Annotated in this window: 55 protein-coding genes, 1 pseudogene and 1 riboswitch (2 of these 57 cut by a window edge); of the genes and pseudogenes, 35 read left to right on the forward strand and 21 right to left on the reverse strand. The window is 70.7% G+C overall.

The window, feature by feature from the left end:
• A protein-coding gene (locus RYJ27_RS09010; RefSeq protein WP_330169987.1) for a phospho-sugar mutase crosses the window boundary here: on the forward strand, positions 1 to 1165 show its 3' portion. It extends 518 nt beyond the left edge of the window; 1165 of the gene's 1683 nt are visible here — the last part of the coding sequence; its start codon lies beyond the left edge, outside the window; its stop codon occupies positions 1163 to 1165.
• A gap of 128 nt (positions 1166 to 1293) precedes the next feature.
• Positions 1294 to 1890 carry a GNAT family N-acetyltransferase gene (locus RYJ27_RS09015; protein ID WP_330169988.1) on the forward strand — a complete coding sequence of 199 codons (597 nt, stop codon included), beginning with the start codon at positions 1294 to 1296 and terminating at the stop codon, positions 1888 to 1890.
• A gap of 8 nt (positions 1891 to 1898) precedes the next feature.
• On the opposite strand, the gene RYJ27_RS09020 is transcribed toward RYJ27_RS09015, so the two are convergent.
• The gene (locus RYJ27_RS09020) at positions 1899 to 2156 is read right to left on the reverse strand and encodes an HPr family phosphocarrier protein (RefSeq protein ID WP_330169989.1); all 258 of its coding nucleotides are present in this window, start codon (positions 2154 to 2156) and stop codon (positions 1899 to 1901) included.
• A gap of 46 nt (positions 2157 to 2202) precedes the next feature.
• Complete coding sequence (locus tag RYJ27_RS09025; protein WP_330169990.1) at positions 2203 to 4122, reverse strand: BglG family transcription antiterminator; 1920 nt, start codon at positions 4120 to 4122, stop codon at positions 2203 to 2205.
• Between the two features lie 159 nt (positions 4123 to 4281).
• On the opposite strand from RYJ27_RS09025, the gene RYJ27_RS09030 reads away from it, so the two are divergent.
• The 11 genes from RYJ27_RS09030 (at position 4282) to RYJ27_RS09080 (ending at position 14942) form a co-directional block, all read left to right on the forward strand.
• The gene (locus RYJ27_RS09030) at positions 4282 to 4608 is read left to right on the forward strand and encodes a PTS sugar transporter subunit IIB (protein ID WP_330169991.1); all 327 of its coding nucleotides are present in this window, start codon (positions 4282 to 4284) and stop codon (positions 4606 to 4608) included.
• Positions 4609 to 4625: 17 nt separating this feature from the next.
• The gene (locus RYJ27_RS09035) at positions 4626 to 4910 is read left to right on the forward strand and encodes an HPr family phosphocarrier protein (RefSeq protein ID WP_330169992.1); all 285 of its coding nucleotides are present in this window, start codon (positions 4626 to 4628) and stop codon (positions 4908 to 4910) included.
• A gap of 2 nt (positions 4911 to 4912) precedes the next feature.
• Positions 4913 to 6589, forward strand: coding sequence for a phosphoenolpyruvate--protein phosphotransferase (gene ptsP, locus RYJ27_RS09040; RefSeq protein ID WP_330169993.1), 1677 nt, complete (start codon positions 4913 to 4915; stop codon positions 6587 to 6589).
• A gap of 17 nt (positions 6590 to 6606) precedes the next feature.
• Entirely contained in the window at positions 6607 to 8211 is a 1605-nt protein-coding gene (locus RYJ27_RS09045) for a PTS mannitol transporter subunit IIBC (protein ID WP_330169994.1), read from the forward strand.
• A 144-nt stretch (positions 8212 to 8355) separates the two neighbouring features.
• On the forward strand, positions 8356 to 8796 hold the full coding sequence (locus RYJ27_RS09050) for a PTS mannitol transporter subunit IIA (protein WP_330169995.1): 441 nt from the start codon (positions 8356 to 8358) through the stop codon (positions 8794 to 8796).
• Positions 8793 to 9944: a mannitol-1-phosphate 5-dehydrogenase gene (locus RYJ27_RS09055; protein ID WP_330169996.1), complete on the forward strand. Its 1152-nt coding sequence runs from the start codon at positions 8793 to 8795 to the stop codon at positions 9942 to 9944. Before RYJ27_RS09050 ends, RYJ27_RS09055 begins: the two co-directional genes overlap by 4 nt.
• Positions 9945 to 9995: 51 nt before the next feature.
• Positions 9996 to 10928 (forward strand): siderophore-interacting protein, encoded by a 933-nt coding sequence (locus tag RYJ27_RS09060; protein WP_330169997.1) that lies wholly within the window; start codon positions 9996 to 9998, stop codon positions 10926 to 10928.
• 84 nt (positions 10929 to 11012) lie between these two features.
• A complete protein-coding gene (locus RYJ27_RS09065; protein WP_330169998.1) occupies positions 11013 to 12050 on the forward strand; it encodes an iron-siderophore ABC transporter substrate-binding protein in 1038 nt (345 codons plus the stop codon).
• Complete coding sequence (locus RYJ27_RS09070; RefSeq protein ID WP_330169999.1) at positions 12047 to 13096, forward strand: FecCD family ABC transporter permease; 1050 nt, start codon at positions 12047 to 12049, stop codon at positions 13094 to 13096. The genes RYJ27_RS09065 and RYJ27_RS09070 overlap by 4 nt, the downstream gene beginning before the upstream one ends.
• A complete protein-coding gene (locus RYJ27_RS09075; RefSeq protein WP_330170000.1) occupies positions 13093 to 14148 on the forward strand; it encodes a FecCD family ABC transporter permease in 1056 nt (351 codons plus the stop codon). Before RYJ27_RS09070 ends, RYJ27_RS09075 begins: the two co-directional genes overlap by 4 nt.
• A complete protein-coding gene (locus tag RYJ27_RS09080; RefSeq protein WP_330170001.1) occupies positions 14145 to 14942 on the forward strand; it encodes an ABC transporter ATP-binding protein in 798 nt (265 codons plus the stop codon). Before RYJ27_RS09075 ends, RYJ27_RS09080 begins: the two co-directional genes overlap by 4 nt.
• A gap of 124 nt (positions 14943 to 15066) precedes the next feature.
• Here the strand turns inward: RYJ27_RS09080 and RYJ27_RS09085 are convergent, their stop codons facing one another.
• From RYJ27_RS09085 to RYJ27_RS09120, 8 genes are all read right to left on the reverse strand, one after another.
• The gene (locus RYJ27_RS09085) at positions 15067 to 16182 is read right to left on the reverse strand and encodes an adenosine deaminase (RefSeq protein WP_330170002.1); all 1116 of its coding nucleotides are present in this window, start codon (positions 16180 to 16182) and stop codon (positions 15067 to 15069) included.
• Between the two features lie 35 nt (positions 16183 to 16217).
• On the reverse strand, positions 16218 to 17531 hold the full coding sequence (locus tag RYJ27_RS09090; RefSeq protein ID WP_330170003.1) for a thymidine phosphorylase: 1314 nt from the start codon (positions 17529 to 17531) through the stop codon (positions 16218 to 16220).
• Positions 17528 to 17932, reverse strand: a complete 405-nt coding sequence (locus RYJ27_RS09095) for a cytidine deaminase (RefSeq protein ID WP_330170004.1) — start codon at positions 17930 to 17932, stop codon at positions 17528 to 17530. Before RYJ27_RS09095 ends, RYJ27_RS09090 begins: the two co-directional genes overlap by 4 nt.
• Before the next feature lies 1 nt (position 17933).
• Entirely contained in the window at positions 17934 to 19232 is a 1299-nt protein-coding gene (locus RYJ27_RS09100) for an ABC transporter permease (RefSeq protein WP_330170005.1), read from the reverse strand.
• Positions 19229 to 20485 carry an ABC transporter permease gene (locus RYJ27_RS09105; protein ID WP_330170006.1) on the reverse strand — a complete coding sequence of 419 codons (1257 nt, stop codon included), beginning with the start codon at positions 20483 to 20485 and terminating at the stop codon, positions 19229 to 19231. Before RYJ27_RS09105 ends, RYJ27_RS09100 begins: the two co-directional genes overlap by 4 nt.
• Positions 20482 to 22002, reverse strand: a complete 1521-nt coding sequence (locus RYJ27_RS09110; RefSeq protein WP_330170007.1) for an ABC transporter ATP-binding protein — start codon at positions 22000 to 22002, stop codon at positions 20482 to 20484. Before RYJ27_RS09110 ends, RYJ27_RS09105 begins: the two co-directional genes overlap by 4 nt.
• Before the next feature lie 101 nt (positions 22003 to 22103).
• Positions 22104 to 23213: a BMP family lipoprotein gene (locus RYJ27_RS09115; protein WP_330170008.1), complete on the reverse strand. Its 1110-nt coding sequence runs from the start codon at positions 23211 to 23213 to the stop codon at positions 22104 to 22106.
• A gap of 176 nt (positions 23214 to 23389) precedes the next feature.
• The gene (locus tag RYJ27_RS09120; RefSeq protein ID WP_330170009.1) at positions 23390 to 24502 is read right to left on the reverse strand and encodes a mannose-1-phosphate guanylyltransferase; all 1113 of its coding nucleotides are present in this window, start codon (positions 24500 to 24502) and stop codon (positions 23390 to 23392) included.
• 172 nt (positions 24503 to 24674) lie between these two features.
• Between RYJ27_RS09120 and sdhC the strand changes: the two genes are divergently transcribed.
• The 15 genes from sdhC (at position 24675) to RYJ27_RS09195 (ending at position 38969) form a co-directional block, all read left to right on the forward strand.
• Positions 24675 to 25103 carry a succinate dehydrogenase, cytochrome b556 subunit gene (sdhC, locus tag RYJ27_RS09125; RefSeq protein WP_330170010.1) on the forward strand — a complete coding sequence of 143 codons (429 nt, stop codon included), beginning with the start codon at positions 24675 to 24677 and terminating at the stop codon, positions 25101 to 25103.
• Positions 25103 to 25564: a succinate dehydrogenase hydrophobic membrane anchor subunit gene (locus RYJ27_RS09130; protein WP_330170011.1), complete on the forward strand. Its 462-nt coding sequence runs from the start codon at positions 25103 to 25105 to the stop codon at positions 25562 to 25564. Before sdhC ends, RYJ27_RS09130 begins: the two co-directional genes overlap by 1 nt.
• A 40-nt stretch (positions 25565 to 25604) precedes the next feature.
• Positions 25605 to 27431, forward strand: a complete 1827-nt coding sequence (sdhA, locus tag RYJ27_RS09135) for a succinate dehydrogenase flavoprotein subunit (RefSeq protein ID WP_330170012.1) — start codon at positions 25605 to 25607, stop codon at positions 27429 to 27431.
• Positions 27431 to 28207 carry a succinate dehydrogenase iron-sulfur subunit gene (locus RYJ27_RS09140; protein WP_330170013.1) on the forward strand — a complete coding sequence of 259 codons (777 nt, stop codon included), beginning with the start codon at positions 27431 to 27433 and terminating at the stop codon, positions 28205 to 28207. The genes sdhA and RYJ27_RS09140 overlap by 1 nt, the downstream gene beginning before the upstream one ends.
• Before the next feature lie 47 nt (positions 28208 to 28254).
• Positions 28255 to 28965 carry a YqjF family protein gene (locus RYJ27_RS09145; RefSeq protein ID WP_330170014.1) on the forward strand — a complete coding sequence of 237 codons (711 nt, stop codon included), beginning with the start codon at positions 28255 to 28257 and terminating at the stop codon, positions 28963 to 28965.
• Complete coding sequence (locus RYJ27_RS09150) at positions 28962 to 30176, forward strand: YihY/virulence factor BrkB family protein (protein ID WP_330170015.1); 1215 nt, start codon at positions 28962 to 28964, stop codon at positions 30174 to 30176. The genes RYJ27_RS09145 and RYJ27_RS09150 overlap by 4 nt, the downstream gene beginning before the upstream one ends.
• Before the next feature lie 33 nt (positions 30177 to 30209).
• Positions 30210 to 31058, forward strand: a complete 849-nt coding sequence (locus RYJ27_RS09155; RefSeq protein ID WP_330170016.1) for an exodeoxyribonuclease III — start codon at positions 30210 to 30212, stop codon at positions 31056 to 31058.
• A 60-nt stretch (positions 31059 to 31118) separates the two neighbouring features.
• Positions 31119 to 32135 carry a tryptophan--tRNA ligase gene (gene trpS, locus RYJ27_RS09160; RefSeq protein WP_422732828.1) on the forward strand — a complete coding sequence of 339 codons (1017 nt, stop codon included), beginning with the start codon at positions 31119 to 31121 and terminating at the stop codon, positions 32133 to 32135.
• 191 nt (positions 32136 to 32326) lie between these two features.
• Positions 32327 to 33202: an Fpg/Nei family DNA glycosylase gene (locus RYJ27_RS09165; RefSeq protein WP_330170018.1), complete on the forward strand. Its 876-nt coding sequence runs from the start codon at positions 32327 to 32329 to the stop codon at positions 33200 to 33202.
• Between the two features lie 57 nt (positions 33203 to 33259).
• Positions 33260 to 33416: riboswitch (FMN riboswitch) on the forward strand.
• 73 nt (positions 33417 to 33489) lie between these two features.
• A complete protein-coding gene (ribD, locus tag RYJ27_RS09170) occupies positions 33490 to 34542 on the forward strand; it encodes a bifunctional diaminohydroxyphosphoribosylaminopyrimidine deaminase/5-amino-6-(5-phosphoribosylamino)uracil reductase RibD (protein ID WP_422732829.1) in 1053 nt (350 codons plus the stop codon).
• Between the two features lies 1 nt (position 34543).
• Complete coding sequence (locus RYJ27_RS09175; protein ID WP_330170019.1) at positions 34544 to 35176, forward strand: riboflavin synthase; 633 nt, start codon at positions 34544 to 34546, stop codon at positions 35174 to 35176.
• On the forward strand, positions 35173 to 36447 hold the full coding sequence (gene ribA, locus RYJ27_RS09180; RefSeq protein WP_330170020.1) for a GTP cyclohydrolase II: 1275 nt from the start codon (positions 35173 to 35175) through the stop codon (positions 36445 to 36447). The genes RYJ27_RS09175 and ribA overlap by 4 nt, the downstream gene beginning before the upstream one ends.
• Positions 36444 to 36917 (forward strand): 6,7-dimethyl-8-ribityllumazine synthase, encoded by a 474-nt coding sequence (gene ribH, locus RYJ27_RS09185; RefSeq protein ID WP_330170021.1) that lies wholly within the window; start codon positions 36444 to 36446, stop codon positions 36915 to 36917. The genes ribA and ribH overlap by 4 nt, the downstream gene beginning before the upstream one ends.
• A 179-nt stretch (positions 36918 to 37096) precedes the next feature.
• On the forward strand, positions 37097 to 38554 hold the full coding sequence (locus RYJ27_RS09190) for an MFS transporter (protein WP_330170022.1): 1458 nt from the start codon (positions 37097 to 37099) through the stop codon (positions 38552 to 38554).
• Positions 38555 to 38615: 61 nt separating this feature from the next.
• Positions 38616 to 38969 (forward strand): Fe-S protein, encoded by a 354-nt coding sequence (locus RYJ27_RS09195; RefSeq protein ID WP_330170023.1) that lies wholly within the window; start codon positions 38616 to 38618, stop codon positions 38967 to 38969.
• A 9-nt stretch (positions 38970 to 38978) separates the two neighbouring features.
• On the opposite strand, the gene RYJ27_RS09200 is transcribed toward RYJ27_RS09195, so the two are convergent.
• The 3 genes from RYJ27_RS09200 to RYJ27_RS09210 are packed head-to-tail and all read right to left on the reverse strand — an operon-like array spanning position 38979 to position 41640.
• Positions 38979 to 39803: an ABC transporter permease gene (locus tag RYJ27_RS09200; RefSeq protein WP_330170024.1), complete on the reverse strand. Its 825-nt coding sequence runs from the start codon at positions 39801 to 39803 to the stop codon at positions 38979 to 38981.
• On the reverse strand, positions 39800 to 40693 hold the full coding sequence (locus RYJ27_RS09205; RefSeq protein ID WP_330172038.1) for an ABC transporter permease: 894 nt from the start codon (positions 40691 to 40693) through the stop codon (positions 39800 to 39802). The genes RYJ27_RS09200 and RYJ27_RS09205 overlap by 4 nt, the downstream gene beginning before the upstream one ends.
• A gap of 5 nt (positions 40694 to 40698) precedes the next feature.
• Positions 40699 to 41640 (reverse strand): ABC transporter ATP-binding protein, encoded by a 942-nt coding sequence (locus RYJ27_RS09210; protein ID WP_330170025.1) that lies wholly within the window; start codon positions 41638 to 41640, stop codon positions 40699 to 40701.
• 108 nt (positions 41641 to 41748) lie between these two features.
• On the opposite strand from RYJ27_RS09210, the pseudogene RYJ27_RS09215 reads away from it, so the two are divergent.
• Positions 41749 to 42764, forward strand: a pseudogene (locus RYJ27_RS09215) (amidohydrolase family protein).
• Positions 42765 to 42923: 159 nt separating this feature from the next.
• Here the strand turns inward: RYJ27_RS09215 and RYJ27_RS09220 are convergent.
• Genes RYJ27_RS09220 through RYJ27_RS09235 form a run of 4 tightly spaced genes read right to left on the reverse strand, consistent with a single transcriptional unit; the run spans position 42924 to position 46841 of the window.
• Positions 42924 to 44027 (reverse strand): NAD(P)-dependent alcohol dehydrogenase, encoded by a 1104-nt coding sequence (locus RYJ27_RS09220; protein WP_330170026.1) that lies wholly within the window; start codon positions 44025 to 44027, stop codon positions 42924 to 42926.
• 13 nt (positions 44028 to 44040) lie between these two features.
• Positions 44041 to 45033, reverse strand: coding sequence for a VOC family protein (locus RYJ27_RS09225; RefSeq protein ID WP_330170027.1), 993 nt, complete (start codon positions 45031 to 45033; stop codon positions 44041 to 44043).
• 46 nt (positions 45034 to 45079) lie between these two features.
• Entirely contained in the window at positions 45080 to 46150 is a 1071-nt protein-coding gene (locus tag RYJ27_RS09230; protein WP_330170028.1) for a PrpF domain-containing protein, read from the reverse strand.
• A complete protein-coding gene (locus RYJ27_RS09235; RefSeq protein ID WP_330170029.1) occupies positions 46140 to 46841 on the reverse strand; it encodes a 4-carboxy-4-hydroxy-2-oxoadipate aldolase/oxaloacetate decarboxylase in 702 nt (233 codons plus the stop codon). The genes RYJ27_RS09230 and RYJ27_RS09235 overlap by 11 nt, the downstream gene beginning before the upstream one ends.
• Before the next feature lie 169 nt (positions 46842 to 47010).
• Here RYJ27_RS09235 and ligM point away from each other — a divergent pair, with 169 nt between their 5' ends.
• Positions 47011 to 48414: a vanillate/3-O-methylgallate O-demethylase gene (gene ligM / locus RYJ27_RS09240; RefSeq protein WP_330170030.1), complete on the forward strand. Its 1404-nt coding sequence runs from the start codon at positions 47011 to 47013 to the stop codon at positions 48412 to 48414.
• 67 nt (positions 48415 to 48481) lie between these two features.
• On the opposite strand, the gene RYJ27_RS09245 is transcribed toward ligM, so the two are convergent.
• Entirely contained in the window at positions 48482 to 49414 is a 933-nt protein-coding gene (locus RYJ27_RS09245; RefSeq protein WP_330170031.1) for a LysR family transcriptional regulator, read from the reverse strand.
• A 118-nt stretch (positions 49415 to 49532) separates the two neighbouring features.
• Between RYJ27_RS09245 and RYJ27_RS09250 the strand changes: the two genes are divergently transcribed.
• Positions 49533 to 50897, forward strand: coding sequence for an aminomethyl transferase family protein (locus RYJ27_RS09250; protein WP_330170032.1), 1365 nt, complete (start codon positions 49533 to 49535; stop codon positions 50895 to 50897).
• Between the two features lie 61 nt (positions 50898 to 50958).
• Here the strand turns inward: RYJ27_RS09250 and RYJ27_RS09255 are convergent, their stop codons facing one another.
• The 3 genes from RYJ27_RS09255 to RYJ27_RS09265 form a co-directional block, all read right to left on the reverse strand.
• Positions 50959 to 51858 (reverse strand): IclR family transcriptional regulator, encoded by a 900-nt coding sequence (locus tag RYJ27_RS09255; RefSeq protein ID WP_330170033.1) that lies wholly within the window; start codon positions 51856 to 51858, stop codon positions 50959 to 50961.
• 62 nt (positions 51859 to 51920) lie between these two features.
• A complete protein-coding gene (locus RYJ27_RS09260) occupies positions 51921 to 53297 on the reverse strand; it encodes an aminomethyl transferase family protein (RefSeq protein ID WP_330170034.1) in 1377 nt (458 codons plus the stop codon).
• Positions 53284 to 53442 (reverse strand): hypothetical protein, encoded by a 159-nt coding sequence (locus RYJ27_RS09265; protein ID WP_330170035.1) that lies wholly within the window; start codon positions 53440 to 53442, stop codon positions 53284 to 53286. Before RYJ27_RS09265 ends, RYJ27_RS09260 begins: the two co-directional genes overlap by 14 nt.
• 121 nt (positions 53443 to 53563) lie before the next feature.
• Here RYJ27_RS09265 and RYJ27_RS09270 point away from each other — a divergent pair, with 121 nt between their 5' ends.
• The 4 genes in view from RYJ27_RS09270 to RYJ27_RS09285 are tightly spaced (at most 2 nt apart) and all read left to right on the forward strand, a layout consistent with a single transcriptional unit that may run on beyond the window.
• Positions 53564 to 54346: an ABC transporter ATP-binding protein gene (locus RYJ27_RS09270; RefSeq protein WP_330170036.1), complete on the forward strand. Its 783-nt coding sequence runs from the start codon at positions 53564 to 53566 to the stop codon at positions 54344 to 54346.
• Positions 54333 to 55043: an ABC transporter ATP-binding protein gene (locus RYJ27_RS09275; RefSeq protein WP_330170037.1), complete on the forward strand. Its 711-nt coding sequence runs from the start codon at positions 54333 to 54335 to the stop codon at positions 55041 to 55043. Before RYJ27_RS09270 ends, RYJ27_RS09275 begins: the two co-directional genes overlap by 14 nt.
• Before the next feature lie 2 nt (positions 55044 to 55045).
• On the forward strand, positions 55046 to 55927 hold the full coding sequence (locus RYJ27_RS09280; protein ID WP_330170038.1) for a branched-chain amino acid ABC transporter permease: 882 nt from the start codon (positions 55046 to 55048) through the stop codon (positions 55925 to 55927).
• A protein-coding gene (locus tag RYJ27_RS09285) for a branched-chain amino acid ABC transporter permease (RefSeq protein WP_330170039.1) crosses the window boundary here: on the forward strand, positions 55927 to 56419 show its beginning. The gene runs 578 nt beyond the window's last position; only the first 493 of its 1071 coding nucleotides appear in the window; its start codon is at positions 55927 to 55929; its stop codon lies off the right edge, out of view. The genes RYJ27_RS09280 and RYJ27_RS09285 overlap by 1 nt, the downstream gene beginning before the upstream one ends.

Raw genomic sequence — 56419 nt, forward strand, 5'->3', positions numbered from 1 at the left:
GGGCGCGGACCGGGGCGCCCAGATCGTCTCGCCCTCCGATGCCGAGATCGCGGCGCACATCGAGCGGGTCGCGACCACCGAGCGGGTGCCGCTTCTCCCGCGATCCACCGGATACGAGACGGCGCCCGAGTCCGTCGTCGACGCCTACGCCCGCGCCACGGCCGCCGTCGCCCCCGCGCCCGCCGGGGCGGACGCGCTGCGGTGGGTGTACACGGCGATGCACGGCGTCGGGTGGGAGACGCTCTCGCGGATCGTCGAGCGCGCCGGATACCCCGCGCCGCACAACGTCGAGGCCCAGCTGCACCCGGACGCCTCGTTCCCGACGGTCTCGTTCCCCAATCCAGAGGAGCCGGGCGCCATGGACCTCGCCCTCGAGGAGGCGCGGCGGGTCCGCGCCGACCTCGTGCTGGCGAACGACCCGGACGCCGACCGCCTCGCCGTGGCCGTCCCGGTGGACGCCGAGGGCGGCTATCGCGTGCTCTCCGGCAACGAGGTCGGCCTGCTCCTGGGCTGGCGGGCGGCACGCGCGGCACGAGACGCCGGTGCGACCGCCGGGGCATCCCTCGCCTGCTCGCTCGTCTCGTCGCCCGGGCTCGGGGAGATCGCCCGGCACTACGGGCTCGACTTCCACGAGACGCTCACGGGCTTCAAGTGGATCTCGCGAGCCCCCGGCATCCTCTTCGGCTTCGAGGAGGCGCTCGGGTACCTCGTCAATCCCGAGACCGTGCGCGACAAGGACGGCATCTCGGCCGCGATCGCCGTCCTCGGCCTGGCCGCCGCGGCGCGGGCAGAGGGGTCTTCGCTCGCCGGCATGCTCGAGGAGCTCGCGTCGCGCTTCGGTCATTTCCGCAGCGGCCAGGTGTCGGTGCGGGTGACCGACCTGCGCATCATCGCCGACGTCATGGCGCGGCTGCGTGCGCAGCCGCCGTCGGAGTTCGGCGGCGTCGGCATCCTGCGCGCCGACGACCTGCTGCGCCCCACCGACGGGACGGTGCCGGGCGACGTGCTGCGCTACACCCTGGACGACGGGTCGCGCGTCATCGTGCGCCCGAGCGGCACGGAGCCCAAGCTCAAGATCTACCTCGACGTCCGGGCGGATTCCGCGGAGGACGCCGCGGGACGCCTCGCCCGCCTCGAGGAGGCCGCCCGGGCCCTGGTGTCCTGAGCCCCCGCACGAGCGAACAGGCCCTCCTCGAGGAGAAGTGGCGCGAGGACTGGATCCGGGTCCCGTCCCCGCGCCGCGAACCGGGGAGCGGAGCGCTATACACCCGACTGCCCGAATACGATCGAGGGATGCCGCTGACCACGCCCCTGATCCTGGCCGGCGACGTCGTGCGGCTCGAGCCCCTGCGAACCAAGCACACATCCGACCTCGAGCGCGCCGCACGGGAGTTCGGCGACGCGGGCCCGTGGTACACCAGCGTCCCCGCGCCGGCCGAGGTCGCCGCGGCGATCCAGAGGAGGCTGTCGGAGCATGCTGCGGGGCGCATGAACCCGTGGGCGGTGCGCGATGCGGCGTCCGGTCGAACGATCGGAATGACCACGTTCTGCAACATCGACGAGCACAATCGTCGGGTCGAGATCGGCTACACCTGGCTGGCTCCATCGGCGCAGCGCTCCGGGATCAACACGGAGGCGAAGCTGCTGCTGCTGACCCATGCGTTCGAGGGGTGCGACACCATCGCCGTGGAGTTTCGCACCCACTGGCACAACCGGCAGTCCCGCGCGGCGATCGAGCGGCTGGGGGCGCGGCCCGACGGCGTCCTGCGCAATCACAGCATCAGCGCGGACGGCGTGCTCCGAGACACGGTGGTGTACTCGGTGCTCCCGCACGAGTGGCCCGCGGTACGCACCGGCCTCCGCGCACGCCTCGCCGCGCATGCGCGCTGACCGCGCCCTCAGGCGGGGTCGAGCAGCGCTTCCAGCCGGTCCAGGAGCGCCTCCGCGTCGGCGCCCTCGACCGAGACGACGATGGATTCGCCCCGGTCCACCCCGAGGGTCATGACGCCCAGGATGCTCGCGCCGTCGACCGGCTCGCGACCCGGCGCGCGCACGACGACCGCGCCGGGGTGGGCGTGGGCGAGCCGGACGAATTCCGCCGCGGGGCGCGCATGGAGCCCCTCGGCCGCGGTCACGATCACCGTCCGCTCCGCCATCGTCCTCCTCGCATCGCGCCGCCCCCACTGTACGGGGGGGCGGCGCTCAGCCGTCGATGACCGCGACGAGCTCGTCGATGAATCCGGCGTAGTCGACGCCACGGCGCACGATGCGCTGCACGCTGTCGCGCTCGGAGAACACCTCGACAAGCTGCTCGAAGATCGTCTGGAATGCCGCGCGGTCGCTCTCGCTGAACGCCACGAGCGCGATGACCTGCACGCGGTTCTCGCCCCACCCCATCGACTGCTCCGACACCGCCACGGCGATCGCCGTGCGCGTCGCCGACATCGTCAGCGCGTGAGGAACCGCGAGGGCATCCGTGAAGGCCGTCGACGACAGCCGCTCCCGCTCGATCGTGCGCTCGATGTAGTCGTCGTCGATCACGCCGCGGGCCACGAGCAGCGAGCCCAGCCTCCGGATCGCGGACTCCTCGTCGCCCATCCCCTCGAATCCGCGCACGAACGACGCGGCATCCATGTACTGCTCCAGCTCGGCGCGCAGTCGCGCGAGCCGCCGGCCGCGACGCACACGGGCCGCCGCGCCCCGCACGCGCTCCACATCGGACTCGGTCAGGAAGGGCTGCACCTGCACGACGCGGTCGGATGCCGCGGGCGCGGCGATCGTCGTGAGGATGACGTCGGTGCCGAGCGCCGCCCAGTCGGGGTCGGCCCGGGTCTCGACCGAGACGACCTCGATGTCCTGCCCGAGGGAGCGCACGACGCTCGAGCGCAGCAGCTCGTGGAGCTCGTAGTAGCCCGGGCACACGATGGTGGCGGTCACGATCGCGTCGGCGCGGCGGCTGCGCTCGAGACGCCCTCCCACGTGCATGGCGATGTATGCCAGCTCGTCGTCCTGCAGGTCGAGCCCGAGGCTCTCCCGCAGCTGCACGGCGATGAAGACCGCGACCTCGAAGATCATCGGATAGCTCGACTTGATCGAGCGGGTGAGCGGATTGCGCGACCATGCGCCCACCCGCGCGCGGTGCAGCAGGTTCTGCACGTGCAGGGCGAGGCGCAGGACGAAGTCGTCGTGCCCGAGATCGACGGCGAACTCCGCGGCGGCGCGATCGACCGCGTCCCGCACGGCGCCCTCGACCTGCGGATCCAGCCGCTCACGCGGATCGTTCTCGCCCTCGGCTGCGGGGGCGACGACACGCGTCAGGAGCAGCGTGGCCAGGTGCTGCGTGTCGGCGGCGCCCAGGCTGACGTCGAAGTGGCTCTGGGCGAGCGCGCCGACGACCTCGGCGATCCGGTCCGCGGGCGGCGAGGCTGCGCCCGGCTCCTCGATCGTGCGCCGCCGGCGCGTGCGGTCGACGGCGATGGCCACGTGCAGCAGGACGTCGGTGATGCCGAACTCGTTGACGTAGTACCCGAGCGCGGGCAGTTCCGCCACGAGCGCCGACTTGAAGGCCTGCAGCGCGTCGGGATCGACGTACTCGGCGCCGAGGGAGCGACGCAGAAGGGGCATGTCGAGGGCACCGGCATCCATCTCGTCGTGCACGAGACGGCTCAGCAGGCGCCGCTGCGCCTCCTCCGGTCCCCTCAGCCTCACCCGCGTGCCCTGGCGCTCGAGCACGAGCCCCCCGCCGGCGATGAGCCCGCGCACGCGCGCCAGGTCGCCGTCGAAGGTCGCGTCGCTCACGTAGAGGCGAGCCGCGGTCTCGTGCACGTCGATCCCGTCATCGGCGTCGACGAGGGTGCGGACGAGGGAGTGGAGCCGGTCGCGGGGCGTGCCGGTCTCGGCTCCCGTCTCGCGCAGACGCGGCAGCGCGGCGGGATCGATCCGGTAGCCGTGCGGTCCGGACTCGATCGCATCTGCGGCACCCGCCCGCGCATTCACCGCGGTGACATATGTGCGGATGCTGCGGGGAGTGACGCCGAGCGCGTCGGCGAGAGTCGCCGCGGTGACCCACCCGCGGTCGCGGGCGAGCAGCGCGACGACGCGGTCCTGACGCGCCCTGGTCACTGCGTTGTCCGTCCCTCTCCTCGGGCGCGACCACCGACGCCCCCGACCCCAGTCAATCACGCGTGTGCGAGGCGGTTTCCGCCGGGGCGGAAGACGGTGTGCCTTTACCCGCTCCCAGCATCCTCGCAGGATAGGTCTACGGAGGAGGTGACCGGATCGATGAGGATCCTCGTTGTGTGCAGCGCGGGCGCGTCCAGCACGTTCGTCGCCATGCGGTTGCGCCGCGCCGCCCAGTCGCAGGGCATCGCCCTGCACGCGGTCGCCGGAACGCGCGAATCGCTCCCGATCGACATCGACTCGGCCGACATCCTCCTGCTCGGGCCCCACCTGCGGGACGAGATGCCCCGCGTCCACGCCCAGAGCGCTCACCGGAGCGTCCCGGTGCTCGCCCTGCCAGACGATGTCTTCTCCGACCTCGACGGCACCCGAACCCTCGACCTGGTGCGGCCGCTCCTGAGCGGCGCACCCACCGCCCTGAACGCCTGACCGGAAGGAACCCCACCATGGCCGAAATCTCCCGCACCGTCCGCATCGGCTCGTCCCATGGACTCCACGCGCGCCCCGCGAAGCTCTTCGCGCAAGCAGCGAAGGAGGCGGGCATGCCCGTCACGGTCGCCAAGGACTCAGGCAAGCCGGTCAACGCCGCCAGCATCCTGGGCGTCATCTCGCTCGGCGTGGAGCAGGGCGACTACGTGACCCTCACGGTCGAGACCGACGACGAAAGCGCGGGCGAGAAGACGCTCGACGCGCTCGCCGAGCTGCTCACGACCGACCACGACGCCGCGTGAGCATGGCCGAGCTGAGAGGCGTGGGCATCGGGCTGGGCGTCGCCCAGGGTCCGGTGGCCCGCATGGCCGAGCCGCTGCCGGCGCCCGCCGACGTCGCGAGCGAGCTGACCGCCGCGGAGGAGACGGCGCGCGTGCGCGATGCCGTCGCCGCGGTGGCACGGGAACTCGAGGAGCGCGGGGCGGCCGCGGGCGGAGCCGCGCAGGAGGTTCTCGAGGCGCAGGCCATGATGGCCGAGGACCCGACCCTCGAGGAGGAGCTCGACGCGCGCATCGCCGCCGGCAAGACGGCGGAGTTCGCCGTCTACGACGCCTTCCACTCCTTCCGCACGCAACTGGAGGCCGTCGGCGGCTACCTCGGCGAGCGCGCGGCCGATCTCGACGACGTCGCCCAGCGCGTCATCGCGCGCCTGCGGGGGGTTCCCGCACCCGGGGTGCCCGATCCGGGGCATCCGTTCGTCCTCGTCGCGAAGGACCTCGCCCCCGCGGACACGGCGCTGCTCGACCTGGACAAGGTTCTCGCGCTCGTGACCACCGAGGGCGGACCGACCTCCCACACGGCGATCCTGGCCCGGGAGAAGGCGATCGTCGCGGTCGTCGGCGTCGCCGGCGCGAAGGACCTCGTCGACGGTGAGATCGTGATCGTGGATGCCGCGGCGGACGTCGTCGTGCGGAACCCGACGGCCGAGGAGCTCTCGCGAGCGCAGAACCGTGCCGCTCAGCGCGCGGCCGCGGCCGACGCGCCCGTGACACCGGGCGCGCTCGCCGACGGCACGGCGATCCCGCTCCTGGCGAACCTCGGCTCCCCCGCCGGCGCCGCCGAGGCGGTCGAGCTGGGCGCCGAGGGTGTGGGGCTCTTCCGCACCGAGTTCCTCTTCCTCAGCCACAGCCAGGCACCCACCGTCGCGCAGCAGAGGGCCGCGTACACGCAGCTGCTGGAGGCGTTCCCCGGCAAGAAGGTCGTCGTGCGCGTGCTCGATGCGGGGTCGGACAAGCCCCTGCCGTTCCTCAACGACGCCCACGAGGAGAACCCCGCGCTCGGGCTTCGCGGCCTGCGCGCGCTGCGCGCGAGCGAGGACATCCTGCGCGAGCAGCTCACCGCCCTGGCCGAGGCGGATGCCGCGACATCCGCCGATCTCTGGGTCATGGCACCGATGGTGTCCACCGTCGAGGAGACCGAGTACTTCGTCTCGCTCGCGCGCGAGTACGGCATCAAGACGGCCGGCGTCATGGTGGAGGTGCCCTCCATCGCCCTCCTCGCCGACCGCGTGCTCCCCCACGCCGACTTCGCCTCGATCGGCACGAACGACCTGACGCAGTACACCCTCGCGGCCGACCGGCTGCTGGGGTCGGTCGCCTCCTTCCAGGATCCGTGGCACCCCGCCGTGCTGCGGCTGATCCGCGAGGTCGGTGCCGCGGGCGGCGCCGCCGGCAAGCCCGTCGGAATCTGCGGCGAGGCCGCGGCCGACCCGCTGCTCGCGGTGGTCCTGGTCGGCCTCGGCGCCACGAGCCTGTCGATGGCCCCGACCGCGCTGGCCGACGTGCGCGCGACTCTGCTCACCCACTCCCTCGAGGATGCCCGCCGCATCGCCGAGGCCGCCCTGGCCGCGAACGAAGCGGCCGCAGCCCGACAGGCGGCCCAGCAGGCCGCCAGCCCACACGCGGCCCCCGCCGCTCACTGAGAGAAAGAGACACAGTCATGACGACGACGTCACCTGCCGCGCAGAGGGGCGGTGCCCGGGTCGCGGTCCAGCGATTCGGCACGTTCCTCTCCGGCATGATCATGCCGAACATCCCCGCGCTGATCGCGTGGGGCATCATCACGGCGTTCTTCATCCCGGTCGGCTGGACCCCCAACGCCGACCTCTCCACGATGGTCGGCCCGATCATCCACTACCTGCTGCCGATCCTCATCGCCTACACGGCCGGCTACATGGTCTACAAGATCCGCGGAGGCGTCGTCGCCTCCATCGCGGTGATGGGTGCGATCGCGGGCTCCGACCTGCTCATCGCCAACTTCAACGCCACGCTCCCCGAGGGCGAGGCCCCGCTCGGCCAGATCCACATGTTCATCGGCGCGATGATCATGGGACCGCTCGCGGCCTACACGATGCGCTGGCTCGACAGCCTCTGGGACGGCAAGATCAAGGCCGGCTTCGAGATGCTCGTCAACATGTTCTCGGCCGGCATCTGGGGCTTCGTGATGGCCATCGTGGGCTTCTTCCCCGTCGCCTGGCTGGTCAACGGCATCATGAACGTGCTGAGCACGGCGGTGAACTGGCTCGTCGAGACGAATCTGCTCCCGCTGACCAGCATCATCATCGAGCCCGCGAAGGTCTTCTTCCTGAACAACGCCATCAACCACGGCGTGCTCACGCCGCTCGGCATCAGCCAGGCGGCGGAGGACGGCAAGTCGATCCTGTTCCTCCTCGAGGCCAACCCCGGCCCCGGCGTCGGCCTGCTGCTCGCGTTCACGATCTTCGGGATCGGCGCGGCCCGCGCCTCGGCTCCCGGTGCCGCGGTGATCCAGTTCTTCGGCGGCATCCACGAGGTGTACTTCCCCTTCGCACTGATGAAGCCGGTACTGATCGTCGCGCTGATCGCCGGCGGCATGACGGGCGTCACCACGAACATGATCTTCGACGCGGGCCTGCGTGCGCCGGCCGCTCCGGGCAGCATCTTCGCGGTGATCGCCCAGACGGCCAGCGACAGCTACATCGGCGTGATCCTCTCGGTCATCCTCTCGGCGGCGGTGAGCTTCGTGATCGCGTCGGTCATCCTGCGCGCGACGCGCAAGCGCGACCTGCTCGCGGAGGGCGACGAGTTCGCCGCGGCGGTCTCGCAGACCGCGGCCAACAAGGGCAAGTCCTCGGCAGCCCTCGACGCCCTGCGGGCGTCCGACGGCCGTGACCGCGAAGCCGTGCGCGCGGCCGGCGAGGCGGTGGACCGCCTCGAAAGCGAGGCCGACACCGGCGGCCGCCTGGACGGCGGAGTCGTCACGACGAGGCAGGTGAGGACGATCGTCTTCGCGTGCGACGCCGGCATGGGCTCCTCCGCCATGGGCGCGAGCGTGCTGCGCAACAAGATCAAGAAGGCGGGCATCGAGGACGTCACGGTCACCAACAAGGCGATCGCGAACCTGGATGCCTCCGCCGATCTCGTGATCACGCAGAACCAGCTCACCGACCGTGCCCGGCACCAGACGCCCGACGCGATCCACGTATCGGTCGACAATTTCATGAACTCGCCGAAGTACGACGAGGTCGTGGATCTCGTGCGCGATCAGCACCAGGATGGTGCGTAGGCACTGAACGCGGTGGGGTCGGGCGGCGTGACGCCCCCGACCCCACTGCTTCTGTCCCGGCATCCGCTTCCCCGCGGTGCCCGCCCGCGTCACCTGCGGCCGTCACGACGGGGATGCGACAGCTCTTCAACGAAAGGCAATGACATGGCACGTGACGTCCTCTCCCTGGGTCAGGTTCGCATCCACGCAGGATCCGCAACGCGCGAAGAGGCGATGAAGGAGGCCGCCGACATCCTCGAAGCGGCCGGGTGCGTCACGACCGCCTACTTCGACGCGATGCAGCTGCGCGAGCAGACCGTCTCGACGTACATGGGCAACGAGCTCGCGATCCCGCACGGCACGAACGAGACGAAGGACGCGATCCTCGAGTCCGGCCTCTCTGTGGTCCGCTACGACGGCGGGATCGATTGGGGCGGCGAGCACGTCACGTTCGTGATCGGGATCGCCGGCAAGGGCGACGAGCACCTGGAGATCCTGTCGCAGATCGCCATCCTCTTCTCCGACGAGGACGAGGTCGCGAAGCTGAAGGCCGCTTCCTCCCCCGATGAGCTCTTCTCGCTCCTCTCGGCGGTGAACGAGTCGTGAAGGCGGTTCACTTCGGCGCCGGCAACATCGGCCGCGGCTTCGTCGGGCTGCTCCTGCACGAGGGCGGGTACGAGCTCGTCTTCTCCGACGTCGCGGCGGATCTCGTCGACGCCATCAACGCCCACGACTCGTACACGGTGCACGAGGTCGGCGAGGGCGGCACCGACAAGACCGTGACGGGCTTCCGCGCGATCAACAGCGCCGAAGACCCCCAGGCCGTCATCGACGAGATCGCGGGCGCGAACGTCGTGACCACCGCGGTCGGCCCGACCGTGCTCCGCTTCGTCGCCCCGCTCATCCTCGCGGGTCTCGCACTGCGCGACCCGTCGTCGCCCCCGCTGCAGATCATGGCGTGCGAGAACGCCATCGGCGCGACCGACACCCTGCGGGACCACATCCGGGACCAGGCGGCGGAGGCCTGGGACGCGATCTCCGCGCGGGCCGTGTTCGCCAACACGGCCGTCGACCGCATCGTTCCGGCCCCGCAGGACAACCCCGGGGTGGATGTCACGGTCGAGCCCTTCTACGAATGGGCGATCGAGCGGGGCCCGTTCGGGTCGAACCCGCCGGCGATACCCGGCGCGCACTTCGTCGACGACCTCACCCCGTACATCGAGCGCAAGCTCTTCACGGTCAACACCGGCCACGCCACGACCGCGTACTACGGTGCGCTCGCGGGCGCGGAGAAGATCTCCGACGCGCTCGCGGATCCCGCGATCGCCGAGCGCGTGTCGGCCGTGCTCGAGGAGACCTCGGCGCTCCTGGCCGCCAAGCACGAGCTCGACCCCGCCCACCTGTCGGAGTACCGCGCGACGATCCTGGGACGCTTCCGCAACCCCGCACTCCCCGACACCGTGGGCCGGGTGGGCCGGCAACCGCTGCGCAAGCTCTCGCGACACGAGCGTTTCGTGGGTCCCGCCGCCGAGGCCGCCGAGCGCGGACTGCCGGTGGACGCCCTCGTCGATGCGATGGGCGCCGCCCTGGCCTTCGACGACCCCGCAGACGAGCAGGTCGCGCAGCTCCAGCAGCTGCTGCGCGATCAGGATGCCGCGGCCGCGACGACCGCCATCACGGGTCTCCCGACGGATCACCCGCTGTTCCCCCGCGTCGAGCGGATCGTGGCACGGCGACAGTCCGAGCTGCGCTGACGGTGGAAACCGAACTGGCAGATCCGCGCCAGTTCGGTTAGCCTGCCCTAAGTGAACACGCTCACCCGCTCCCCCCACATCGCCCACGTGCCGATGCGAGCCTCGGTCGCTCGCATCGAAGTGCTGAGCCCGACGTTCCGGCGCTTCACCCTGACCGGCCCCGAGCTGGCCTCGGTCGCCGACAACCGGCTCGACCAGCGGTTCAAGATCCTCTTCCCCGTCCCCGGCGTGGGGCTCGACGCGATGCCCCCCGGCGACGACTGGTATCTCGCGTGGCGGCAGCTCGACAACGCCGTGCGACCGATCATGCGCACCTACACCGTGCGCGAGGTGCGCCCCGAGGCATCCGAGTTCGACGTCGACATCGCCCTGCACGGCCGCATCGGACCCGCCTCCGCATGGGCCCTCGACGCCAAGCCCGGCGACGAGCTGATCGTCTGCGTTCCGCACCGCGGATTCGAGGGCGACTTCCACGGCGGCGTGGACTGGCGACCCCCGGCCGAGGCGCGTCGCGTGCTCATCGCCGCCGACGAGACCGCGCTGCCCGCCGTCTCCGGCATCTTCGAGCGCCTCGACCCCCTCGCGCAGGGGACGGCCGTCATCGAGGTTCCCCACCCGGACGACGCGGCGGCGCTCAGCCCCGCACCCGCCGGCGTCGAGGTCGTCGTCGTCGCCCGAGGCGATCGTCCCGTCGGGTCGGAGCTCGTCCCCGCCGTGCGCGCCGCCGCCGAGCGCGTGCTCGACGGCACGCGCACGCCCGTCGCGGAGCTCGAGGACGTCGACATCGACAGCGTCATGCTGTGGGAGGTCCCCCACGACGCCAAGGGCGAGCCGCTGGGGCACGCGCCGTTCTTCGCCTGGCTCGCCGGCGAGGCATCCCCCATCAAGGAGCTCCGCCGTCACCTCGTGTCCGAGCGCGGCGTCGATCGGCACGCCGTGGCCTTCATGGGGTACTGGCGCGCCGGCCGGCCCGAGATGTCCTGACGGGATCGCCACACGCGGGCCGTTGAGGTATGGTTAGGCTTGCCTAAGCAAACGCCTGGCAGCACAGCCCCTGAAGGAATCCCGATGACCCTCTCCCGTCGCGTCGCGCCCGTCGCGCTGGCCGCCGTCGCCGCACTCGCCCTCACCGCCTGCTCCACCCCCGCCGCCTCCGACTCGGCCGCCGAGTCGCCCGAGTCCGGGTCCGGCTTCCCCGTCACGATCGAGCACGCCTACGGCGAGACCGTCATCGAGGACAAGCCCGAGCGGGTCGCCACGGTCGCATGGGCCAACCACGAGGTCCCCCTCGCCCTGGGCGTCGTGCCGGTCGGTATGAGCGAGGCGACGTGGGGCGACGACGACAACGACGGCGTGCTGCCCTGGGTCGAGGATGCGCTCGCCGAGCTGGGCGCCGAGACGCCGGTGCTCTTCGACGAGACGGACGGCATCGACTTCGAGGCCGTGGCCGACACGCAGCCCGACGTGATCCTGGCCTCCTACTCCGGCCTGACGCAGGAGGAGTACGACACGCTCTCGCAGATCGCTCCTGTCGTGGCCTACCCCGACGTCCCGTGGGGCACCTCGGTCGAGGACATGATCCGCATGAACTCCGAGGCCATCGGACTCGCCGAGGAGGGCGAGCAGCTCATCGCCGATCTGCAGGCGGACGTCTCCGACGCCCTCGCGGCCAACCCGGCGCTCGAGGGCAAGAAGGTGCTCTTCTCCTACATCGACCCGACCGACCTCAGCCAGATCGGGTTCTACACGAGCTACGACACGCGCCCCGGATTCCTCGAGTCGATCGGGCTGCCCACGCCGGAGATCGTCGCGGAGGAGTCCGCCGGCACGGAGGAGTTCTACCTGATGGTCAGCGCGGAGGAGGCCGACCGCTTCGCGGACGTGGACCTCTTCGTCACCTACGGCGAGGCCGACGGCGCGCTCGTCGAGGCGATCAAGGCCGACCCGCTGCTGTCGCAGATCCCCGCGATCGCGAACGGGCAGATCGCCGTGCTGGAGAACTCGACGCCGCTGGCCGCCTCGGCGAACCCCTCCCCGCTCTCGATCAGCTGGGGCATCGGCGACTACTTCGCGCTGCTCGCCGCTCCCCTCTCGCAGAACGGGTGAGCACCGCCACCACGGCACCCGGACGGCCGCCTGGCACCGCCGCACTGCGGCGACCGGCGGCCGTCCGTCTGGCGTGGCTCGGCGCCGGCGTCGCACTCCTCGCGGTGCTCTTCGTCGCATCGGTCGCCTTCGGCGTGCGGGATGTGTCGCTGACCGAGATCCTCGCGGCGATGCGCGGGGATGCCGGGGGCATCGGCGAGGCCGCCGTCGTGCTCCGCGTCCCCCGCACGGTGCTCGCGATGATCGTCGGCGCCGCGCTCGCGCTCTCGGGCGCGGCGATGCAGGCCGTCACGCGCAATCCGCTCGCAGACCCCGGCATCCTCGGCATCAGCCCCGGCGCCGCGCTGGCGGTCGTCATCGGCATCGCGTTCTTCGGCCTCAGCAACCCCTACTCCTACATCGGCGTCGCGACGATCGGAGCAGCCCTCGCCGCCGTGTTCGTCTATGCGGTCGGCTCGGCGGGGCGCGGGGGCGCCACTCCCCTCAAGCTCGCCCTCGCGGGGGCGGCGTCCGCGGCGGCGTTCACGTCGCTCGTGAGCGCCATCCTGCTGCCCCGCGTCGACATCCTCGAGACGTTCCGCTTCTGGCAGATCGGCGGGGTGGGGGGAGCCAGCTGGGACCGCATCGCGATCGTCGCCCCGTTCCTCGCGCTCGGCGCGTTCATCTGCCTCGTCAGCGCCCGGAGCATGAACTCCCTCGCGCTCGGCGACGACATGGCCGCCGGTCTCGGCGTACGGGTGGGCCGGGCACGGCTGCTCGCCGCCGTCGGCGCCGTCATCCTCGCCGGCGCCGCCACCGCGATCGCGGGGCCGATCGGCTTCGTAGGCCTCGTCATCCCCCACCTGTGCCGCCTGCTCGTGGGAGGCGACCACCGCTGGCTGCTGCCGTTCTCGGCGATCGCGGGCGCAGCGCTGCTCACCTTCGCCGACATCGTCGGCCGCCTCATCACGCGCCCCGAGGAGATCGAGGTCGGGATCGTCACGGCCCTCATCGGCGCCCCCGTCTTCATCTGGATCGTCCGCCGGCAGAGGGTGCGCGAGCTATGACCGTCGACACCGCCCCCGCCGCCACGACGACCGTCGCCGCCGTCGTCGCCGGACGCCGCCACCGGGCCCGTCGACGCGCCGTCGTGATCGGATGCCTCGCGGTCGCCGTGCTCGCCTCCTACGCCGCGACGCTCATGATCGGGCAGACGTTCTACTCGCCGGGCGAGGTCATCGCCGTCATCCTCGGGCAGCAGGTGCCGGGTGCCTCGTTCACCGTCGGCACGCTGCGGCTTCCGCGCGCCACGCTCGGGCTCTTCGCGGGCGCGGCCTTCGGCCTCGCGGGCGTGACGTTCCAGACACTGCTGCGCAATCCGCTCGCCTCGCCGGATGTCATCGGCATCAGCGCGGGAGCGAGCGCGGCCGCCGTCTTCGCGGGGGTCACCCTGGGGCTCGGCGACACCGGGGTGTCGGCCTTCGCGCTCGTCGCCGCACTCGCCACCGCAGGCGCCATCTACCTGCTCTCGTACAAGGCGGGCTTCGCGGGGACGCGACTGATCCTCATCGGCATCGGCGTCGGCGCGATGCTCGACAGCGTCGTCACCTACCTGCTCTCCCGCGCCGCGGCGTGGGACCTCCAGACGGCCATGCAGTGGCTCACGGGAAGCCTCAACGGGGCGACGTGGGAGCGCATCCTCCCGCTCATCCTCGTCGTCGTGGTGTTCGGATCGCTCCTGGCCGGCGCGGGGCGCTCCTTCGGCGCCCTCCACCTCGGCGACGACTCGGCGGCATCCCTCGGCGTGCGCACCGACCGCACCCGCCTGCTCATGATCCTGGCCGCCGTCATCCTGCTGGCCTTCGCCACCGCGGCGAGCGGCCCGATCGCGTTCGTCGCGTTCATGGCCGGCCCCATCGCCGCCCGCCTGGTCGGCCCGGGCGGCTCGCTGCTGCTGCCCTCGGCGCTCGTCGGCGCGCTCCTGGTGCTGCTGGCAGACCTCGTCGGGCAGTTCGCCTTCGGCACCCGCTACCCCGTCGGGGTCATCACGGGCGTGCTCGGCGCGCCCTTCCTCATCTACCTGCTCATTCGCACCAATCGCGCGGGAGGCTCCCTGTGATCGAACACCACCGCCTTGCCGCCGAGGGGCTCACCCTCGCCTACGGCGATCGCGAGGTCGTGCGGAACATGGATCTCACGGTCCCCGAGGGCCGCATCACCGCGATCGTCGGCGCGAACGGATGCGGGAAGTCCACGGTGCTGCGGGCGCTCGCGCGCCTGATCCGCCCGCGGGAGGGCGCCGTCATGCTCGACGGGGAGGAGATCCACCGCCTCTCCTCCCGCGAGGTCGCGCGACGCCTGGGGCTGCTCCCCCAGAGCCCCACCGCCCCCGAGGGCATCGTCGTGACCGACCTCGTCGGCCGCGGCCGGCATCCGCATCAGCGCTTCCTCGCGCGGTGGAGCGCCGACGACTACGCGACCGTGGCCGAGGCGCTGGATGCCACGGGCATCGCCGATCTCGCCGACCGCGCGGTCGACGAGCTCTCGGGCGGGCAGCGTCAGCGGGTCTGGATCGCGATGGCTCTCGCGCAGCAGACCGACATCCTGCTGCTGGACGAGCCGACGACCTTCCTCGACGTGACGCACCAGATCGAGGTGCTCGATCTGCTCACCGACCTCAACCGCACACGCGGCACGACGATCGTCATGGTCCTGCACGACCTCAACCTCGCCGCCCGCTATGCGGACCACCTCATCGCCGTGCACGAGGGACGCATCCATGCGTCGGGCAGCCCCGCCGAGGTCATCTCGCCGAAGATCGTGCGCGAAGTGTTCGACCTCGACTGCACCGTCATCCCCGATCCGGTATCGGGCGCCCCGCTCGTGCTGCCCCGCGGTCGCCACCACAGCTGACGCCCCCGCCCCTTGCCGCGCCCCCTCTCAGCGAGACACCACATCCGCGCCGAGACACCACCCGAGGGCCGGTGTCTCGGCGCGCGTGTGGTGTCTCGCGGTGCGCTCGGCGCGCGACGAGACGCTACAGGTCGAAGCCCTCGGCGATCAGCTCGATGAGCTCCTCCCGCTCCTCCACCGTGAGGAACGCCCCGGCCGCCGCGTTGAGCTGGAAGGCCTGCAGGTCCTCCAGGTCGTAGTCGAAGGCGCGTGCGAGCAGGGCGAGCTCCTTCGTCAAGGACGTGCCGCTCTGCAGGCGGTTGTCGACGTTGACCGTCACGGAGAAGCCCAGCTGATACAGCAGGTCGAACGGGTGGTCGGCGAGCTCCTCGCCCCACGCCTCGATCGCCCCGGTCTGCAGGTTGGAGGAGGGCGAGAGCTCGAGGGTGATCTCCCGGTCGCGCACCCAGCGGGAGAGGTCGCCGAAGGTCACCAGCACCTCATCGCCCGAGCGCGAGACGACGTCGAGATCGGACGCGAGGCGCACGCCGTGCCCGAGGCGCAGGGCACGGCCGTCGATCAGCGCCGAGCGGATCGAGTCCAGGCCCGCAGCCTCCCCGGCGTGCACCGTCACGGGGAAGAACTGCGTCGCGAGGTAGTCGAAGGCGGCGCGGTGGCGCGACGGGGGGAAGCCGTCCTCGGGGCCCGCGATGTCGAACCCGACGGCACCGCCGTCGCGGTGGCGCACGGCCAGCTCGGCGATCTCCAGCGAGCGGTCGGTGTGGCGCATCGCCGTGATCAGCTGACCCACGCGGATGCTGCCGCCGTCGGCGTCGATCGAGTCCTCGCCATCCTCGATCCCCGCCTGCACGGCCTCGACGGCCTCGTCGAGCGTCAGCCCGCCCGCGAGGTGCTGCTCGGGCGCCCACCGCACCTCGCCGTACACGACGCCGTCGGCGGCGAGATCCTCCACGAACTCGCGCGCGACGCGGCGGAGCCCTTCCGCGGTCTGCATGACGGAGGTCGTGATGTCGAAGGTCTTCAGGTACTCCACGAGCGAGCCCGAATCGCTGCGCTCGGCGAACCAGTCGGCGAGGGACGCGGCATCCGTCTCGGGCAGGTCGATACCCGCCTCATCGGCGAGCTCGATGACGGTCGCGGGACGCAGCGCCCCGTCGAGGTGGTCGTGCAGGCTCACCTTCGGCAGCGAGCGCACCGAGACGCCGTCGATGGTGTAGTCGCCGTGGGCGTCGAGGATCATGCGGGTCTCGCCTTCTGGAGGGGTCGTGGGGGGGGTCAGGCCGTGATGCGCTCGACGACAAGCGGGGCGGATGCCGGGGCCGTCTCGCCGATGCTCCACGCTCCCTCCAGCGCGTCCAGCGCTCGGGCGAACCGCGCCGGGTCGTCGGCGGAGAGCGCGAAGACGGGCTCGCCGGCGCGCACCGCGTCACCGGGCTTCTTGTGCAGGTCGATCCCGGCGGCGTGCACGACGGCGTCCTCGGCGCGCGCACGTCCGGCGCCCAGGCGCCACGCGGCGATCCCGAACGGCAGCGCCTCCATGCGGTCGACGATCCCGTCGGCGGTCGCCCTGACGACGTGCGTCTCGCGCGGCGCGGGGAGCGCCGCATCCGGGTCGCCGCCCTGCGCCGCGATCATTCGGCGCCACGCGTCCATGGCGCGCCCGTCGGCGAGGGCGGCCTCGACGTCGGCGTCCGGCCGACCCGCGAGCGCGAGCATCTCGCGCGCGAGGGCGACGGTGAGCTCGACGACATCGGCCGGTCCTCCCCCTGCGAGCACCTCCACCGACTCGCGCACCTCATTGGCGTTGCCGATCGCCCGCCCGAGGGGCGTGTTCATGTCGGTCAGCAGCGCGGTGGTCGCGACCCCCGAGTCGGCGCCGAGGGCGACCATCGTCCGTGCGAGCTCGCGCGCCCGGCCGATGTCCTGCATGAAGGCGCCGGAGCCGAACTTCACGTCGAGCACGAGCGCGTCGGTCCCCTCCGCGATCTTCTTCGACATGATGCTCGACGCGATGAGCGGGATCGCCTCGACGGTGCCGGTCACGTCGCGCAGCGCGTAGAGGCGCTTGTCTGCGGGGGCGAGCCCGGAGCCGGCGGCGCAGATGACGGCGCCGACGCCCTGCAGCTGCTCGAACATCTCGGCGTTCGACAGCGCCGCGCGCCATCCCGGGATCGCCTCGAGCTTGTCCAGCGTGCCGCCCGTGTGACCGAGACCGCGGCCCGAGAGCTGGGGGACCGCAACTCCGAACGAGGCCACCAGCGGCGCCAGCGGCAGGGTGATCTTGTCGCCCACCCCGCCCGTCGAGTGCTTGTCGACCGTGCGCTTGCCGAGCCGCGCGAAGCTCATCCGCTCGCCGGAGGCGATCATCGCGTCGGTCATGACCCGGATCTCCTCCCGCGTCATCCCGTTCAGCAGCACGGCCATCGCGAACGCGGCCATCTGGGCGTCCGAGACGTAGCCGCGCGTGAACGCGTCGACCATCCAGCGCAGCGCGTCGTCCGCGACCGCGCCGCCGTCGCGCTTGCGGCGGATGACGTCGACGGCGTCGAAGGGCTCTATGCCGGATGCCGCGGCATCCGCCCCGCTCACGGCCGGCCCGCCTCTTCGAGGTTGCGCGGGCCGAAGGCGTCGGGCAGGACCTCGTCGATCGTGCGGATGCCGGAGACGGTCTCCAGGAGCATGCCGGGAAGCGCGTGTTCGTAGAGCAGCTGGCGGCACCGCCCGCACGGCATGAGGGTACGGCCGTCGCCGTCCACGCACACGAAGGCGACGAGCTGCCCTCCGCCCGACATCGCCAGCTCCGACACGAGGCCGCACTCGGCGCAGAGCGTGACGCCGTAGGAGGCGTTCTCGACGTTGCAGCCGGCCACGATGCGGCCGTCGGTCACGAGTGCGGCGGCGCCCACGGGGAAGCGGGAGTACGGCACGTACGCCCGCCGCATCGCCTCGGTGGCGACGTGGCGCAGCTCGTCCCAATCGATATCGGTCATGTCATCCCTTGATATACGGCCTGCCCGCTGCGGCGGGTCCGCGGGCGCGACCCACGAGGCCCGCGACGGCGAAGATCGTCACGACGTACGGCAGCATGAGCATGAACTCGCTCGGCACGGGCGAGCCGATCACGCCGAGCGTGTTCTGCAGGTTGGAGGCGAAGCCGAACAGCAGCGCCGCGAGCGTGGCCTTGATGGGGTCCCACTGCCCGAAGATCACGGCGGCGAGCGCGATGAACCCCGCGCCGGCGGTCATCTCCTTGTTGAACGCGCCGACCGAGCCGAGCGTGAAGAAGGCGCCTCCCAGGCCCGCGATCGCGCCGCCGAGAGAGACGTTCCAGAACCGGGTTCGAGCGACGTTGATGCCGACCGTGTCCGCCGCCTGGGGGTGCTCGCCGACCGACCGCAGACGCAGGCCCCACTTGGTGTGGAACAGGCCGATGTATACCAGCACGACGGCCGCGTACATGAGGTACACGATGATCGTCTGCCGGAAGAACATGGGCCCGATCAGGGGGATGTCCGCCAGGAACGGGATGTTGATGCGCTCGAAGCGCGGCGGCGAGTTCAGCGTCGCGGCGTTGGGCGCGAGTAGCTGAGAGAAGAAGAAGCTCGTCAGCCCGACGACGAGCACGTTGAGCACGACTCCGACGATCACCTGGTCGACGAAGTACACGATGGAGAAGGCCGCGAGCACGAAGCTCACGAGCACGCCCGCCACCGCGGCGGCGGCGAGTCCGATCAGGGGCTGGCCCGTCGCGGTCGCGACGACCGCCGACGTGAACGCCCCCGCCAGCAGCTGACCCTCGATCGCGATGTTCACGACGCCGACGCGCTCGCTGATGACGCCGCACAGGGCACCGAAGATGAGCGGCACCGACAGGCTCAGGGCCCCCGCGAGCAGGCCGGCGAGGGGGATGACGTGGATGGATGCCCCGGCGGCCGCCCACGTGAGGAAGGCCGTCATGAACACCCCCGCGAAGACGATCGCGAACCAGATCGGCACGCGGCGCCGTGCACGCACGAGAAGCGCCGACGCGATCGTCACCGACACCAGCAGCACGAGGCAGACCGCCGTCGTGATGCCCGATGCCAAGACGACCTCGGGCAGCTGCACGGCGTCGCCCGCCGCCGAGATGCGGAAGATCGCCTCGCCGTCGTGCGGCGCGAGCACGAACAGCAGCGCGGCGAGGACCGTGATCGCCGCGAAGGCGATGGGCGCCTTCCAGCTGACGACGACGGTCGTGTCGAGCCGGGCGGGAGCGAGTGCGCCATCGGGACGCTCGGCGACGGTGCTCACCGGGCCACCCCCTTCTTGCTGACGATCGGACGTTGCCGGCGCGGAGCGCTGCCGGGTGCGGGCAGGCGGAAGACCGCGCGCACGAGCGGCGGCGCGGCGATGAAGAGGACGATGAGCGACTGCACCACGAGCACGATGTCGATGGGAACGCCCTCCGCAGCCTGCATCGAGAAGCCTCCCGCCTTGAACGCGCCGAAGAGGATGCCAGCGGCCAGCACTCCCCACGGGCTCGAGCGCCCGAGGAGCGCGACGGTGATGGCGTCGAAGCCGATGCCGGCGTCGATGCCGCTCGAGAAGCCCGTCGTGACGGTGCCGAGCACCTGACTCGTGCCGGCCAGTCCGACGAGGGCCCCGGAGATGAGCATCGCGTAGACGTACATCGCCTTGACGTTGATGCCCGCGACCCGCGCGGCGCTGGGGTTCTCCCCCACGGCGCGGAAGCGGAAGCCCAGGGCCGAGCGATCGAGGATCCACCACACCAGCACGACCGAGGCGATCGCGAAGAGGAACCCGAGGTGCAGGTTGTACTGCGGCCCGAGCAGTTCGGGGAAGACGGCCGTCTCGCGCATCGCCGGCGTCGTGGGGTTGTTCGTCCCCGGGGCCTGCAGCAGGCCCGGGGTGCGCAGCATCCACGTGATGAGGTACAGCGCGACGTAGTTGAGCATGATCGTCACGATCACCTCGTGCGCGCCGGTGCGCGCCTTCAGCAGACCGGCGATCCCCGCCCACAGCGCACCCGCGGCGACACCCGCCAGCAGCGCGACCAGCATGTGGATGCCGAAGGGCAGCTCGAACGCGAAGCCGACGTATCCGGCGGCCGCGGCGGCCATGAGCATCTGCCCGCGTCCGCCGATGTTGAACATGCCGACCCGGAAGGCGAGTGCGACGCCGAGCCCGGCCGCGATGAGCGGCGTCGCGAAGGTGAGCGTCTCGGTGAGGGGCCGGATGCCGGCGGCGAACTCGGGGCGGCGGAAGTTGTACACCGCGCCCTGGAAGAAGGCGGAGTAGGCGCCGGCCACGGCCTCCCAGACCGCCACGAGCGTGTCACCCGGCCGAGCGAAGAAGTAGCCCGCGGCCTGCTGCACGCCCTCGTCGGTGAAGGCGATCATGACCGCGCCGACGACGAGGGCCATCACGACGGCGAGCACCGAGATGATGGCGTTGCCGGTCGTGATCTCCTGCAGCGCGCGATGCCAGCGCGAGGGCTCCTCCGCCGGCGGCGTCTGCGCCGGCGGGGTGACGGTCTGGCTCATGCCGCGGCTCCCTCGAGATTCGGGGCTTCGCCCGCCATCATCAGTCCCAGCACGTCGCGGGGCGTGTCGCCCGGGACGATGCCCACGACACGGCCCCGGTACATGACCATGATCCGGTCGGCGAGCGCCGTCACCTCGTCGAGCTCGGTCGAGACGACGACGACGGGAACCCCGGCATCCCGCGTCGCCACGATGCGCTTGTGGATGAACTCGATCGAGCCGACGTCGACGCCGCGGGTCGGCTGGGCGGCGACGAGCAGCCGCAGCTCGCGGCTGAGCTCGCGGGCCAGGACGACCTTCTGCTGGTTGCCGCCGGAGAGGCGACCCACCTTCGTGTCGATGGAGGGCGTCCGCACGTCGAACTCCTCGACCTTCTCGCGGGCGAACTCCGACAGCACGGAAAGCTGGAGCACTCCCGCCTTCACGAACGGCTCGCCGTCGGAGCGGTCGAGCATGAGGTTCTCGGAGACGGAGAACTCCCCCACGAGGCCGTCCTCCTTGCGGTCCTCGGGGACGAAGCCGACGCCGGCGTCGAGCACGCGGCGCACGCTCGCACCGACCAGCTGCTTGCCGTCGAGGACGACGGAGCCCCGCACGTGGGGCTGCAGGCCGACGAGGGCCTCCGTGAGCTCGGTCTGGCCGTTGCCCTGCACGCCCGCCACGGCGAGGATCTCGCCGGCGCGCACCTGGAAGCTGACGCGGTTGAGCACGACGTGCCCGGTCGGGTCGATCACGGAGAGGTCCTCGACGGCGAGCGCGGGCTCGCCGAGCCGGGGGGCGTCCTTGTGCACGGTGAGCTCGACGGCGCGCCCGACCATCAGCGAGGCCAGCTCGGCGTTGGACGCGGTGGGGGATGCCTCCCCCACGACCTTGCCGAGGCGGATGACCGTGATGCGGTCGGCGACCTCCCGCACCTCGCGGAGCTTGTGGGTGATGAAGACGATGGAGGTGCCGGACTGCTTCAGCTGGCGCATGATCGCCATGAGCTCGTCGGTCTCCTGGGGCGTGAGCACCGCGGTCGGCTCGTCGAAGACGAGAACCCGCGCGTCGCGCGAGAGCGCCTTGATGATCTCGACCCGCTGCTGGACGCCGACGGGGAGATCGTCGACGAGGGCGTCGGGGTCGACGTCGAATCCGAAGCGATCGGAGATCTCGCGCACCTTCGCGCGGGCGGCGGCGAGGTCGAGTCGTCCGCCGAACCGGGTCTGCTCGTGGCCGAGCATGACGTTCTCGGCGACCGTGAAGACGGGGATCAGCATGAAGTGCTGGTGGACCATGCCGATGCCCGCGCGCATCGCATCGCCGGGGCCCGCGAAGTGCTGCACCTCGTCGTCGAGGAGGATCTCTCCGGCATCCGCCTGATACAGCCCGTAGAGGACGTTCATCAGCGTCGACTTGCCCGCCCCGTTCTCGCCGAGAAGGCAGTGGATCTCACCGGCCCCGACGGTGAGGTCGATGTGGTCGTTCGCCACCAGAGACCCGAACGTCTTCGTAATCCCGCGAAGTTCGAGCTTCATGCTCCCGATCCTAGTTGTGGGTGGGGTGGATCCGGCGAGGGGTCCGGTCCAAGAAGAAGGGGAGGCCGGCTCGCGCCGACCTCCCCTCGAAGGTGCCGTGCTTACTCGGCCAGGTACGACTCGACGGCGATCTCGCCGGCGATGATCGCGGCCTGCAGCTCCTCGATCTTGGTGGCGAGCTCCGCGGGAACCCGGTCCTCCCAGTCGTGGAACGAGGCGATTCCCACGCCCTCGTTCTCGAGCGTGCCGACGAACGGGGTCGGGTCGAAGTTGCCGTTGCCGGCCTCGACGATCGCCTCGTGCACCGCGACGTCGATGCCCTTGAGCACCGAGGTCAACAGCAGGTCGCCGACCGAGGGGTCGGTCTCGTACACGTCGGCGTCGACGCCGATGAGGGCGATCTCACGACCCGAGTCGCGGATGGCGGCGGCGGCCGACTGGTAGATCGGTCCGCCGACGGGGAGGATGATGTCGGCGTTCTGGTCGATCAGGCCCTGCGCGATCTGGCGCGCGGTGTCGTTGGCCTCGAACCCGCCGGTGAACGAGCCGTCCTGCGCCTCGCGGTCCCAGCCGACGACCTGGACGTCGGCGCCCATCTCCTCGTTGTAGTAGTCCACGCCCTGCGCGAAGCCGTCCATGAACACCGAGACGGTCGGGAAGTTCTGGCCGCCGAAGGTGCCCACGACGCCCGTCTGCGACACACCCGCCGACAGGTAGCCCGCGAGGAACGCGGCCTGGGCGGTGTCGAAGATGAGCGGCTTGATGTTCTCGGCGTCGGTCGTGCCGTCGAAGTCCTGGTCGACCGTGTCGTCGATCGAGACGTACTCGACATCGGGGTTCGCCAGCGCGGACTCGAGCGCGGCGGGCGCGAGCGCGAACCCGACCGTCACGATCGTGTTGCAGCCCTGGTCGACGAGGTTCTGCAGGTTCGCGTTGTAGTCGGTCTCGGCCTGCGACTCGACCTCCGTGTACTCGACGCCGAGCTCCTCGGCCGCCGCGACCATGCCCTCGAAGCCGAGCTGGTTGAAGGACTTGTCGTCGAAGCCGCCGAAGTCCGACACCATGCAGGGCAGGTAGTCCAGCGCCTCGCCGCCGTCGCCGCCGTCGGTCTCCTCCGGCGCCGAACCACAGCCGGCGAGCAGCGCGGCGGTGGAAACCAGTGCCAGACCGCTGAACGCGGCCTTCTTGGTGATCCTCACTGTGTCCTCCATAAAGACTCGTGAGACCCCGACCGATCCGGGATCTGCCGACGAAACGTTACCCAATGTTGCGCTCCGTTCCCGCCGGATCGGCCCCGCGAAACCCAATGGTTATAAAAGACGCGATTCCGCGCCACGCAGGACGCAGTATCGCCGGTCCGCGGCGACGGAGGCGCGATCGAGGGCGCTCAGAGCACGTCGCCCCGCCCGGTCAGCTTGAGCGCGTCCACGACGCCCTTCACGCGCTGCGCGTGCTCGCTCGTGGTGACCAGGAGCGCATCCTCCGTGTCGACCACGACGATGTCCTGCACGCCGATCAGGCTGATGACGCGCGAGGTCTGCGAGACGAGGATGCCGCTGGAGGCGTCCGAGAGCACGCGGGCGTTCTGGCCGAGGATCGCCAGCTCGTTGCGCCCGTGGGAGTTGAGCTTGGCGAGGCTCGCGAAGTCGCCGACGTCGTCCCAGTCGAAGTGGCCCGGGATGACGGCGAGGCGACCGCGCTCGGCGGCCGGCTCCGCGACGGCGTAGTCGATCGCGATCTTCGTCAGCCGCGGCCAGACGCGGTCGACCGCGGGCCCGCGGCGCTCGCGGTCGTCCCACGCCTCGGCCAGCTCGATGAGCCCCGCGTGCAGCTCCGGCTGGTTGCGCGCGAGCTCGTCGAGCAGCACGTCGGCACGCGAGATGAACATGCCCGCGTTCCACAGGTAGGAGCGGTCCGCGAAGTAGGACCGCGCAGTCTCCAGGTCGGGCTTCTCCACGAATCGCTCGACGGTCGCCGCCTCGGGGGCGCCGTCGACATCGAGCTCACCCGACTTCTTGATGTAGCCGAAGCCCACGGACGCCTCGGTGGGCTGGATGCCGATCGTGCAGATGTAGCCGGCGCGCGCGACCTCCACGGCCTGCTGGACGGCGAACTCGAACGTGCGGGTGCCGCGGATCACGTGGTCGGCGGCGAACGAGCCGATGATGACGTCGGGCTCGCGGGCGACGAGGATCGCGGCGGCGAGCCCGATGGCGGCGGCGGAGTCGCGCGGCTCGGACTCGAGGAAGACGTTCCTGTCGGCGATGTCCGGCAGCTCCCGCTCGACGGCGGCGCGGTGCGCGCGCCCCGTGACGACGGCGATGCGGTGCTCGCCCGACAGCGGGGCGAGGCGATCCCACGTGTCGCGCAGGAGGGTCTGACCGGAGCCGGTCAGGTCGTGGAGGAACTTGGGGGCGTCGGCGCGCGAGAGGGGCCAGAGCCTGCTGCCCACTCCCCCCGCGGGGATCACGGCATAGAAGTCGTCGAGTGGGTGAGCCATGCAGCCAGCGTAGCGATCGGGGCGGCACCCACAGTGGGCGAAGGTATCTCGATGTCGAGAGAGTTAGGCGGACCTAATCGCCATCCGGCGGCGCCGCCGACATAGGATGGCGGGGCGCCCGCGCCGTCCGGCGCTCGCGCGTGGCACCTCGCATCGATCAGGGAGGACGATCGTGTCTTCAGCCACCCGCCTGGCACCGACGGTCTCGGAGACCACGTCCAAACGACCCGCGGGCACTCTGTACCGCGGCCGTGAGGGAATGTGGTCGTGGGTGCTGCACCGCATCACCGGTGTGGCGATCTTCTTCTTCCTTCTCGTGCACGTGCTCGACACCGCGCTCATCCGCGTCTCCCCCGAGGCCTACGACGCGGTCATGAGCACCTACAAGAACCCGATCATGGGGCTCGGCGAGGTCGTCCTCGTCGGGGCGATCGCCTATCACGCCTTCAACGGCCTGCGCATCATCCTCGTCGACTTCTGGTCGAAGGGCGCGAAGTATCAGCGCCAGCTGTTCTGGGGTGTGCTGGGGGTCTGGGCCGTGACCATGGCGGCCTTCACGCCGCGTCACCTCATCAACGTCTTCACGGGAGAGGGACACTGATGACCACCGCCGACGCGCTCGCCGCGCCCCGCTCCCCCCGCCCCGCCGCCCCACGCCGCCGCGGCGTCAACCTCGAGAAGTGGGGCTGGATCTACATGCGCGCCTCCGGCGTCGTGCTGATCGTGCTGATCTTCGGACACCTCTTCGTGAACCTCATGCTCGGCGAGGGCATCAGCGGCATCGACTTCGGCTTCGTGGCCGGAAAGCTCGCCAACCCGTTCTGGCAGTGGTGGGACGTGCTGATGCTCTGGCTCGCCCTCATCCACGGCGCCAACGGCATGCGGACGATCACGAACGACTACGTCACCAACCCGACCGCGCGGAAGGTCCTCGTCTGGGCGATCGCACTTTCGGCGGCGTTCCTCATCATCCTCGGCACGCTGGTCGTCTTCACCTTCGACCCCTGCATCGGCGTGACCCCCGACAGCATCCTGTGGGAGCAGTGCCGGGCCGCAGCCTGACACCGACCGCCCGACGATCAACGAAGAGGCAATCAAGACCGTGACGACCCCAGCCCCGACCGGGACCGCGCCGACCGGCGTGCACCACCACCAGTTCGACATCGTCATCGTCGGCGCCGGCGGCGCCGGCATGCGCGCCGCGATCGAGGCGGGCCCGCACGCGAAGACCGCGGTGATCTCCAAGCTGTACCCCACGCGCTCCCACACCGGCGCAGCGCAGGGCGGAATGGCGGCGGCCCTGGCGAACGTCGAAGAGGACTCGTGGGAGTGGCACACCTTCGACACCGTCAAGGGCGGCGACTACCTCGTCGACCAGGACGCGGCCGAGATCCTCGCGAAGGAGGCCATCGACGCGGTCATCGACCTCGAGAACATGGGCCTGCCCTTCAACCGCACCCCCGAAGGCAAGATCGACCAGCGCCGCTTCGGCGGCCACACCGCCGACCACGGGAAGTCGCCCGTGCGCCGCGCATGCTACGCCGCCGACCGCACCGGCCACATGATCCTGCAGACGCTGTTCCAGAACTGCGTCAAGCTCGGCATCAACTTCTTCAACGAGTTCTACGTCCTCGACCTCATCACGACGAAGGATGCCGCGGGCAAGACGCAGGTCGCCGGCGTCGTCGCCTACGATCTCGCGTCCGGCGAGCTGCACGTCTTCCACGCCAAGGCCGTGATCTTCGCCACGGGCGGCTTCGGCAAGATCTACAAGACGACCTCGAACGCCCATACGCTCACCGGCGACGGCGTCGGCATCGTGTGGCGCAAGGGCCTGCCGCTCGAGGACATGGAGTTCTTCCAGTTCCACCCCACCGGGCTCGCGGGCCTCGGCATCCTGCTCACCGAGGGCGCCCGCGGCGAGGGCGCGATCCTGCGCAACGTCTCGGGCGAGCGCTTCATGGAGCGTTACGCCCCCACCATCAAGGACCTCGCGCCCCGCGACATCGTCAGCCGATGCATGCAGCAGGAGGTCGCCGAAGGCCGCGGCGCCGGCCCGCACCGCGACTACGTGCTGCTGGACTGCACGCACCTGGGCGCCGAGGTGCTCGAGACGAAGCTCCCCGACATCACGGAGTTCGCCCGCACCTACCTGGGGGTCGACCCCGTCGTCGAGCCCGTTCCCGTCATGCCCACCGCGCACTACGCGATGGGCGGCATCCCCACCAACGTCGCCGCCGAGGTGCTCGCCGACAACGAGACCGTCGTCCCGGGGCTCTACGCCGCCGGCGAGTGCGCGTGCGTGTCGGTGCACGGATCGAACCGCCTCGGCACCAACTCGCTGCTCGACATCAACGTCTTCGGCAAGCGCGCCGGCCGCAACGCGGTCGAATACGTCAAGACGGCCGACTTCGTGCCGCTGCCCGAGAACCCCGCGGGCGCCGTGCACGACATGATCGAGGGCCTGCGCGCCGGCACCGGCACCGAGCGCATCGCCGTGCTGCGCAAGAAGCTGCAGGACGAGATGGACAAGGGCGCCCAGGTGTTCCGCACCGAGGAGTCGCTCACGCACGTGCTCGGCGTCATCGAGGAGCTGCGCGAGCGCTACCGGAACATCCACGTCGACGACAAGGGCAAGCGGTTCAACACCGACCTGCTCGAGGCCGTCGAGCTCGGCTTCCTCCTCGACATCGCCGAGGTCGTCGTCGTCACCGCCCGCAACCGCAAGGAGAGCCGCGGCGGACACATGCGCGACGACTTCCCGGGGCGCGACGACGAGGCCTACATGAAGCACACGATGGCCTACCTGAGCGGCGACCCGAACTCGTCGACGGCGGACGACCACATCCGGCTCGACTGGAAGCCCGTCGTCTTCACGAAGAACGAAGCCGGCGAGTTGCGTTACCCGCCGTTGGAGAGGAAGTACTGATGTCCCAGGCGATCGTCGACTCCGCTGAGGCACCGGCCGAGCCCGAGGTCACGGCCGACACCGGCATCCAGTCGTTCCTCGTCACCTTCATCGTGCGCCGCTTCGACCCCGAGGTCGACGAGGAGCCGCGCTGGGTCGACTACGACGTCGAGATGTACTCCACCGATCGTGTGCTCGACGCGCTGCACAAGATCAAGTGGGAGGTCGACGGGTCGCTGTCGTTCCGCCGGTCGTGCGCCCACGGTATCTGCGGGTCCGACGCGATGCGCATCAACGGCCGCAACCGCCTGGCGTGCAAGACGCTCATCAAGGACCTCGACATCTCGCGGCCCATCTATGTCGAGGCGATCAAGGGCCTGCCGCTGGAGAAGGACCTGATCGTCGACATGGAGCCGTTCTTCGCCTCCTACCGCGAGGTGCAGCCGTTCCTCATCTCCAACTCCGCGCCGGAGCCCGGCAAGGAGCGCGTGCAGTCGATCGCCAACCGCGAGATCTTCGACGACACCACCAAGTGCATCCTGTGCGCCGCGTGCACGTCCTCGTGCCCCGTGTTCTGGACCGACGGGCAGTACTTCGGCCCGGCGGCGATCGTCAACGCGCACCGGTTCATCTTCGACTCGCGCGACGACGCGGGCGACGTTCGTCTCGACATCCTCAACGACAAGGAGGGCGTGTGGCGCTGCCGCACGACCTTCAACTGCTCCGAGGCGTGCCCCCGCGGCATCCAGGTGACCAAGGCGATCGCCGAGGTCAAGCAGGCGGTCCTGCGCGGCTGATGCCCGCCCACCCGCACGATGGCCCGCCCCTTCCGGGACGGGCCGTCGTGGGTCAGGTCTGGAGCGACCTGGTGTTCCTCCACTGGCGTGCGGACCCCGAGCGCGTCGCGCCCATGATGCCGGCGGGCGTGCGCCCCGACGTCATCGACGGGGCCACGTGGGTGGGGCTCATCGGCTTCACCCTCGCCGACCACCGGTTCCTGCCGCTGCCCGCGGTGCCCGTCTGGGGCACCTTCGTCGAGATCAACGTGCGCCTGTACTCGATCGATGCCGCGGGGCGCCGCGGCGTGGTGTTCCGATCGCTCGACGCGTCGCGGCTCGTGTCGGTCCTGGCTGCACGAGCCCTGTTCGGGCTGCCGTACGTGTGGTCGCGCACGCGTCTGCAGCGCACGGAGAGCGCGTGGGAGTTCACCGCGACACGGCACCGGAGCGGAGCCCGGACGGCCTTCCGGGTCGCCGCGACCGAGGAGCCCGACGACTCCCCCGAGGCGCGATGGCTCACCTCCCGGTGGGGCTTCCACGAGACGCGCCGCGGACGCACGATCTACGCGCGCAACACCCATCCGGCGTGGCAGCCGCTGCGGGGCAGGCTGCTGCACCTGGAGGATTCTTTCGTCGCGGCGGCGGGGTTTCCCGGCCTCGCCGACCGGCGTCCCGATTCGGTGCTGGTCGCCCCCGCGCCGATGCCCACGCTCTTCTCCCGCCCCACGACGATGAGACGGACGGATGACGGGGGCGTCGCTAGCCTGGAGCGGTGACCGATCGCCCGAGCCCTGACGCGTCCGCCGAGGACGACGGGGCGACGCAGTGGCGTGCGAGGTGGGAGAGCGCGCAGGATTCGCTGCGCACGCGGCTCGAGGAGCCCGTCGAGACGGCCACCCGCATCACGCGCCGGACGCTGGCGTGGTTCCCCATCCGGGTGTGGCGGCACTTCCTGCGCCACAACGGGTTCCTCCTCGCGGCCGGCGTGAGCTATCAGGCGCTGTTCGCCATCTTCGGCGTCATCTACCTCGCCTTCGCGACCGTCGGGCTGTGGCTCGGCGCCAGTCGGACGGCGATCGAGGGCCTGATCTCGGTCATCAACGACTACATCCCGAACCTCATCAGCGAGCAGGGTCTCGTCACGCCCGAGCAGGTCGAGGCCGTCGCGACGAACAGCGCCAGCACCCTCGGCATCACCGGCGCGATCGCACTCGTCATCGTCGTGTGGACCGCGATCGGCTTCATCACCTTCGCCCGGCGGGCCGTGCGCGACATCTTCGGTCTCCCGTTCGACACCCGGTCCTATGTGCTCCTGAAGGCGCGGGACCTGCTCGCCGCCGTGGTCTTCGGTGTCGCCCTGCTGGTCGGTGCGGTCATCGGAAGCATCGCGACGTGGGCGCTCGGACTGCTGTTCGCGCTCTTCGGCCTCGAAGACCTCAGCGCGCTGTCGAACGTGCTCGCGCGCATCGCCTCGCTGCTGGTGTCCTTCGCGATCAACGGCGCCGCGCTGGCGGCGATGTTCCGCTTCCTCACGGGCGCGGCCCTGCCGTGGGCGCGCATCTGGCCCGGGTCGCTCCTGGGCGGCGGGGCGATCGTCGTCCTGCAGGTGGGCGCCGGCCTGCTGCTGAGCTACACCCCCTCCAACCCCCTGCTGGCGACCTTCGCCGTGCTCATCGGGTTCCTGCTGTGGTTCCGCCTGAACAGCATCGTCATCCTCGTGGCCGGCGCGTGGATCGCCGTCGCGGCATCCGACCGCGACCTCGAGATCGCCGAGCAGACCGCGGAAGAGCGCGCCCGCGCCGAGTACGACGCCCTGCTGCTGGCCGCCGAGGTGCGGCTGCGCGAGGCGCGCGCCGCCCGCGACGCCGCGCCCTGGTACCGGTCGTGGGCCGCCGCGAGGCGGGAGGGCCGGGCGGAGGAGGAACTCGCGCGCATCCGGGAGACGCCGCCCCCGCCCGTGCGCACGGGCGGCGTCTTCGACTTCTGAGGGGGTGTCGCCGGCCGCGCATAGGGTGGAATCATGCCCCGCACCGTCCGCATCGCCTCCGTCAACGTCAACGGAATCCGGGCCGCGACCCGCAAGGGCATGCTCGCCTGGCTCGACGACGCCGGGGTCGAGGTCATGACGCTGCAGGAGGTGCGCGCGTCGGCCGACCACCTCGCGGCATCCCTGCCCGGATGGCACCTCGTCGGCGACGAGGCTCTCGCCAAGGGGCGCGCCGGCGTCGCCGTGGCGACCCGCGAGCCCGTCGCGCGGGTGCGCACGGAGTTCGCCGACGAGAGCCTCGACACCGCCGGCCGCTGGATCGAAGCCGACATCGAGCTCGGGGGCGAGTCCCTCACGATCGTGAGCGCCTATGTGCACACGGGCGAGGCCGGCACGCCGCGCCAGGAGCAGAAGTGGGCCTTCCTCGACGCCATGGAGGAGCGGATGCCGCAGCTGCGCGAATCGGCACCGCTCTCGCTCATCACGGGCGACCTCAACGTCGGCCACCGCGAGCTCGACATCCGCAACTGGCGGGGCAACGTCAAGAAGGCGGGCTTCCTCCCGCGGGAGCGCGCGTACTTCGACCGTTTCCTCGGCGCGGAGGGGGAGATCGTCAGCTGCGTCGACGGGACGTCGGGACCGGGGCTCGGGTGGGTCGACGTGGGGCGCCGATTCCACGGCGACGTCGACGGCCCGTACACGTGGTGGTCCAACCGCGGCAAGGCGTTCGACAACGACACCGGCTGGCGCATCGACTACCACCTGGCCACCCCCGAGCTGGCGAGCCGCGTGGAGGACTACCGCGTGGTCCGGGCGCCGTCGTGGGACACCCGGTGGAGCGACCACGCGCCGGTCGTGGCCGACTATCGGATCGGCGGCTGACCCCCGCGCGACGGGGCACCGCACGGCGGCGGGGCGCGGGCGGCGCAGGGCCGGACGCCTATGATCGATCGGGTGAGCAAAGCGCGCCTGTACTCCGGAATGCAGCCCTCCGCCGACTCCCTGCAGATCGGCAACTACATCGGAGCGCTCATGCAGTGGCGCGATCTGCAGGAGTCGTACGACGCGTACTTCTCGGTCGTCGACCTGCACGCGCTGACGCAGCCCAACGACCCCTCCGAGCTGCGGGAGAAGACCCGCCGCACGGCGGCGCAGTACATCGCCGCCGGGATCGAGCCCGCGAAGTCCACGCTCTACGTGCAGTCGCACGTGCCCGCGCACGCCGAGCTGGCGTGGATCCTCGGCACGCTGACGGGCTTCGGCGAGGCCGGCCGCATGACCCAGTTCAAGGACAAGTCGTCGCGCTACGGCCAGGACGCGACATCCGTGGGCCTGTTCACCTACCCCGTGCTGATGGCCGCCGACATCCTGCTCTACCAGACCGCCGTGGTCCCCGTCGGTGACGACCAGAAGCAGCACATCGAGCTGACGCGAGACATCGCGGAGCGCTTCAACGCGCGCTACGGCGAGACGTTCCGGGTGCCGATGCCGATGATCCAGCAGGAGTCGGCGCGCATCTACGACCTGCAGAACCCCGTGGCGAAGATGTCGAAATCGGCGGAGACCGACGCGGGCGTGCTGTGGCTGCTCGACGAGCCGTCCAAGAGCGCCAAGAAGGTCATGCGCGCCGTCACCGACAGCGAGGGCAGCGTGCGGTACGACCGCGAGAACAAGCCCGGCGTGTCGAACCTGCTCGTCATCTACGCCGCCCTCACCGGTCGGCAGATCCCCTCGATCGAGGACGAATACGCCGGCCGGGGCTACGGAGACTTCAAGAAGGGCCTGGCCGACGTCGTCGTCTCGGAGTTCGAGCCCGTTCGCAACCGCGCCCTCGAGCTGCTCGACGACCCCGCGGAGCTCGACCGCGTGCTGGCCGCCAACGCCGGGCGCGCCGAGACCGTGGCGATGGAGACGCTCGGCACGGTCTACGACCGCATGGGCCTGCTGCGCCGGCGCTGAGGCTCGCCACTCGGACACCCGCCCCTCCGCACCGAGCCCGCGACGCGTCGAACCGGACAACATTCCGGAAGGATCGCCGCCGAGCGGGCGGAACCGGCCCCGGGCAGGCGGCGGCGCGCACTGTCACCGGAGCGTTGTCGGCAGACCGCCCCGTCGACCCCTGGGTCGGTACCCCGTGCCACCATGGATGCATGCCCGAGATGCCGGAAGTGCAGGGCCTCGTGGACTTCCTCCGCGAGCGCGTCGTCGGCCTGCGCGTCACGACCGCGACGGTGCTGCAGTTCGCCGCGCTGAAGACGTTCGATCCCCCGATCCGGGCGCTGGAGGGCGCGGAGATCTCCGGCGTCACCCGAGCCGGCAAGTTCATCGCGATCGGATGCCGCGGCCTGGGCGATGACGCCCTGCACCTCGTCTTCCACCTCGCCAAGGCGGGCTGGCTGCGCTGGCACGACAGCGCGCCCGCGACCCCGGTACGCCCGGGCAAGTCGCCGCTCGCCGCCCGCGTCGTCCTCTCGGACGGGTCGGGGTTCGATCTGACCGAGGCGGGCACGAAGAAGTCGCTCGCGATCTCCGTCGTCCGCTCGCTGGGGGACGTTCCGGGCATCGCCCGCCTGGGGCCCGATCCCCTCGACCCCGCCTTCACACGCGATGTCTTCGCCGCCCTCCTCTCCGGCCGGCGCACGCAGATCAAGGGAGTGCTGCGCGATCAGTCGATCGTCGCGGGGATCGGCAACGCCTACTCCGACGAGATCCTGCACGCCGCCCGGATGTCGCCGTACGCCCTCGCCGCGAATCTCGACGACGGCGAGGTCGACCGGCTCTACGGGGCGACGCAGCAGACCCTCCGCGAGGCCGTCGCGACCGCCACCGGACGTCCGCCGGCCGACCTCAAGGACGCCAAGCGGCGCGGGATGCAGGTGCATGCGCGACGCGGGCAGCCGTGCCCCGTGTGCGGCACCGAGGTGCAGTCCGTTTTCTTCGCAGACAACTCGCTCGAGTACTGCCCCACGTGTCAGACCGGCGGCAAGAAGCTCGCCGATCGCCGGCTCTCCCGCCTGCTGAAGTGACGCGGCGGGGCGGGAATGCAAAGGCGTCCCGCCCGCGTTGCTAGACTCCAGAGCATCAACGTGCTCCGGGGTCGGTGAGAATCCGAACCGGCGGTGAGAGTCCGCGAGCCGAGGCACCCGTTCCGACGGGAGCCGAGGTCGATCCGGTGTAATTCCGGAACCGACGGTGATGTACGGCACCTGCCGTACGAGTCCGGATGGGAGGCAGCACGGAGGTGTCGCGTCGACGCGTGACACCTCCACGTCGCGCACCGTCGACGGTCCCCGGAGCCAAGTAAGGACCGGAAGTGACCGTCAGCGACAGGGAATGGCAGGCCATGGGCCGCGCCCGCGATCTCGCGCTCCTCGGGCCGCGCGGCATCAATCCGCAGGTGGGTGCGATCGTCCTCTCGCCCACGGGAGACGTGCTCGCCGAGGGATGGCACCGCGGCGCCGGCACCCCCCACGCCGAGGTCGACGCGCTCTCCCGGCTCGCCCCGGGCGCCGCCCGCGGCGCGACGATGGTCGTCACCCTCGAGCCGTGCAACCACACCGGGCGCACGGGTCCCTGCGCGCTCGCCCTGATCGAGGCCGGCGTCGCCCGCGTCGTGTACGCCGTCGAAGACCCCGCCGAGGTGTCGGGCGGCGGCGCCGAGCGCCTGCGCGCCCACGGCATCGAGGTCGAGCCCGGCGTGCGCGCCGACGAGATCCGCACCATGATCGCCGGCTGGCTGGACGCCGCGCGCCGGGGCAGGCCGCACGTCAGCATCAAATGGGCGCAGAGCCTCGACGGCCGCGCCGCCGCCGCCGACGGCTCCAGCCGGTGGATCACGGGGCCCGACGCCCGGCGCGACGTGCACCGCCGCCGGGCCGACGCGGACGCCATCGTCGCGGGCATCGGCACGATCCTCGCCGACGACCCCGCCCTCACCGCTCGCGCCGAGGACGGCTCCCTCCTGCCGACCCAGCCGCTGCCGGTCGTGCTCGGGCGCCGCGGCGTGCCCGCGGATGCCGCGGTGCGGCGTCACCCGCGGGAGCTGCTGCACCTCGACGGCACCGACCTGGCCGACGCCCTCTCCCAGCTGCGCCGCCGCGGCATCCAGCGGGTCTTCGTCGAGGGCGGCCCCACCCTCGCCGCGTCGTTCGTGCGCGCGGGGCTCGCCGACGAGCTGCTGGTGTACGTCTCGCCGATCCTGCTCGGCGGCCCGCGCGTGGCCCTCGACGACGTCGGCGTCGGCTCCATCGCCGCGGCCCGCCGCTTCGCCTTCACCGATGTCCGCCCGCTCGGTGCGGACGTGCTCTTCACCGCCGTTCCCGCGGATGCCCCAGCATCCGACCCGTCGCCCCAAGGAGGACGCTGACATGTTCACCGGAATCATCGAGGAGATCGGCGAGGTGACCCGCCTGGAGCCGTCGGGGGACGGCGTGCGGCTCACGCTGCGGGCCCCTCTCGCGGTGGCGGACGCGCGGCACGGCGACTCGATCGCGGTCAGCGGCGTCTGCCTCACCGTCGTCGCCCAGGATGCGCAGACGTTCACAGCGGACGTGATGCAGCAGACGCTCGACATGTCGACGCTCGGCGCCCTGACGGCGGGCGCACCGGTGAACATCGAGCGGGCGATGCCCGTGGGCGCGCGGCTGGGCGGGCACGTCGTGCAGGGGCACATCGACGGCACCGGCGTCGTCGCCGACGTGCGGCCGGGCGACCGCTGGCAGGTGGTCCGGGTCGCGATGCCCCCGCACCTGGCGCCGCTCGTCGTCGACAAGGGCTCCATCGCGGTCGACGGAGTGTCCCTCACCGTCAGCGCCGTGAGCGACGCCGCCGAGACCGCGCCGTGGTTCGAGGTGTCCCTCATCCCCGAGACGCTCGAGGCCACGACCCTCGGCGGGCGCTCGCCGGGCGATCCGGTCAACCTGGAGACCGACATCCTCGCGCGTCACGTCCAGCGGATGCTCGCCTTCGCCGGCGACGCCACGGAAGGAGGCTCGAGATGAGCCTGTCCACGATCGACGAGGCCCTCGACGCGCTCCGCGCGGGTCGTCCCGTGCTCGTCGCCGACGACGAGAATCGCGAGAACGAGGGCGACGTCATCCTCTCCGCCGAGCTCGCCACCCCCGAGTGGGTGGCGTGGACGGTGCGGTGGTCGTCGGGATTCGTCTGCGCGCCGATGCCGGCGGAGTTCGCCGACCGGCTCGACCTCCCCCCGATGGTCGAACGCAACGAGGACGCACGCGGCACGGCCTACACCGTCAGCGTGGATGCCGCGGACGGCGTCACGACGGGCATCAGCGCCTCCGACCGTGCGCACACGCTCAACGTGCTCGCGAACCCCCGGTCCACGCCCACGAGCGTCATCCGCCCCGGCCACATCCTTCCCCTGCGCGCCGTCGACGGCGGGGTGCGGGAGCGCAGCGGCCACACCGAGGCCGCCGTCGAGCTCATGCGGCTGGCGGGCCTGTCCCCCGTCGGCGCCATCGCCGAGGTCGTCGCGGAGGACGGCAGCATGATGCGCCTGCCCGGGCTGATCGAGCTCGGCGAGCGCGACGGGGTTCCGGTCATCACGATCGAACAGCTGATCGCCTATCTCGAGGAGCACGAACCCCGCGCGGAGGCCGCGGGCGGCGTGCACCGGCGGCGGGTGAGCCTGCGGGCCGAGTCCCGCGTGCCCACCGAGCACGGCGTCTTCCGCTTCCTCGCCTACAAGGACCGCACCACCGGCACCGACCACCTCGCCGTGGTGGCGGGCGACCTGGAGGGCGCCCCCCTCGTCCGCGTGCACTCCGAGTGCCTCACGGGCGAGGCCTTCGGCTCGCTCAAGTGCGAGTGCGGACCGCAGCTGGATGCCGCGCTGGAGGCGATCTCGCGCGACGGAGGCGTCGTCGTCTATATGCGCGGGCACGAGGGCCGCGGCATCGGGCTCATCAACAAGCTGCGGGCCTACGGCCTGCAGGAGCGCGGCCTCGACACGGTGGACGCCAACCTGGCCCTCGGCCTGCCCGCCGACGCGCGTGACTACGCCGCCGCCGCCGGCATCCTCGCCGACCTCGGCGTCGAGCGCGTGCGCCTGCTCACCAACAACCCCGACAAGGTGTCGCAGCTGCGCGAGCTGGGGCTCGAGATCGTCGAGCAGGTTCCGCTGCTCGTCGGGGTGGGACCCAACAATCATCAATACCTGGAGACGAAGCGAGACCGCATGGGACACGTGATCGACGAAGACGACCTGGCCGAGGCGTTCGCCGAGATGAAGACGGGAAGCGACCAGTGAGCGGCAAGGGGGCCCCCGAGCGCGCGGGCACGGATGCCGCGGGCCTGAGGGTCGTCGTCGTCGCCGGCGAATGGCACGACGTCATCACCGACGGTCTCATCGCGGGCGCGACGCGGGCGCTCGACGCCGCCGGGGCGGCCCACCAGGTGGTGCGCGTGCCGGGGTCCTTCGAACTGCCCGTCGTCTGCAAGGCCGCGCTCGAGGCCGGCGCCGACGCCGTCGTAGCGCTCGGTGTCATCATCCGGGGCGGCACGCCGCACTTCGAGTACGTCTCGTCCGCCGCCACGGACGGCCTCACCCGCGTGGCGATCGACACCGGCAAGCCCGTGGGCTTCGGGGTGCTGACCCTCGACGACGAGCAGCAGGGCATCGATCGGGCGGGCCTGCCCGGCTCGAAGGAGGACAAGGGCGCCGAGGCCGCGGATGCCGCGATCCGCACCGCCCTCGCGCTGCGCGCCCTGCGGGGCTGAGGCGCCGCAGCGCGCGATCGGGCGCGCGGCGGCGTAGGATCGTCCTTCGTGTGCCGGCGAACCCCGCCGGCGCACACGGTGCCCACCGACGCGCCCCGGCGCGTCACCCTGCGCCGAGCGCTCCCACCGACCCCAGCCGCCACTTCGGCGTCGCCGCGCTCTCCGACAGGTTCTCCCGCATGACCGCTTCAGCCACCTCCGCCCCCGCCCCGGCGCCCGCACCCGCCAACCCCCGCTCGCGCGTCATCACGGCGAGCCTCGTGGGCACGACGATCGAGTTCTACGACTTCTACGTCTACGCCACCGCGGCCGTGCTCGTCTTCCCGATCCTGTTCTTCCCGACCGGCAACGACACGACCGCGCTGCTCTCATCGTTCGCGGTCTTCGGCGCGGCGATGGTCGCGCGCCCCGTCGGGGCGGTCATCTTCGGGCACTTCGGCGACCGATTCGGCCGCAAGGCCACGCTCGTGGCGTCACTGCTGACCATGGGGATCGCGACCTTCCTCATCGGCTGCCTGCCGACCTTCGACGACATCGGCTGGTGGGCGGCCCTGCTGCTGCTCGTGCTGCGCCTCGCACAGGGCTTCGCGCTCGGCGGCGAGTGGTCCGGTGCGGCCCTCGTGGCGACGGAGAACGCGCCGCGCGGCAAGCGCGCGTGGTACGGCACCTTCCCGCAGCTGGGCGCCCCCATCGGGTTCATCATCGCCAACTCCGTGTTCCTCGCGATCTACTTCGCCCTGCCCCACCCCGACGGCGGCGCCCAGCGCTCCGAGGAGTTCCTCGCGTGGGGCTGGCGCGTGCCGTTCCTCTTCTCGGCCGTCATGGTCATCGTCGGCCTCTGGGTGCGCCTGAAGCTCGTCGAGTCGACGACGTTCACCTCGGCGTCGACGGCGGGGACGATCCGCAGGTTCCCGCTCGGCGAGGTCGTGCGGCGGCACTGGCGCCAGCTCATCCTCGGCACGTTCATCATGCTCGCGACCTACGTGCTCTTCTACCTCATGACGAGCTTCACCCTCTCCTACGGCACGAAGGCGACCACCGACGCCGCTCAGGCGGCGGCGGATGCCGCGGGGACCGCGTTCGACGCCGCGACCTACGTACCCGGTCTCGGGTTCGGTTACACCGACTTCGTGATCATGCAGATCGTGGGCGTCGTGTTCTTCGGGATCTTCACGACGCTCTCCGGGCCTCTCGCCGATTCCCTGGGCCGCCGCCGCCTGCTGATGTGGATCACCGGGGGCATCTTCGTCTTCGGCCTGCTGTTCAACATCTTCCTGATGCCGCAGGCCGACCCCAAGTTCACCGGCGCTCTCGTGCAGGCCTTCCTCGTGCTCGGCTTCATGCTCATGGGCGCCACGTTCGGACCGATGGGGGCCGTGCTGCCCGAGCTGTTCCCGACGAACGTGCGCTACTCGGGATCGGCGATCTCCTACAACGTGTCCTCGATCCTCGGCGCCGCGCTCGCCCCCATCGTGGCGGTGGCCCTGTGGGCCGCGGCGGGCGGCAGCCCGTGGCTCGTCGGGGTGTACCTCTCGGTCATGGCCGTGCTGACCTTCGTCGCGCTCTGGCTCTCGCCCGAGACGAAGGACATCGACTACGACTCCAACATCGGGACGACCGCCCCCCAGGCGTCATGACCCCGCTGCTGAGGGCGTCCTTGCTGGTGCTCACGGTGCACGAGCCTCTACCGTGACGAGCATGGAGATTCTGCGCCACCTCGTCGTCCTGGTCCACCTCACCGGATTCGCGCTCCTCTTCGGCGCGTGGGCCGCCCAGGCATGGGGCGGCCGCCGGCAGATAACGCGACTCCAGCACGTCGGCTTCACCGTCGCCGCGGTCGCCGGGCTCGCGCTGGCCGCGCCGTGGGGGATCTCGTACGAGCTCGACTACGCCAAGATCGCCACGAAGCTCGTCATCCTGCTCGTCATCGGCGCGCTGCTCGGCATCGGGCAGGCGCGCCAGCGCCGCTCCGGCGCGGCGCCCTCGGCGATGTTCTGGGGCATCGGCATCCTGACGTTCGCCAACGCGGCGATCGCCGTGCTCTGGCGCTGAGCGGATGCCTCAGTCCAGGAACAGCGCGCGCAGCCGGCGCGTGGTCATGAGCAGGCCCAGCGCGATCATCAGGGCGTAGTAGAGGACGTGCCACAGCATCCCGGGGTGCAGCGCGCCCGTCGTGAGACCACGCACGAGCTCGACACCGTGCCAGAGCGGCAGCGCCTGCACGATCGCCTGCACCCACTCCGGGTAGACCGTGATCGGGTAGAACGTCGCCGAGAACAGGAACATCGGCAGCATCACGAACTGGATCCAGTCCATGTGCTGGAACGCCTTCATGTAGCTCGTGACTGCCATGCCGAGACTCGCGAAGCCGAAGGCGATCAGCATGACGGCCGGCAGTGCCAGCAGGGCCGTCCACGACAGATTGAGGCCCGCGAACTGCATGATCACGAGGAACCCGCTCGCATAGACGAGCCCGCGCAGCAGCGCGTAGAGGATCTCGCCCAGCGCGACATCGAACGGCCCGAGCGACGTCGCGAGCATCCCCTCGTAGAGCCGTCCGTAGTTGAGCTTGAAGAAGACGTTCCAGGTGGAGTCGTAGACGGCGCCGTTCATCGCCGACACCGCCAGCAGCGCGGGCGCGATGAACGCCGCGTACGAGACCACGACCCCGCTGGAGGTCTCGACGTCGCCGATGAGGGCGCCGAGCCCGATGCCCATCGAGGCGAGGTAGAACACGGGCTCGAAGAACCCGGAGAGCACGACGATCCAGCTCGAGGAGCGCGCCGCGATGAGTCCCCGCTGCACGACGGCACCCGGGTTGCCCGCCCAGAGCGCGCGCACCCCGCCGCGTCGCGCTGCGGCGGGAACCGCCGTCGTCGCGCTCATTTCGCGAGCCTCCGCGTGAAGACGCGCCGCGCGGCGACGTAGCCGCCCGCCGCCAGCAGCGCCAGGTAGACGACGTGGACCATAGTCTGCTCGGCGCTCTGCGGGGAGCCGTAGGTCACGAGCCGGCCGAGCTCGGAGGCGTGCCACAGCGGTGAGATCCACCCGATCCACTGCAGCCAGACGGGGAGGGTGTCGAGCGGATAGAACGTGCCCGAGAAGAGGAACATGGGCATGAACACGAACCGCTGCACGAGCGCGAACTGTCCCCTGTCGTCCTCGATCGAGCCGGCGTAGGCCATGAGCGGCAACCCGAACGCGGCGCCCGCCAGGAGCGCGATACCGATGCCGATCCAGCCCGTCGCGGGGTCTGGCACCGCGCCGAAGAGCCACAGGAACGCGTAGTACGCCACGGCGGTCACGATCATCCGCGCCATCGCACCGAACACCACGCCGGTGGCGATCTGTCCGCTGGAGAGCGCCGAGGCGCTGAACCCGAAGAAGTACCGGCGCCACTTGAAGCCCGCCATGACGGGATAGGTGAACTCCTCGCTCGCGACCGAGATGGTGGCCGTCATCAGCAGCGCCGGCGCGACGAAGACGAGGTACGACACATCCCTCCCGCCGTCGACGATCGGCGCGTCGATCAGTGCGGCGAGCCCCACGGCGAGCCCCAAGAGGTAGAGGATCGGCTGCCCGAGCGCCCCGACGATGATCGTCCACCCGTAGGCGCGCATCGCCCGCACCATGTGCTCCGTGACGTACCAGGAGCCGAACCGCCGCGGCCGGCGACCCGCGGCGAGGGCCTCGGACCGCAGCTCGTCGAGGGAGGGCTGCGGACGCACACCCCCCGGCGCGGGGCCGGTCCGGGGATCGTGACCGGCGTGGTCGATGCCGCTCACTCGATCAGCGACCTTCCCGTGAGCCGGAGGAAGACGTCTTCCAGGCTCGAGCGCCGCACGAGCGAGGTCACCGGCGTCAGGCCCTCTGCCGTGATGCGCTCGAGGGCCCGTTCGCCGTCGTGGGTGTAGACGAGGATGCGGTCGGGGAGGACCTCCACCCGCTCCCCCGCCCCCTCGAGCCTCGGTGCGACCTGCTGGTTGCGTTCCGACCCGAACCTCACCTCGAGCACCTCGCGCGTGGAGTGCCGGCGGATCAGCTCGCTCGGGCTGCCCTCCGCCATGATCCTGCCCTCGTCCACGACGATGAGGCGGTCGCAGAGCTGCTCGGCCTCGTCCATGTAGTGGGTCGTCAGCACGAGAGTCGTGCCCTGCTCCTTCAGGCGGAACAGGCGGTCCCACAGCACGTGGCGCGCCTGGGGGTCGAGGCCGGTGGTCGGCTCGTCCAGCAGCAGGATGCGCGGGTCGTTCACCAGAGCGCGGGCTATCGTCAGCCGGCGCTTCATGCCGCCGGAGAGCTGGTCGACCTTGCTGCGCGCCTTCTCCTCCAGCTGGGCGAACGCCAGCAGCTCGTCGGCCTTCCGATGGCACACCCGCGCGGGCAGACCGAAGTAGCGACCGTAGATGAAGAGGTTCTCGCGGGCGTTGAGCTCGGCGTCCAGATTGTCCTGCTGGGGCACGACCCCCAGCCGCGAACGGATGTCGGGGCCGTGGCGGTCGGGGTCGAGGCCGAGGATCTGCAGCTGCCCGCTCGATCGCGTCGAGACCGCGCCCACCATCTTCATGGTCGTCGACTTGCCCGCCCCGTTCGGCCCCAGCAGGCCGAACGATTCCCCCGGCGCGACCTCGAAGGAGAGCCCGTCGACGGCGACGAGATCGGGCTTGCCCTTCACGCGGTACGACTTGCGCAGATCGACGGCGGAGATGACGGCTTCTGGCACCGCACCACCCTAGTCCGCATCCCGGACATCGCCTCCGGGCTGGACGCCCTCTCCTGATGTCGCCATAATTGGCTACAATTCCTCGACGTAGAGACTCGGAGACAGCACGTGATCATCGACTGCCACGGCCACTTCACCACGACCCCGCCGGGGGTCGCCGCATGGCGGGAGGCGCAGCTGGCGGCATCCACCGCCGACGAGCTCGATGCCGTCGCCGCGCGCGAGTACGAGGTGACCGACGACGAGATCCGGGATGCCGTCGGCGGCGCCCAGCTCGCCCAGCAGCGGGAGCGCGGCACCGATCTCACGATCTTCTCCCCTCGCGCCAGCTGGATGGCCCACCACGTGGGCGACGAGCGCACGTCGCGGGAATGGACCAGGAGGCAGAACGACCTCATCCACCGCGTCTGCACGCTCTTCCCGGGCAGCTTCGCCCCCGTCGCGCAGCTGCCGCAGAGCCCGGGCGCTCCGATCGAGGGCGCGGTCGCCGAGCTGCGGCGCTGCGTCGAGGAGCTCGGCTTCATCGGCTGCAACGTCAACCCCGACCCGAGCGGGGGCGATGGGACGGCCCCGCCCTGTCGGATGCGTACTGGACGCCGCTCTGGGAGGCGATGGAGGAGCTCGACGTGCCCGGCATGGTGCACGTGAGCGCATCGGACAACCCGACCGTCCACACCACCGGCGCCTACTATCTCGCGGCCGACACGACCGCCTTCATGCAGGCCCTCAGCTCGGGGTTCCTCTCCCGGCATCCCGGCCTGCGCCTCGTGATCCCCCACGGCGGGGGCGCCGTTCCGTACCACTGGGGTCGATTCCGCGGCATGGCCCGCGACCAGGGGTGGGACTTCGAGGCCACCATGTCGCAGATCTGGTTCGACACCTGCGTGTACCACCAGCCCGGAATCGACCTCCTCCTCGAGGTCGTACCGACGTCCCAGGTGCTGTTCGGCTCCGAGATGATCGGCGCCGTGCGAGGCACCGACCCCGACACCGGTCGGCACTGGGACGACACGAAGGCCTACATCGAGGCGTCCGCACTGGATGCCGCGGCCCGCGACGCCGTCTTCGAGGGCAACGCCCGCCGGGTCTACCCCCGCATCGAGGGCTGGTTGCCGGCGCGGTAGCGCACGCCCCTCTCCCGGGCAGAGGAGCATTGCCGAGGCGAGGGGGCCTTCGCGGGAAAGCCCCCTCGCCTCGGCAGACGTCCTCTCCCGAGGCGAGGACGCCACGCGTCGCGACCGCTCAGACGGAACGGTGGAGCGCGCGAGCAGCCGGTGGAGGCATCAGGCGAAGACCACCACCGGCTTGACGACCTCGCCGTTCTCCGAGGCGGAGAAGGCGTCGTTGATGTCGTGGAAGTCGAAGTTCTCCACGAGGCGGTCGAAGGGGAAGCGACCCTGCCGCCACAGCTCGATCAGTCGAGGGATGAAGACCTGCGGGATCGAATCGCCCTCGATGATCATCTTCAGCGACCAGCCCCGGGTCATGGACAGGCCGGTCTCGACGGCCGTCTCGGTGCCGGGCGCCTGAGCGCCGACGACGCCGACCGTTCCGCGGACGCCGAGAGAGTCCACCGCCTGGCGCAGCACATCGCTGCGCCCCGAGGTCTCGAGCGCGAAGTCCACTCCGTCGCCGGTCAGCTCCTTCACCCGCGCCGCGACGTCGCCCTCACGCGCATCGACCGTGTCGGTCGCCCCGAGCTCGAGCGCGAGCGCGAGACGGTCGGGGTTGACGTCCACCGCGATGATCCGTCCGCACCCGACCGCCACGGCGGCGAGCAGGGCCGACAGACCCACGGCACCCGCCCCGAACACGGCGAAGGTCGTGCCCGCCGCCGGGCGCAGCGAGTTCATCACCGCTCCGGCTCCGGTCTGGATGCCGCAGCCGAGCGGCCCCATGAGCTCGAGCGGCACATCGTCGGGCACCTTCACCACGGCGCGCTCGTCCGCGTTCGCGTATGTCGCGAAAGAGGATTGCCCGAAGAAGTGCGACGAGACCGCCGAACCCCCGGCATCCGTGAGCGCCGTGGAGCCGTCGATGCGGGTCCCGCCGAAGTTCAGGGCGTAGAGCGACTCGCAGTAGGTGCTCGCTCCCTCGAGGCAGTGCCGGCACCGGCCGCACGTGTTCACGGAGAGGACGACGTGATCGCCGGGGGCCACCGACCTCACCGCGCCGCCGACGGCCTCCACGATCCCCGCTCCCTCGTGGCCGAGAACGGCGGGCAGCGGCGTCGGGTAGATCTGGTCGCGGACGACGGCGTCGGTGTGGCACACGCCGGTCGCGACCATGCGCACCCGCACCTCCGTGGGGCGCAGCTCGTCGAGATCCAGCTCCTCGATGACGAGGGGGGCGCCCGCGTCGCGGGCGACGGCTGCCAGCGTCTTCATCTTCGTTCCTTCCTCAGCGGCCCTCGAGGGCTTTGCGGTCGATCTCCTCCTGATTCTCCACGTACGGAGTGCCGTGCGTGTGGAACGTGGGGATCGTCTTCATGCCCCAGGCCTGACCCTTGGCGCGCTCGGCCTGCGTCCACTCCACGACCGGCCAGTCGGGATCGAGGATGAGGCGGGCGCCCGCGTTGGCGAACTCGATCCGGTTGCCACCGGGCTCCCACACGTAGAGGAAGAACGTCTGGTTGATCGCGTGCTTGTAGGGGCCGTACTCGATGTAGACCTTGTTCTCGAGGAAGATGTCGGCCGCCTTGAGGATGTCCTCGCGCGTGTCGGGGGCGAGGGCGAAGTGGTGGAAGCGCCCGCGCTGCTTCGACCAGTCGTCGGAGTAGACCACGTCGTAGGACTTCTGGTTGAAGCGGAACCACCACGCGCCGTAGCGGCCGTCGTCGAGGCGAACCCGCTCCGACTCACGCGCCTTCATGACATCGCGCCAGAACTCTCCCGCCGCGTTGACGTCGCTGGCGAGGTAGTTGATGTGGTCCATGCGACGCGCGTTGACGCCGCGTCCGGGGAACGCCGAGGCCTGGTTCTTCAGCGCCGGGCGGTCCTCGTCGTCCGCGCGGTAGAGCTCGGTGTCGTAGTACACCGCCATCGTGTGGCCGTCCGGGTCCTCGAACTCGTAGGAGCGGCCGACGCCGACCTCAGGGTCGCGCCAGCCGTGCCCGAGACCCGCGGCCTCGATCGCGGCGACGCGACGCTCGAGGGCCTCCTGGCTCGACGCCCGGAAGAGGGTGCGTCCGACGCCGTTCGTGTCGGACGCCGTGAGCTTGAGCGTATAGAGCTGGTACTCGTCCCAGCAGCGCAGATACGCGGAGTCTCCGATCCGCGCGACCTCGCGCATCGCGCACAGGTCGCGGAAGAAGTGCAGGCTCTCCTCGAACTTCGGGGTGAACAACTCGACGCCGCCCATGTGGGCGATGTCGAAGTTCTCGTATTCGGCCATGTGTCCGTCCTCCTTGACTGTGCCGGATGCCTCGGATCCGGCGGGTTCACCTCCGCGGGCGCGGGAAGACGCGCCCGTCGAAGAGCTTTCGTGCGGTGCGCTCCGACGCGGACGACCCGCGCCAGACACCGTCTTCGTCCTGCGTCACGATCACGCGCGCGGCGAAGGTGCCGCCGGGATGCTCGATGAGCGTCTCGTCCCCCGGGCCGAGCGCGGCCAGGGAGTGCCCCACCGCACCGGGAACGCGGATGCCGGCGGCCACCGACGCGGCCATGAGCACCCCGATCGAGGTGTGCACCCGGTGGGGGATGAAGGCCCGCGTGCGGATGGCGCCCCCCGCGGCCGGGGCCGAGAGGAGGAACATCTTCGGCACGGTCTGCCCCGCGGCATCCGCGATGCCCAGGAGCGCCGCGGCGCCCATCCGCACCCGCTCCACCTCGGCGCGCAGCGCGGCGTTCTCCTCGAGCTCGGCGGGCGACTCCGACCCCGTGATGCCGAACTCGGCGGCGTCCATCAGCACCGTCGGCATCCCGTTGTCGACGATGGAGACGCGGTGGCCGGCGACCTCGTCGCGCACGGCGCCGGTCGGGAACAGGGGTGCGGACCGGGTCACCGAGAGCTCGATCGCGCCGGCCGTCCCCGGCACACCGTCGATCGCGAGATCGCCGTCGTAATCGACGACGCCCCCCGGGGTGGATATCCGAGCGGAGGCGATGTCGTCGGTGTTGAGCAGGCGGATGCGGACGGTCGTGACCGGGTCCTCGGCCCTCACGAGTCCGCGCTCGATCGCGAAGGGGCCGACGCCGGCGAGCAGGTTGCCGCAGGTCTGCGAATCGCTGACGACGGGCTCGTCGACCCCCACCTGGAGGAAGAGATAGTCCACGTCGGCGCCGTCCTGCTCCGACGTCGAGACGATCGCGACCTTCGAGGTGAGGGGGTGCGCCCCGCCCACGCCGTCGATCTGCGCCGGATCCGGCGTGCCCATGACGCGCATCATCAGGTCGTTGCGTGCGTCGCGCTCGGCGGGCACGTCGGATGACACGAAGTAGGCGCCCTTGGAGGTCCCGCCGCGCATGAGCATGCAGGGGATCCCCTCGCGGCTCGCGTCAGCGGCCATCGAACTCCGCCTGGCTGATGTAGGTGACGCCGAGCGTGTCGAGCACGGGTCGCAGCGCATTCACATCCATCGAGATCTCCCCCGCCGCGTACCGCGTGCGCACCGCGGCCTCGCGTTCGGCCCGCGCCGTGGCGGCCCCGAGGGTCTGCGCGGCCCGCTGCCGGGGAACGATCGTGACGCCATCGTCGTCGGCGACGACGATGTCCCCGGGATGCACGACGGCTCCGCCGAGGACGACCGGGACGTTGACCGCGCCCGCGGTGTCCTTCACGGTCCCTTCCGCGCTGACGTGGGCGGTCCACACGGGGAAGCCCATCGAGCGCAGTTCCGCGGTGTCGCGGACGCCTCCGCTCGTGACGTAGGCGCGCACGCCGCGCACCTGCATCTGCGTCGCCATCAGCTCCCCGATGAACCCGTAGGGCGAGTCGGTCACGGGCACCACCACGATCACATCGCCGTCCCGCGCCTGCTCGATCGCGGCGTGGACCATGAGGTTGTCCCCCGGCGCGACGGACACCGTGACGGCGGTGCCGGCGACCGCGGCATCCCGCTGGATCGGCCGGATGCCGGGGCCTGCGTACCCGACGCGGCCCATCGCCTCGTGGACCGTCGCGGAGCCGAGCGGGGCGAGGGCGTCGACGATCGCGCGGTCGGCACGGACGATGTCGGTGACGACGACCTTGTCGGACATGGGGCTCCCTCGAATGGCCAGCGGCTTCCGCCAGAGAACCATACCTCTAGCCGAATGGTCAAGATTCTGTCTACAATCTTGGCTACCGGATATACCTCTGGACATAGTGAAATCCGTTCCGTACGATCGCGGACAGACCCCCACGGACAAGGAAGTCGAGGATCACCTCATGGCACGCAATCTTCAGGAGCTGCTGGATGACAAGGGGAACATCGTCCAGATGCTCCGCGACTCGCAGCTGGGCACGTACATCTACCCCGTCGTTCCCGCCGAGTTCAGCAACTGGCGCCGGGAGCAGAGGGCCTGGCGCAACACCGCGGTGCTGTACGACCAGAGCCACCACATGGTCAACTTCTTCATGTCGGGCCCCGGCGCCATCAAGCTGATCAGCGACACCGCGATCAACTCCGTCGCGAACTTCCCGCTCGACACGGCGAAGCAGTACGTCCCGACGGCGAGCAACGGAGGCGTGATCGGCGACGGCATCCTCTTCCGCGAGGGAGAGGACGACTACGTCTACGTCGGCCGCGCACCCGCCGCCAACTGGCTGCAGTTCCACGCCGAGACCGGGGGCTACGACCTCGAGTTCCGCTACGACGACCGCTCCCCGTCGCGCCCGTACGGCAAGGCAGTGAGCCGCGAGTACTACCGCTTCCAGATCCAGGGCCCCAACGCCTGGGCGATCATCGAGAAGCTCAACGGCGGCCCCATGGAGAAGGTGCGGTTCTTCCACATGGGCCACATGACGATCGGCGGCCACGAGGTGCGCACGCTGCGCCACGGCATGGCCGGCGCGCCCGGGCTCGAGCTGTGGGGTCCGTACGAGCACCACGGCGCCGTGCGCGACGCGATCCTCGAGGCCGGCGCCGAGTTCGGCATCGAGCCCTGCGGTTCGCGGGCCTACTCCTCCAACACCCTCGAGTCGGGCTGGATCCCCTCGCCGCTACCCGCCATCTACTCCAGCGAGGCCGAGCGCGCCTACCGCGAGTGGCTGCCGGCCGACAGCTACGAGGCGATCAACGCCCTTGCCGGCTCGTTCGTCTCCGACAACATCGAGGACTACTACCTCAGCCCCTGGGAGCTCGGCTACGGCTCGTTCGTGAAGTTCGACCACGACTTCATCGGCCGCGACGCGCTCGAGAAGGTCGACCCGGAGGCCCAGCGCAAGAAGGTCACCCTCGCGTGGAACGACGAGGACCTGAGCAAGATCCTCACGACCGTCCTCAAGCGCGATGGCAAGGAGTACAAGTTCTTCGACCTCCCGAACGCCAACTACGGCTCGTCGAACTACGACTCGGTCATCGACGCCGACGGCAACACGGTGGGCCTGTCGCTGTTCACGGGCGTCACCGCCAACGAGAACCGCGGCCTGTCGCTGGCCACGGTCGACCGCGATGTGCCGATCGGCGCCGAGGTGCGCGTGGTGTGGGGCGAGCCCGACGGCGGATCGAAGAAGACGACGGTCGAGCCGCACGAGCAGATCGCCGTCCGCGCCGTGGTCAGCCCCGTGCCGTACGCCGAGACGGCCCGCCAGGAGTACCAGGGCGGGTGGCGCACGACCGGCACGCTGTAACCGCACACGAGAGGGGGTGGATGCCGCGGCATCCGCCCCCTCCCTTCGTATCGGCGCTGCGGCGGGCCTACCCCGCGGCGACGGCGTCGCCGTGGATCACGCCGAACTGGCCGGAGGACCCCCGGATGGCACCGGCGACCGTGGCGAACAACCAGTCCAGCGCGGCGGCGTGCTGGGTCGTGGAACGCCGGTAGAGCCGCACATCCACGGGCGCCATCTCGAACGGCAGCGGGCGGACGACCAGGCGCCAGCTCTCGGCCCACCCCGCGGCGATCGTGTCGGGGACCGTGGCCACGAGACCCGAGCGCCCCGCGAGCAGCGGCGGGAGCGCCGCGAAGTGGTTGATGGACACCCGCGGCGGCGGAGGCGCGGCCACGCGTCGCAGAGCGGCGTCGACATTCGCCGCACCCGAATCGCTCGCGACCCTCACGTGCTCGGCGGCGAGGTAGTCGGCAAGGCCCACCTCGCCCCGCGCGAGGGGGTGCCGCTGGGACACCGCCACCCCGTAGGCCTGCGACTTCAGCACCGTCTGGGCGAACTCCCCCGGCACCGGGGCCGGGGTGACGGCGAGATCGACACTGCCCCTGCCGAGCCATTCCGGCAGCTCCGCGACATCCATCGGCACGACCTCGAGACGCATGCCGGGCGCCCGCTCCGCGACAGCGCGGTGTATCGCGGGGATCCACCCGATCTCCCCCAGTTCCGACAGCGCGATCCGGAACAGTCGCTGCGACGAGGCGGGGTCGAACCGGTGCACCGCATCGACCGTGCGATCGATCCCGGCGATCGCGTCGCGAAAGCCCGGGTACACCGAGAGTGCGAGCGGCGTGGGAACCATCTCCCGGCCGGAGCGCTGGAAGAGCGGATCATCCAAGTCGCGCCGCAGCTTCGCCAGCGCCTGGCTGACCGCCGGCTGGGTGACGTAGAGACGGGCCGCCGCCGCCGTGAGACTGCGCGTCTCCGCGACCGCCACGAAGACGCGCACGAGGTTCAGGTCCATGTTCTTCGCCCCCTAAGGCATCCTTCGGACCGGATAAGTATCGCTTATTCACGATCGGGGCGAATATGCGGCTGCCTACTTAGCATGGAACCAGACCCGACCGAACGAAGGAGTTCCCGTGAACACCCCCGCCCCCGAGACCGCCGCCGCCGCGATCGCCCGCGCCGGCGGTCCGGTCGCCCATCTGCGCCACGCGCAGGTGCGCCCCACCGTCTTCCCCGTGACGCCCGAGTTCAGTAACTGGCGCAGCGAGCAGCGCGCCTGGCGCGACTCGGTCGCGCTGCTGGACCAGTCCCACCACATGACCGACCTGTTCATCTCGGGGCCCGACGCCCTGTCGCTGCTGCGCGACGTCGGGGTGAACAGCTTCGCCGACTTCCCCGTCGACGCCGCGAAGCAGTTCATCGCCGTCAACCACGAGGGATACCTGATCGGAGACGCCATCCTCTTCCACCTCGAGGAGGACGTCTACGACCTGGTCGGATGGCACATGGTGATCGACTGGGTGCAGTACCACGGCGAGCGCGGCGAGTACAACGTCACCTTCGAGCGCGACGGCAACTCCCTCGTCCGCGAGGGCGATCCCACGCTCTACCGCTACGAGATCCAGGGGCCGCACGCCCTCGCCCTCATGGAGAAGGTGACGGGAGCCGCCGTCCCGAAGACGAGGTTCTTCGGGATGGCCACGTTCGAGATCGCCGGAGTGACGGTGCGCTCGCTCCGCCACGGCATGGCCGGGCAGCCCGGATTCGAGCTCTTCGGCCCGTGGGCGGAGGGCGAGCGGGTGCGCAGCGCCCTGATCGAGGCGGGCGAGGAGTTCGGTCTCGTGCTCGTCGGCTCGCGCGCGTACTCGTCCGCCAATCTCGAATCGGCGTGGGTCCCCTCTCCGCTCCCCGCCATCTTCACGGGACGGGGATCGGCGGAGTACCTGGAGTGGCTTCCCGCGGCCCGTACGGGCTCGCTGGCCGGGAGTCTGGACGCCGCCGACATCGAGGACTACTACCTCACACCGTACGACCTGGGCTATGGCCGCAGCGTCGCCTTCGACCACGACTTCATCGGACGGGAGGCGCTCGAGGCCCACGCGGCGGCACCCCAGCGCGTGAAGGTGACGCTGGTATGGCACCCCGAGGACGTCGCCGCGGCGCAGCGCAGCCTGTACGAGGAGGGGACTCCCGCGAAGTTCATCGACTTCCCGAAGGCGCGGTACGGGCAGCACCAGATGGATCGCGTGCTCCTGGACGGCACGGACGTCGGCATCTCGCACGATGCCGGATACATCGTCGGCGAGCAGGCCTTCGTCTCGCTGGCGAGCATCGCGGCCGAGCACGCCACGCCCGGCACCGAGGTCGTCGTCCTATGGGGAGAGGAGCCGAACACCACCAAGCCCTCGGTGGAGCCCCACCGCCAGGTGGCGATCCGCGCCACGGTGGAGCCGGCCCCCTACTCGCGGTTCGCCCGAGAGAACTACCGCGCCGGCTGACCAGTCTCCGCGCGACGACGAACGCCGCCGCCTCTCGTGGAAGAGGGGGCGGCGTTCGTCGTCACCGCGGCATCCCCTCCGACGCTCGCGCATCGCGCATCCCCGGATCGTGCGGATCGCGCGCGAGGCGCTCCAGATACTCGAGCGACCTGGTGGAGGCGCCCATGAGGGCGCGAAGACCTCGTGCGCCCTCATCTGCGTCGGGACGATAGGCGCGCGCGAGCTCACGCGCCGCACCGGCCGCCGCGCGCTGCAGCAGCTCGACGATCGGCTGCGGCGAGGATCCGTCGTTGGGCACGACGACGCCCATCGCGGCGTACACGGAGCCGTCGGGGCCCCGCACGGGCACGGCGACGCCGCGCGACTCCTCGTGGATGTGACCCGCCAGCTCGGCGTACCCCCTGGCGCGCACGCGCCGCAGCTCGGCTCGCAGGCGCGATCCGGACGTGATCGTCTGGTCGGTGTACCGGCGAAGGCCGCGCGCGATCAGCTCGTCGACGACGCCCTCGCCGGCATCCGCGAGCAGCACGAGCCCGCTGGAGGAGGCGTGCAGCGGGATGCGTCCCCCGATGAGCGTGGCGTTGAGCACGGCATCCCGGGCCGACATCCTCTCGATGAAGAGCACGTCGCTGCCGCTGCGGATCCCCAGCTGCGCGTGCTGCCGCGCACGTTCGTGCACCGCCCCGAGCCACGGACGCGCGATCTCCCGGAGGCCCAGCGCGCCGGGTGTGCGGCTGGCGAACTCCCATAACCGCACACCCAGGCGATACGACCGGTCGGGCAGCCTCTCGAGCAGCCCCTCCCTCTCGAGCTCGGAGACGAGACGGTGGGCGCTGGAGCGGGCGAGGCCCGCGGCATCCGCGATCTCCGAGAGGGTCAGCGTCGGATGCCAGGGATCGAAGGCGTCGAGGATGCGCAGGTGCTTGTGCAGCACGCTCTCGCCCGCCGACCCTCTTGCCACCGCGTCCTCCTCGACATCGGCGCCATGCTACCTGCCGGGGACGGGCGCCGACGCCGCCCGAGTCAGTCGTCGGCGCGATATACGGTGCGCGCCCACTCGTGGTACGGAGCCGGTGCGACCGTCGCGCGGATCCGGACCTGGCGGTGCGACGCGTCGACGGAGTCCTTGCGCGAGATCGGGTCCTCGCCCCACACGACCTCGACCTCGGCTCCGTCCGCCACGTCGTTGTCGACCGTGGCGAGGGACATGTAGAGCTGGTCGTAGGCGATGTACCCCGCGTCGGTGGAGATGCCCGCCGGCCGGTCGTGGTAGCGCACCTCGTCCATCTGGAACAGTCCGTAGCGCGCCTTCGGGAAGTCGAGGAACTTCGCCGGCACGCCGGGCTCCATCTGCGACCGGACGACCGCCGCGACGTCCTCCGCGTTCCAGAGCAGCGTCACCTTCCGGCGGCGCTGGTCGGCCGCGTGACGCTCGAGGGCCTCGCGCCCGTGGAAGTCGTGGTCGAAGCGCACGGAACGACCGAGCCCCAGGTCGTAGGGCGTCATGTAGTAGTCGTGGATGTCGTCGGAGTACAGCGAACCGGCGACCGATCCGGCGCGTGCGGCCGGCAGCCACTCCCGGTACTCGGCGAAGTCGTCGCCGAAGATCGCGGGGAACGGCGTGGGCACCCACCCCGACTCCAGCGGCGTGGCGGAGTATGCCTTGGCCCCGACGCGCCGGATGCCGAACTCCTCGCCCGCGGTCAGGATCTCCGCGAGCACGGCATCCGCATCGGCCCAGGGACCGTAGAACTCGAACCCCGGCTGGCCCGCCATGCCGTGGCGGAGGGCCTTGACGGCCCGACCGGCGATCGTGACGTCGCCGATGTGGAAGAACTTGATCTCGGGGGCGGGCCCCCCGAAGATCTTCTCCATCACCTTGTCCGCCTCGGGGCCCTGCAGCTCGTAGCGGTAGAACGTGGGCGGCCCCTGGCGCATGTGGGAGTTCGCCTCGAGGCGGTGGTGCACGTCCTTGCCCGCGGCCTGCGCCTTCTCGACGTTGAAGCGCACCCAGTCGATCAACAGGTGGTGACCGATGAGCACGAGTCCCTCGGGCGCGTCCTCGTTGTAGAAGAGGATGCCGTCGCCGATGAGGTATCCCTCCGCATTGACGCAGATGAGCTGCTTGGCGACGCCCGGCCGGAAGGTCGAGAAGGTGTTGGGCGAGATCGACGCCAGCAGCGGCAGCAGGTCGGCGCCGCCCAGGAAGAGCTGCGTCATGTGGTGCGACTGGTCCATGAGCGCCACGGTGGTGTTCCACGCCCGCTGCTCGTCGCGCCAGTTGGTGAACTCGGGCGCGACGGGGAACGTGAACGCCGGCCAATTCTGGTTGCGCAGCAGCTCTACAGCGGACCCTGAGCGGGCGATCGCCTCGGCGAGGGATTCTTCAGATGTCATCATCGACCTTCCTGATCGTGGGTTCAGCGTCATGGTAGGCACCGCCGGTTCGCCTTCCGCCGATCTGATTCCGTTCATCGGAATCGCACCGGCGACGCACCCCGACGACGAGCACGATTCGATGAGTCTTGACGATCTCGGGCATCACGATTCGGACACTACGTTTGGATCTCACACCAATATCGTTGACAATTTCCACGGGACTCCGTACCGTCCCAGTGACGGGGACTCCCTGTCGACAGCAACGACGCGACGACGGAAGGTGAGCGATGGCCGCTCGGCTCACGCTGCATGAGGTGACCCTGCGCTTCGGCGGGGTCAAGGTGCTCCAGGATGTCGGCTTCACCGTCGAGCCCGGTCAGATCTTCGGCCTGGTGGGCCCGAACGGCGCGGGCAAGACCTCGCTCTTCAACTGCATCAGCGGCCACTACCACCCGAACTCCGGATCGATCACGATCGACGAGACCGAGGTGCTGGGCAACGCCCCCTCCCGCCTCGCCAGACACGGCCTGGCGCGCACTTTCCAGCATCCCGCCCTCCAGCTCCACGCCACCGTGCTCGAGAACGTGCTTCTCGGCGCCCACACACATCTGCCCGGCGGCCCCGTCAGCTGGTCCCTGCGGCTGCCCTACACGGGTCGGGCCGAAAAGGACCGCCGCGAGGAGGCCCGCGCCCTCCTGGAGCGCAACGGCCTCGGATGGGCCGCCGACCTCCCGGCCGACGAGCTCTCGCACGGGCTCCACAAGGGGATCGAGCTCTGTCGCGCCCTGCTGATGAGGCCCCGTCTGCTGCTGCTGGACGAGCCCGCCGCCGGGCTCTCCCACGGCGAGGTGGAGCAGTTCAGCGACTCGATCAAGCGTCTGCGCGAGGAGGAGGACATCACGATCGTGATCGTCGAGCACCACATGGGGCTCATCGCGGCGCTCACCGACCGCGTCGTCGTCCTCGACCACGGCCGCGTCCTCATGGAGGGCACGGCCGCCCAGGCGCAGTCGGACCCGCGGGTCATCGAGGCCTACATCGGCAAGGAGGCCACGGATGACGCTGCTTGAGCTGGAGAACGTCACCGCCTACTACGGGCCGGTCCAGGTCCTCGAAGGCGTCTCGCTGAGCGTGCCGGACGGCGGCGCGGTCGGCATCCTCGGGGCCAACGGCGCGGGCAAGACCACGACGCTGCGTGCCATCAGCGGCACCGTCCGGGCGGGCGGGCGGATCGTGTTCGACGGCCAGGACATCCGCGGCATGCGACCCGACAAGGTCGCGGCGCTGGGGATCGCGCACGTCCCCGAGGGACGCGGCACGCTCGGAAACCTCACGGTGCGGGAGAACCTGCGCGTCGGCGCGTACCTCCGCAAGGACCGCAAGCAGATCGGCCCCGACATCGACTATCTGCTCGAACTGTTCCCCCAGCTGCGGGAACGGATCTCCTCTGCCGCGTCCGCGCTGTCGGGGGGCGAGCAGCAGATGCTCGCCGTCGCGCGCGCCGTCATGGCCAAGCCCCGCCTGCTCCTTCTCGACGAGGCCTCGCTGGGTCTCGCGCCGAGCACCGCCCGCAACGTCTACGACGCGATCCGCCGACTGCGTCAGGACTCCGGGCTTGCGATGCTCGTCGTCGAGCAGAACGCGAACCTGGCCTTCTCCCTCGTCGACACCGCGACGGTGCTCGAGACGGGCCGCAATGTCCTCACCGGAACCTCGACCGAGCTCAAGGGCATGGACGAGATCCGCCGCGCTTACCTGGGAGGCTGACCGTGGGTACCTTCGTGCAGCTGGTCATCGACGGGCTCTCCGCCGGATCGATCTACGCCGCGCTCGCCCTGGCCATCGTGCTGGTCAATCAGGCGACGGGCCTGATCAACTTCGCCCAAGGCGGCATGGCCGTGCTCTCGGCCTACATCGCCTACGCGTTCCTCGGCTGGGGGCTTCCGCTCATCCTCGCGATCGTCGCGGCCGTCGTCGTCTCGTTCGCGATGGGCGCGGTCATCGAACGCTTCCTCATCCGCCGCTTCGAGGGCGGCGACCCCGACACCGCGATCGTGGTGACGGTGGGCCTGCTGACCCTCATCACGGGCATCGCCGGCTGGATCTGGACGTACAACAACCTCCAGTTCCCGTCGCTCTTCCCCGTCGCGAGCATCGACGTCCTCGGCGCCGTCGTGAGCGTGCGTTCGCTCGGCACAACCGTGGTGATCATCGCGATCATGGTTCTGCTGCAGCTCGTGTTCCTGCGCACCAAGCTCGGGCTCGCGCTGCGAGCCGTCGCCGACAACCCGCAGTCGGCATCCTTCTCGGGCCTGCCGGTCGGCTGGCTCCTCATGGTCGGCTGGGGTATGGCCGCGGCGCTCGGCGCCGTCGCCGGAGCGCTCGTCGCACCTCAGCTCACCCTCACGCCCGGCATGATGGACACCGCTCTGGTCTACGCACTCGCCGCCATCATCCTCGGAGGCATGTCGAGCCCCCTCGGCGTGGTCATCGCTGCCTGGCTCATCGGTGTGCTCGAGAACCTCGCCGCCGTCTACGTGCCCGCAATCGGACACGACCTGAAGATCGCGGTGCCCTTCATCCTGATCTTCGTCGTGCTGATCGTCCGCCCCCAGGGCCTGTTCGGCCGGAAAGTCGTGGTGCGCGTCTGATGTCCACCAGCCTCTCTCTCCTTCGTTCCCCGTGGGTCCGCGGCGGGCTGCTCGTGCTCGTCGCCGCCCTCCTGCTCGTGGCACCCCTCGTGCTGCCGGTGTTCTGGAACCAGTCGCTGACCCGCGTCGGCGTCTTCGCCGTCGCGGTCCTCGGCCTGAACCTCATCATGGGCTACACAGGAGTCGTCTCCCTGGGTCAGATCTTCTTCCTCGGGGTGGGAGCCTACGTCGCCGCCTACGGGGTCACGAACGACTGGAACATCGTCCTCGTGTTCGTGCTCTCGGTGCTGATCCCGGGTGCGCTGGGGCTTCTGATCGCCCTCGCCGCCGCGCGGCTCGGAGGCCTCGCCATCGCGATGGTGACGATCGCGCTGCCGATCGTCGGAGTGCCGCTCGCCAAACGGCTCTCGGAGTTCACCGGCGGTTCGCAGGGCATCTCGGCTCGGTTTTCGGGAGCCCCCGAGTGGACCGGACTCGACAACGACCAGTGGC

This window comes from Microbacterium limosum (assembly GCF_036324365.1).
GTDB classification, from domain to species: Bacteria; Actinomycetota; Actinomycetes; order Actinomycetales; family Microbacteriaceae; genus Microbacterium; species Microbacterium limosum.

What these genes read in the sequence shown, in the direction of transcription:
- RYJ27_RS09015 (WP_330169988.1), top strand. Translation starts at nt 1,294, where the DNA reads ATGCCGCTGACCACGCCCCTGATCCTGGCCGGCGACGTCGTGCGGCTC.
- RYJ27_RS09020 (WP_330169989.1), bottom strand. Translation starts at nt 2,156, where the DNA reads ATGGCGGAGCGGACGGTGATCGTGACCGCGGCCGAGGGGCTCCATGCG.
- RYJ27_RS09030 (WP_330169991.1), top strand. Translation starts at nt 4,282, where the DNA reads ATGAGGATCCTCGTTGTGTGCAGCGCGGGCGCGTCCAGCACGTTCGTC.
- RYJ27_RS09035 (WP_330169992.1), top strand. Translation starts at nt 4,626, where the DNA reads ATGGCCGAAATCTCCCGCACCGTCCGCATCGGCTCGTCCCATGGACTC.
- ptsP (WP_330169993.1), top strand. Translation starts at nt 4,913, where the DNA reads ATGGCCGAGCTGAGAGGCGTGGGCATCGGGCTGGGCGTCGCCCAGGGT.
- RYJ27_RS09045 (WP_330169994.1), top strand. Translation starts at nt 6,607, where the DNA reads ATGACGACGACGTCACCTGCCGCGCAGAGGGGCGGTGCCCGGGTCGCG.
- RYJ27_RS09050 (WP_330169995.1), top strand. Translation starts at nt 8,356, where the DNA reads ATGGCACGTGACGTCCTCTCCCTGGGTCAGGTTCGCATCCACGCAGGA.
- RYJ27_RS09065 (WP_330169998.1), top strand. Translation starts at nt 11,013, where the DNA reads ATGACCCTCTCCCGTCGCGTCGCGCCCGTCGCGCTGGCCGCCGTCGCC.
- RYJ27_RS09075 (WP_330170000.1), top strand. Translation starts at nt 13,093, where the DNA reads ATGACCGTCGACACCGCCCCCGCCGCCACGACGACCGTCGCCGCCGTC.
- RYJ27_RS09085 (WP_330170002.1), bottom strand. Translation starts at nt 16,182, where the DNA reads ATGATCCTCGACGCCCACGGCGACTACACCATCGACGGCGTCTCGGTG.
- RYJ27_RS09095 (WP_330170004.1), bottom strand. Translation starts at nt 17,932, where the DNA reads ATGACCGATATCGATTGGGACGAGCTGCGCCACGTCGCCACCGAGGCG.
- RYJ27_RS09105 (WP_330170006.1), bottom strand. Translation starts at nt 20,485, where the DNA reads ATGAGCCAGACCGTCACCCCGCCGGCGCAGACGCCGCCGGCGGAGGAG.
- RYJ27_RS09110 (WP_330170007.1), bottom strand. Translation starts at nt 22,002, where the DNA reads ATGAAGCTCGAACTTCGCGGGATTACGAAGACGTTCGGGTCTCTGGTG.
- RYJ27_RS09115 (WP_330170008.1), bottom strand. Translation starts at nt 23,213, where the DNA reads ATGGAGGACACAGTGAGGATCACCAAGAAGGCCGCGTTCAGCGGTCTG.
- RYJ27_RS09120 (WP_330170009.1), bottom strand. Translation starts at nt 24,502, where the DNA reads ATGGCTCACCCACTCGACGACTTCTATGCCGTGATCCCCGCGGGGGGA.
- RYJ27_RS09130 (WP_330170011.1), top strand. Translation starts at nt 25,103, where the DNA reads ATGACCACCGCCGACGCGCTCGCCGCGCCCCGCTCCCCCCGCCCCGCC.
- RYJ27_RS09140 (WP_330170013.1), top strand. Translation starts at nt 27,431, where the DNA reads ATGTCCCAGGCGATCGTCGACTCCGCTGAGGCACCGGCCGAGCCCGAG.
- RYJ27_RS09155 (WP_330170016.1), top strand. Translation starts at nt 30,210, where the DNA reads ATGCCCCGCACCGTCCGCATCGCCTCCGTCAACGTCAACGGAATCCGG.
- trpS (WP_422732828.1), top strand. Translation starts at nt 31,119, where the DNA reads ATGATCGATCGGGTGAGCAAAGCGCGCCTGTACTCCGGAATGCAGCCC.
- RYJ27_RS09165 (WP_330170018.1), top strand. Translation starts at nt 32,327, where the DNA reads ATGCCCGAGATGCCGGAAGTGCAGGGCCTCGTGGACTTCCTCCGCGAG.
- RYJ27_RS09175 (WP_330170019.1), top strand. Translation starts at nt 34,544, where the DNA reads ATGTTCACCGGAATCATCGAGGAGATCGGCGAGGTGACCCGCCTGGAG.
- ribA (WP_330170020.1), top strand. Translation starts at nt 35,173, where the DNA reads ATGAGCCTGTCCACGATCGACGAGGCCCTCGACGCGCTCCGCGCGGGT.
- RYJ27_RS09190 (WP_330170022.1), top strand. Translation starts at nt 37,097, where the DNA reads ATGACCGCTTCAGCCACCTCCGCCCCCGCCCCGGCGCCCGCACCCGCC.
- RYJ27_RS09195 (WP_330170023.1), top strand. Translation starts at nt 38,616, where the DNA reads ATGGAGATTCTGCGCCACCTCGTCGTCCTGGTCCACCTCACCGGATTC.
- RYJ27_RS09200 (WP_330170024.1), bottom strand. Translation starts at nt 39,803, where the DNA reads ATGAGCGCGACGACGGCGGTTCCCGCCGCAGCGCGACGCGGCGGGGTG.
- RYJ27_RS09220 (WP_330170026.1), bottom strand. Translation starts at nt 44,027, where the DNA reads ATGAAGACGCTGGCAGCCGTCGCCCGCGACGCGGGCGCCCCCCTCGTC.
- RYJ27_RS09225 (WP_330170027.1), bottom strand. Translation starts at nt 45,033, where the DNA reads ATGGCCGAATACGAGAACTTCGACATCGCCCACATGGGCGGCGTCGAG.
- RYJ27_RS09230 (WP_330170028.1), bottom strand. Translation starts at nt 46,150, where the DNA reads ATGGCCGCTGACGCGAGCCGCGAGGGGATCCCCTGCATGCTCATGCGC.
- RYJ27_RS09235 (WP_330170029.1), bottom strand. Translation starts at nt 46,841, where the DNA reads ATGTCCGACAAGGTCGTCGTCACCGACATCGTCCGTGCCGACCGCGCG.
- ligM (WP_330170030.1), top strand. Translation starts at nt 47,011, where the DNA reads ATGGCACGCAATCTTCAGGAGCTGCTGGATGACAAGGGGAACATCGTC.
- RYJ27_RS09245 (WP_330170031.1), bottom strand. Translation starts at nt 49,414, where the DNA reads ATGGACCTGAACCTCGTGCGCGTCTTCGTGGCGGTCGCGGAGACGCGC.
- RYJ27_RS09260 (WP_330170034.1), bottom strand. Translation starts at nt 53,297, where the DNA reads ATGATGACATCTGAAGAATCCCTCGCCGAGGCGATCGCCCGCTCAGGG.
- RYJ27_RS09270 (WP_330170036.1), top strand. Translation starts at nt 53,564, where the DNA reads ATGGCCGCTCGGCTCACGCTGCATGAGGTGACCCTGCGCTTCGGCGGG.
- RYJ27_RS09275 (WP_330170037.1), top strand. Translation starts at nt 54,333, where the DNA reads ATGACGCTGCTTGAGCTGGAGAACGTCACCGCCTACTACGGGCCGGTC.